A 57,671-nucleotide genomic window follows, 5' to 3' on the forward strand; every position below is an offset into this window, starting at 1 on the left:
TTTTAAATCCTCAGATATTTGGACAAATGTTCAACCTGCCTCAAGAATTGATGTATAAGGCTAATGTAGCAGTTGGGTGGATGTCACCCTTAAACCAGGCAACCTACCATATGCACAATTTCGGATATGATCTGCTTCCACGGCTATGGCAGACTTTTCTTATTTTTGGAATAGCAATCATTATATTATTCTGGACGGCTCTACGAGGAATGAAGAAATATAACTTTAATTTTACAGGGAGCGGCGTATGAAAGACATATCGATCAGCGTACAGCACGTATATAAAGATTTCAATGGCGAAGAAGTCTTACGGAATGTGCACCATGATTTTGAGTCGGGAAAAATCCATGGGATCGTTGGCAACAACGGTTCGGGGAAAACCGTACTGTTTAAATGTATCTGCGGTTTTCTGTTCCCGTCGAAAGGGAAAATATTGGTAGATTATGAACAGGTGGGACAAGATATGGACTTCCCGGAGGATATGGGAATCATCATCGAGACGCCGGGCTTTTTGCCTACGCTTACAGGAATGAAGAACTTGCAGCTTTTGGCATCTCTCAAACGTAAGATCGGGGATCGGGAAATCCGCGAAACAATCAAAAAGGTAGGGCTTGATCCCGACCTCAAAAAGCACGTTGCAAAATATTCCCTCGGAATGCGGCAGCGTCTTGGCATTGCGCAGGCGATCATGGAGGATCCTTCTCTGCTCGTTTTGGACGAACCGTTCAATGGTCTTGACAAGCAGGGTGTGAAGGATATGCGCGAACTGATTAAGGGATTAAGAAATAAGGGGAAAACAATCCTGCTGGCGAGCCACAACGCAGGAGATATCGAGGAACTGTGCGATACGGTGTGTGAGATGGATGCAGGTATATTGACGGTGGTGCGGTGATATGACGGAACCAATTATAAGCGTAAGAAATCTTGTCAAAATATATAAAACAAAAAAGGTGCGTTTTAAAGCCTTGAACGGTATTGATCTGGATATTTATCCCGGAGAGTTTGCGGCGGTGGCTGGTACGTCCGGCAGCGGCAAATCCACCTTATTAAACCTCATCGCGGGACTGGAAAAGCCAACGGCAGGAAAGATATTTGTGAAGGAAAAGCCGGTGCATAAAATGAAGGAAGATGATTTGGTAGAATTCAGGCTCAACCATATTGGCTTCATCTTCCAAAATTTCAACCTGATGGATACGCTCACTACTCTTGAAAACGCAGCGTTTCCGCTGATGCTGTGTGGACTGACACCGCGTGAACGGGAACAGAAAGCAAGGGAGGTGCTTTCGGAGCTGGGGCTTTCAAAGCACCTTGCGCACGACACAAACGAACTTTCAGGAGGGCAGCAGCAGCGCGTCTCCATCGCGCGGGCAATCATCTCTAAACCGGAGATTCTGTTTGCGGACGAACCAACGGGAAACCTGGACAGCGAAACAGCGGGACAGATTATGGAGGTACTGCGGGATATCGTGCGAGAAAACGGTACTACCCTGCTAATGGTCACGCACGACATGGAAAAGGCACGATATGCGGATCGAATTGTATATCTAACGGATGGCGATATAACAAAAATTGAAGGGGGCCAGAGAAAAAGTGAAAAATAGCAGGGCTAAAAAGCATTTTAAAATTACTTTGCCGGTTTGCGGCAAAGATAAAATAAAATAGCCAATATGACTTGTTCAATACAGGTCAAAATCCAAACTGGTTTATTTGAGGAGGTGATTCCATTGAAGATTTAAAAAAGTCCTTACAAAAAACGGCGCACACCGACTCTATTGCAAGACAATAGAGTAATCATGTAAGGACTTAATGCTCAATATATCATAACTAATAAATAGAGTCAATTCATACTGAGAAAGGAGTTCAAAAAATGAAACGGAAAGTTATGATTTTAGTATTGGTTGTTGCTTGTATCTTGGTAGCAGTTTTGCCGGCTGTGGCGTTTGCTGATGGTACGGTTTATACCGGAACAAGCCTTTACGAATATACCGCAAGCAGGACATGGAATAAGATCAACGATAAAACATTGGAGAACTATACTCGTTATGCTAGCCTGTATAGTCCAACCCAAGTCCCCGTTGGTTATATTTCAACAATCTCAGTTGGTGGTGGAAACAGCATTGATACCGGAGAAAATGGTCATCGGCATATATGGACAACAGGATTAACGGGAACAGCACGACTTAACATAAAAAATGCGCCTGATTATGCGGGACACCGGATGTATACATCCGGTGAATGGTATATTTATAATGGAGCAACAAACAGGGAACTCAATTACTAAGAAGGGTGTTATCCGGGCAGCAAATTGCTGCCCGGATAACATAAATGTGAATATGAATTATAGAGAATTTGTAATAAAAAAACTAAAAAATATTTCTTTGTGGCGGTACATTCTACTGTTATTGCTTCTCGTTTTTCTTGCAATCAATTCGTGCGTTTTTTTACGATTAAATGGGGTGATTCCCACATTTTATGAATTGTGCTTGAGTCAATTAAATGATATCTCTATAATATTATTTCCTATTACAATCACTTTTTTTCTACTGAGTTGTGATTTTTATAGTAACGGATCAGATTTTGATTGCAAGCTATTGGCTAAAATTGCATCCATAAAAAGCATTACATATTATTTTCTTTATGCAATGATACTATCTGCTGTATTTTTGGTTTTTTTTCTAGGTGTAAATTTGCTGGTAAGTCTTGTTGGTGGTGACAGCAATATATTTTCAAGTAGATGGAATATAGGTTTCGCGGAAAATATGGCTCCAGTTGAAGCACTTGGTTTATCCTTAATTTATGTTGAACTCCGGTTTGTTTTCCTTCTGATGATAATCGAATTTGTTAATCTATTAATAAATATACCTTGGGGATTTTTAGTTGCATTTTCATTTAGCTTTATAGATTGGAGTTACTATTATTTATGTAATTCCAGTATTTATTTTCAGATAACTCTTATCGAGCATACTCTCGTAACATATGATCAATCATTATTATCTGTTGGATCAAGACCATTACCGCTTTGGTCGATCATGTATTGGATGATTCTGATCTTCATTGTACTTATACTTATATACTTTGTTAGAAAGGTTAGAAAAAAGCAATGTGTGAATACTTAACAAATACATTAAAATCAAAAAAGTATTGGATAATAGTAGCGGGGATTATTATTGTTTCAATACTCACTTTGATTTTTAATATGCAATTATTCAATTTACCAATTAGTAATTTTGGTTATGTTGATTTTTTCTATTTTAGTTTCATGAAATCTACTTTTGTATTTGGCAATCTTTATCCGATTATTCCCTGCCTAGCGGCACAATGGATAATTTTTAAAAACGATTGCTGTAATAAAAAAGAAAATATTCTCAAGCGAGTATTTTCTGCGGGCATTGCCGGAGGCTTATGTTTTCCCCTTGCACAATTCATAATGCTTTTCACATTTTACTTGCTATCCCCTCGCACAAGTATTATTTTTGCTGGAATGGGCCCCCTCACAAATTTACTTCAATATTCGCCGCTCGTTTATTGCTTGGTTTTCATAACACATATTTTTATCGTAAGTATGGTTTATTCAATTTTAAGTTTCAGTTTTTCAATTCATAGTAAAAATAAAACTGCCGCTTTAATTATCCCTTTGATTATTGGTAATTTAGGGATGTATTATCCGTTTGGTGCGTATGGAGAGGCTGTGAGATTCCTTTTCCCAATATCACAATACAATATCTCGTCAATGGAAGTTGGTTTTGACGAATTATATTTAAATCTTATCTTCGTAGCATTATTGTCAACTCTGGTATTAGTATTCAAAATCAAAAAAGGCAGGAGGAAAGAAAAATGCGAAAGAGAAGCTGTATAATTCTGGTCGTTATACTGGCCATATTTTGTTTGGTGGGTTGCCAGTCAACGCCTGATAAACAATCGGTAATCAACAAATTGGAGGTGGAGACTTCTGAAGTTCCTCAAGAGACGCCTCTGGAATCTTTAGATAGTATTGAAACTGCTGAAGTAGAAAAAGCTAAATATGATGTTTGGAAAGAAGAAATTAGTACAAAAGATGGTGTTGGAAAAATTGAGGTTGATGCGGAAATTCAAATCCCGGATGTAACCCAGTATCCGATTGTTGAGGTCCAGCCCGTCGTGTTTGATGAGACCTTCTTTGATAAAGCTATAAATTGTTTTTTTGGCGATTCGATTATTTATTACGATAATACCGGAGAAATTACAAAGGAAGAATGTGAAAAAATAATTGTTGAGTCAAAGGCAATGCAAAGCCAATATAAAAAAGAAAATAAGATGGATGCGTATGCAAATATGCAGCAAATAATAGAAGAATTTGAAGCTTTATATAACTCAGTTCCATTAGCAGATGAAGTACCGCGCGAAGAGGTAGACCGTACGCAAATCGACTTGAATTCCATTAACGTCATGTGTGATATTGGGGGTGAAATTCCCGCTCGTATTAGTGTGAAAAATGATATATCCAATAAATCTTGCGTGTTCCGCTTCGATCAATCGGATAAAGCCGGATATGGAAATATTCAATACCAGGAAGAAACGCCAAGAGGTGTGACTATCACACAGAATCAAGCTATTGAGGAGGCTGATAATATATTGGATACCTTAGGCATTTCTGATATGGAAATAACAGATATCTGTGTTGCAAATAAATACAATGAAGCAAAGATGATGATGCCGGATTATATGGATAGTGACGAATTTCTTAATGAATCCCCGCAAGCGTATGTACTTTACTATACCCGAACATATAAAGGTATTCCAAGCACATATACGCAATCGTTTTATGGAACGACCGTCAGTGAAGATGGTGTATATAAACCTTTATGGTCTCCTGAAAAAATTGTGTTCATTGTGAATGATAGCGGTATTCAGGTGATGGAATATATAAATCCAGTACAGATTGGACAAGAAACAAACAGTAATATCGAAATAATGGATATTGAAAGTGTTAAGGACGCTTTTAAAAATAATATTAAGAATGTTATTCCTCCAAATTCTGACGTTACAGTTTCTATTAATAGTATTAAACTCGGAATGATGTATTCTGCCATAGCAAACGACGATAGCCAATATATTATGAAGCCTGTTTGGGATTTTATGGGGCAAGTAGTACACAATTCTACAGGTGATAATGTATCAGGTCCAGCGGCGAGTCAATTAACTTTGGATGCCACAAATGGGAGCATTGTGGATCGCGGTCTCGCTTATTGATAGTAAATTTTGATATAAACGCAGAACAATAAAAGTCGAACATTTTTTGTGGAGGTATGCAATGAAAAAAGGAATCTGTATCATACTTACAGTTATTATATTATGTATTGGAGGAACGGCACTTGCAGGAAGCGATACTTCGGTTCCATCATCTTCGGCTCCTCCAAAAACGGGAGATGCAGGAGATGTATTGGAAATTGATAATTCGAATTTATACTCTGGCATGGATAAACCATACAATAGTGGATATATGCCAACAGTATCAAATGAAACAGCCTCTATCATCCTACCGCTTGTCTCTGAACAGGCTCTAAAGGACAATAAACTAAACATGACAGTGGATTTAGGCGATCCGTCTACTTCACCATTTGTATTTCAGAACTATGATAAAACGATTCTACTGCAAGAATATAGTGTAAATAATAATATTGCGAAAATAAAAGCTTATCTTGTAGATCTCACCTTACCTCTTGCGGGGAACCGGATAAACGGGCGCTATCCGGTCACTATAAATTTACAGGGGCAAACAACTGGCGGCGTCCAATTCACCCAGTCATTTATTCTGTATGTAACGATAACGGATGGTATTGATCCCAATGCCACGCCCGAACCAGAACCAACACCCGAACCTGTTAAAGAGGAAGTACCCGCCCCACAACCCAAAGCAATAGTCTCGAGTTATTCTGTAAATCCCTCCCCTGTTCTCGCGGGGCAGGAATTTGCCCTTTCCGTCACATTACAAAATACCAACGATAGTCAGTCAATGCGTAATGTTAAAGTGACAATTAACGGTGAAACAGCAGACGTGATTCCTATGGGCGAAACCAATTCCTTTTATTACAAGAAGATTGGAACAAAGGATACTGTAACCATTGATACTAAAATGATGGTGCAACAGACAGCGGAGCCAAAGCCGCAAAAAATTACAATTCATGTTGAATATGAAGGAGATAAAGCAACCGCTTTTACGTCGGATGAATCTATTGCAATTCAAGTCAAACAACCCATGCGTATCGAGTACGATGAGCCGGAAATACCCAAAGAAGTAAATGCGGGTGATACGATGTCCATTTCCATGAATGTGATGAACATGGGGAAAGGAACTGTATACAACGTGCGCGCGGAACTGGAAGCCCCCGGCCTTGTGCCGGAGGGCAGCGCGTTTCTTGGTAATTTAGAGAGCGGGGCATCGAAGAAAAGCGATTTGTATGTTTTTGTCGGAACGCTCGACACGGGAGAAAGCAATGAGTCAGACGCGAAATATGGCCCGACAAGCGGGAAAATAACCCTTTCTTATGAAGATGAGTTTGGCGAGGTATCTTCGCAGGAATTTGAGTTCAGTACCAATATTAATCCGCCGATAATCAACGCGCCACAGGAGGAAGAGGAAGAAAAGCCGGAGACGCAAAGCCAGTGGTGGATTTCGGTGATTATTCTTGGTGCGGTCATCGGTGCAATCTTCGGTATCCGGTATGCCTTGAAACGCAAAAAGCAGAAAGCGAAAGAACATGAGAACGTCTGATTTATTCAAATTGTCCCTGCTTAATTTAAGCAGGCGTAAATCGCGAACATTCCTTACTGTGCTCGGCGTGATTGTGGGGACAGCGTGCATTGTTTTGATGCTGTCTATCGGATATTCCAACTATAAGCAGTTTTCAGATATGCTGACAGACAATGCAAGCCTGACACAGATACAAATTAACGATTATTCCTCGTCTACTTCCGGGCGAGGCGGGATTACGGACAGCACCGTGCAGTCTATTGCGGCAATGGAGCATGTGGAGGCGATTTCCCCCGCCGTTCAGCTTCCCGTTACGATACGCAGCGGGAGCTATGAGGCGAACACCACGGTCACGGGTATTGAGCCCGCCGTCCTGAGCCTTGAATTTGCAGAGGGTGGGATGTTCCCCGCAGGCGGCACGATGCCCGTTCTTGTAATCGGCGGGGATGCGGTGCAGCAATTTGTAGACCCCCAAAACCCGCCCAATTACGCGGATTGGGAGGAATACAGCAAATATATGCCGGAGATCGATTGGCTGAATACGGAGATGGAAATACAGTTCGGCTACAATATGGAGGATGCCGGCAATGCAGAGCTTCCGGCGGGCAGTATGTACCGGGCGACGGTATCCGGGCTGACGGAAAAGACACAATCACAGGACAGTAGCAGTATTTACATAGATTTGTCTATTGCAAAACGGATGCTGCTGGATAACCGGGAGCTTGCGGATCATATGGGCGTTCCTATCAATTCCTATCAGCAGGTCATTGTCCGCGTGGACGATATGGACAACGTACAGTCTGTGATGGACGAGGTAAAAAAACTCGGATACGAGACGTACAGCGAGACGGAATACATCACACAGATGCAGGAGGAACAAAGCAGGCAGCAAGGACAGTTGTTTGCCATTGGCTTCATTTCCCTGTTCGTATCGGCCATCGGAATTGCAAACACAATGTACGCCTCCATCCTCGAGCGGCGGCGGGATATTGGGATCATGAAGGTAGTGGGCATGAAGCTGCGGAGCATACGGCGGCTTTTTTTGGCTGAATCGGCTATCATCGGACTTTTGGGCGGTCTGATTGGTTTGGCAGTCAGCTATATCGTGGTGCTTGCAATCAATACGGGAACGGAGCAGACGAGCTTTCTCGGCATGTATTTCTCCGAGGGCATGAAGATAGAGATACCCGTCTGGGTGGCGCTTGGCGCAATCAGCATTGCGGTACTGGTGGGGATCATATCAGGCGTCTACCCCGCGCGTAAAGCCACGAAGATGAGCCCGCTCGAGGCGATGAGAAGCGGAAATTAGGCGTGAATGATGGAAAAGACAGTACCGCAGGAGAAAAAGAAGAAAAGCGATAAGTGGTTTTGGATTATTTTAGCAGTAGTAATTACCGGGCTTATTTGCCTGCGCGTCTTTGTTTTGGATTGGATATGGATCAGCGGTGAATCCATGCTGCCCACTCTGACCGACGGAGAGCTGGTACTTGCGGAAAAAGTATCTAAAAATACCGGAGGACTTTCCCGGGGCGATCTTGTGATCGTTATTTATCCGGATGGAATGCAATGTGTGAAGCGTATGATCGGTATGGAGGGCGATACGATTTCTATACAGGATAATATGGTTATTGTGAATGGTGATGTAATAGAGGAACCCTATTTGAACGAAAACAGTTTTCCGGATATGCAAACGGTGGTCGTACCTGAAAATAGTATATTCGTGATGGGAGATAACCGAAATCATTCATCTGACAGCAGGGAGCCGATGATTGGGCCGATACCTGATGACAACATTGTGGGACAAGCGATATCCGTAATATATCCGTTCGATAGAATAAGAGGTGTAAAATAGATACGATACTACATTGTTGTATCTTAAATGAAGGCCTTGGTTTCTTAAAAAAACACATCCAATAACTCGCACCTTTGCGGCCTTAAACTGCAAAGGTGTTTTTTGTATGCCCTTAATAAGGTGCAGATCTCCTCCAACCTCCGTTTTGAAGTTGATTTTACACTCTCACACAAAACGGAGGTTACCATGAAAAAGATAAATTTGAAAAAGTATTACCCATATCATCATGAACAGGATATGTGGATAGATGTTCCCGATGCTGTTGCATGCGCGTTGGATGAATTGTATCGTGCAGAAGCATCCCATTATTCTAGAATACGGTATTACAAAGCGTATTATTCACTTGATCGGGGAGACGGAATTGAGAACGCATCATTATTCTTATTTCCATCGGCGGAGGAACAGCTTATACAGAAACTGGACCGCAACCTTTTGTACGCTGCAATTTTAAGGCTGCCGGAAAAACAGGCGCATCGGTTGTATGCACATTACTTTTTAGGCTTGAGCATCAATCGAATTGCAAAGCAAGAAGGGGTAACGCATTCAGCAGTGTCCCTTTCATTGAAAAAAGCAGAGAAAAATCTGAAAACTTTTTTATCAAAAGGGCTAACATATTGATTGTTTTTTCTCTTGATAGTGAAGGGAGCTTTAATCTCTCCGCACTTTGAAAAATAGGCGTTCAGTAAGATGAACGGCTTATAACCAATAGCTTGAATACGTTAGCTGTATCACGAGCGAAGCAGGGGACACGCCAGGACTACCTGCGCCTAACGGCGTCAAAAGGATCGCATCCAAGGTACGAGCGATAACTGTTGCTACTGTAATCTCCACTTGGCAATGGGGGAAACGCAAGGACAGATACAGCCTATAATGATACTCCTTGAGATAGCCTGCCCGCAGGGGAGGCGGCTAAGATGCCGGTGATGGTCATGAGCCGTGACCAGTTCAAGTTATTGCCCATTCGCTATGGGAAGTAGTGTCGAATAATAGCGTTTTAAATATATGAAGTGAGCGGCGGATCTTGGAACAAAACGGTTTGCCAAAATAAGTCCGCCGCTCATTTTAGTTTTATTGAGGGGGTGATATCATGTCACCATCAAATAGGAATGAGAATAGTACTTTCTATAATTATCCAGATGTTGAAATATAAAACAGTTTCAGGAAATGGTCGGAGTTAGTAAAAAAACGGCATATCGTATTTTAAGAAGCGGCGAGATTGAATGTAGAAAAATCGGGAGAGAATATAGAATCCCTAAAATAAATATCATCCGTTATATTGGATAACAAGGATACGGATTTTTGCTTCATCAGCCAACGAGGGAATATAATAAAGGCAGATATTTCTACAGCAGGCTGCTTGTTGTCTGAAAGGAGGAAAAGTAATGACAGGCAGCGTTCAAGTAAAAAATGGTAAATGGTGGGTGGTTCTCAATAAAATCAATTCACAGGGGAGCCGAGAAAGTCAGCTTTGGTTTAATACATTACTTCCGCAACGGGGGAATAAAAAAAGGGCTACTGAAATTCTAAACGAATTGTCAGCATTGGAACCAAAGGCTTATACGGAGGATTTCATTCTGGAGATTAAGTATTGTTTGAAAGTCTTTGTGGATAAAATGGCCGATAGAAGTCAGTCAATTCCTTTATTGTTTCATTCGTTTATAAAGGAATACAAGGAAAGAAAGAATAGTGGAAATAATGCAAATACGGCAGAAGATGTATTATTCTGTGATTTGCTTGGAGAGTATCTGGTCTGCAAGAAAGAAAAGGTTGCACCCTATACAGCTTGGACTTACGAAAAGATGAGGGATCGGTATATTTATCCATTCTTCAAACCATTGAGAATAAGGACAACTGAATTTACTCAGAAACATCTAAAAGACTTCATGAATTATTTGAGGGAGCATGGCTTGGGCGAAAATACAATAAGAAAATATTACACGCTAATACGAGCCAGTCTTGCGTATGGAATGAAAAAAAGAATAATTTTGGAAAATCCTACAGATGAAGTGGAAAAGCCCAAACTACAAAAATTTATATCTGCTTTCTATTGCAAGGAAGAAATCAATGAATTGATTGAAGTTTCAAAAGGGACAAAATTGGAAACGGTTATTAGGATTGCTTGTTATTTTGGACTACGACGTTCGGAAATAATAGGTCTCAAATGGGATGCTGTAGATTTCAATTCCAATATGATAACTGTGAGGAACAAGGTATTGATGTTGTTTGATGGAAAGACTGGAAAAAACGTACCGGTTGCTTCAACTGAGTTGAAAAGCGAGTCCAGTAGGAGATCGTTGCCAATGGGAGAAGGAATCAAAAATTATTTGCTGCAAGTTAAGGAAAAGCAAGAAAAGGATGCGGATTATTTCGGAAATAGTTACAATCAGGAATGGAAAGGATATGTTTGCAGACATGCAGATGGTAGATTGGTACTGCCGGAATATATCAGATCGATGTTTCCGAGATTATTAAAGCGTAACGGGCTTAAAGTAATACGTTTTCATGATTTGCGGCATAGCTGCGCGACACTATTACTTCAGTCAGGGTTTAATATGCGTGAGGTGCATGGATGGGGCATAGTGATTTTAGTATCACAGCTAAAACCTATGCACATGTTGATTATAAAAATAAGGCATCAATGGCAAATAGTCTTGACGAACAGATTACCAGTAGAGAAGAAGCCGGACAAACAATTCATCGTGAGAAAGGAAATAAGAGTATGGAGCATATTGTACAATCAATGATAAAGGCAGGCTTACCGATTCCCCAAGTTACTGAAATCACTGGAATCTGTGAAAAAGATGTGGTCTATTTAGCCTATAAAGGGCAGGAAAATGTATTTTCGTGTTGAATCTGTGTTGAATTTTACCGATTCTCGAACAAATGATATCCAAAAAAATGCTTAACCATGCGGATTTTGAGGATAGTGACACTAAGACTCCGACTCCTGAGGCCAGAGGTTCGAATCCTCCCGGGCACACCACGTCGCGGCAAGTTCCGCGATTCCAAAGCCCTCGCAAAAGCGAGGGCTTTTTCATGCTCTACTGCCGCTCCTTTTCCCCACGCGACCCGCTTCGCTGGGCTCGCGCGGGGGCCCGTTTTTAGCTGCATCTATTTTGTATGAACGACACAAGATACTTCAAATCTGAACCCCCATAGAAGGGTTCGGATTTTGTTCATTCCGGCACATTAAAAAAGCAGTCTATGCAGAAAGCATAGACTGCTTTTTTGGTATGGCAGATTCGAATCAAAGCGGTTTATCAGAGCATCTTGCAGGAACGGTAACGATATCCGAGACTGAAGAGGGAGTATCATCTAACTACTTCATGCTGGCTCACCCCAGGCGGCGCCTGCAAAAAGTACAAGACCGGAAGGATCACGCAAGTGCATTATCGAATCCATTGTATCTTGGCTGCGTTTTTTTGCATGTTGGTTACGGGAGTATTGGCATATCTCTGAATCCCTGTATACTCACAAGTAAGAGAAACGGGAGGCAGGGAAAATGGAAAAGAACAGGAAACCATTTCTTGTAATGATGGCTGTGTACTTAATATGCTATGCAATTCGAATGGTTGAGCTCATGGTTTGGCGAACAGACCAGACATTGGGGGAGGCGTTCATACAGAAGTTAGCAGGAATTGTAATATTGATCCTGGCAATGCGTTATATGGGGTATAGAGCAAAAGATATTGGCCTTATCCGCCGTGGTTCGCTGAAAGGAACCATCATCGGCCTCGCAATCGGTTTCGGTGTATTCTTTGTAGCCTATCTCGTGGAATATCTCATGCTTTCATTGCAGGGCTATGCGCCAATGCTGCTTTTTTATGTGTCAGCTTATGCTTTGGACGGCAATATAATAGGAATTACAACCTTTGTAACGGTTTCGGTGTGTATCGTACTCAATATCGTGAATGTCGTGATGGAGGAAGGGCTGTTCAGAGGGCTATTTACCAAGCTTGCGGAAAAACAGGTGCCCTTTCTTGCAGCCAACGTTATTGCTTCATTGCTCTTTGGATTATGGCATATTGCGCTGCCTATCCGTAGCTATGTGGATGGAGCAATGTCCGGGGACGGCGCATTAGCATCTGGTGCGTTTTATGCCCTTACCTCGTTTTTAATGGGATTTCAGCTTGGGTTGCTTGCCAAAATGACAAATGGATTATGGGCGCCAATGGCGTTCCATTTTGTCAATAACACTGTTGTGAACCTGCTGCACCTTACAACTGCGCACGGCGCAGATCAACTCCAATTCATCAGGCTCACGATTACACAGGTGATTTCTTTTGCCGGCGTATTGATTGCCTATATCAGATGGACAAAAAGACATAAAACAGTGCGTAGGGCATAAAACGAAGCCCATTACTCCTGTGATATAATGGAGAAAACAAAGGCAATGCAGGAGGAAGCTTATGCGGCTCAAATTGGAGCAGGACACGACGCTTGACGACATTCATATATTGATTCAATATGCGGAAAAGAGTGAAGTGCTGAAACGCCTGGTTCGCGCGGTAAAATCATGCGAAGAAAAGATGGAAGCGTTTGACCGGGAACGAAAGCTCATGCTGAACGTCACCGACATTTATTATTTTGAAAGCGTAGACAAAAAGACGTTTGCCTGTTGCAGGGAAAAGGTGTACTATGTGGCAGACCGCCTGTACCAGCTGAAAAATAATTTGGCCGGATACGGGTTTGTGCAAATCAATAAGGCATGTTTGCTTAACATCAATGTGCTTTCAAGCATGAGGTCTATGCTGAACAGCAAAATGGAGGCGACCTTGGCAAATGGGGAACGCGTCAATGTGTCAAGAAGGTATATCCACGAAATCAAAGAAGCGCTGAAAGGAGGATATCCGAATGGTTCAGGAGTGGTTCAAAAACTTTTTTAGTACGGCGGCGGTCACGATTTTCCTTATTATGCTGGCAGGAATCATCACCGGGGACGACAGCGTGAAAATGATTTCCCTCATATCCGCTATTGTCGCTAATCTGATTATCCACTTAGGGCTGATCGGTATACGAAAAATTTCAAGTGTGTATTACTTCCTTGAGATGCTTTTAGAGTTTGCGTATGTTTTAGGCGTGGTTCTGCTGACAGGCTTTTTGAGCGGCTGGTTCCTTACTACGCCTGTATGGGTGACTCTGACAATTACGGTTATTGTATTCGTAGCTGCTTGCCTGATTGACGTTGTTCATATCAATAAGGACATTGAAGATATCAATAAACAGATCGCGCAAAGAAACGGGTAAAGTATGATTGGGCCTTGCATCTTTTTAAACCGTTTTTTCATGAGCGGATAAGTCGAGCAAAAATGAGTATGAATACAAGTGGGCCTATTTGGCTGCGCCGTTCATTGTTTTGCGGTTCCTCCGGACACCAATAAAAGCGATGGCGAATAATGCCAGGAGAATCAAACAACCCCAGTTTTTGACAGTGTGAATAATGGTTGTCAGGACCTGCGGATGAGCGACGTTTTCCGTAAATGTGAAGAAGGTTCCCGTCGACACCTGATAGTATTGAAAGGCGATTAAAATAAGCACAACGACAATAAACTGGTAGGTAATGCTGCCGACATTCTGCATGGAAAATTTACTGATCAGGCGCCTGTCGTAAGGAATACTCCTGATCTGATAATATTCTTTATTGAGCCAGGAGCTGGTTCCGGTATAGAAAAAGCTTATCAGGAAGACGCTGACAGGAAAATAAAAAGGCGTTATGAGCAATACAAGGCTCAGGCACATGCCGGAAAGCTGCACAGTAATGGGGGAGAGGTTTTTGAACAATTTTTGGACTTTGCCGGCAAACGCCATTGCAAAAATCATTCCCAGTACAAAGGGAACGTACAAATGCGTGGTAGCCTGCAAATTACCATATATAATACCAACGTAAAAAGAACCGAATATAAAGATAAAGTTGCCGCACATTCCATTTGCAAGCGATAGCACGTTCAGCCACAGGGGCAGTTTGATATGTTTCCTGCGAAGCCCGATGACTGTCACTGCAATGAGGAATACAATCGTAAATCCAAGGGCGGCAATATCAAGCGTTTTCGCGTCAAATGAAAGTCTCGCGGTACGCAGCAATATCAGCAATATAAAGAATACGATAAAAATTGCGGATTGACGTAAGGAAACGGTCGCATCCTTTAAATGGATCAATTTGAAATGGTAGTCCGTATCGCGCGTAGTGGAGTAGATGGCAAGCGCAAACAGGATCATGTAAAACAGCATCACAAAACTGATCTGCTTGGTACCGGGAAGCGCTGTTAAAACCAGCAGGACAACCAGAGAAAAAAGAATGGGAGCGTATTTTTTCCCGGACTGGCTTGAGGACGGTTCTTCACGCTTGTGGAACGTTATCGTCGTATAGATTGGTTTGATAAATCCGGTACTGAGCCCCAGGAAAATTCCGGATAAGATGTAAAGCGGGGCATACAAATTCCCCAGTACGCCAAAGAGCGCGCCCGTAAATCCAAGTATCAATGTAAATACCAATACGGAATAGCTTCCCATGCCGATTTTGATGCTCCGCAGCAAAAAGACGCCCGTCATTCGGAATGTATAAAATATAACAAGCGGAAATATCGTTGACAGGTTTTTTCCATCCACCAGCCGGAGAAACAATAAATAGGGAATTGCGATCAAAGTACTGTTCAAAACAAAGCCGGACGTTTGTGCGACAGATGAAAAAAATGTTTTTATCTTTTCGATCAGGATCACCCCTTACTCTTACTGTTTCAATACAAATGGAAGGAAACTGTAACCTCCGCATTCTGTTTGTTGTCTCGGTAAGTTATAAACACATTTCAAACGAAATAGTCAATTAAGGCCAAAGAAAAAACGAGATATTTTCCTGCGTGACGGCAGCATGGGATAAAAACAGAAAGGGATTTTCTTGATGGATTGGCTTGCCCGGCCGGACAAAATTGCGTAAAATAAGGGTGGTTAATACAAAAGGGAGAAATTTTAGAATGAACTATACTTTCAGGACACACGGAACCTGTTCTACGCAAATTACCTTTGACGTAGAACATGATACGATCAAAAATATTCGGTTCACAGGTGGATGCGATGGGAACCTCAAAGCCATTCCACGACTCGTTGACGGCTGGTCCGCTCAGGAAATTGCAGACAGGCTGAAAGGGATCAGCTGCGACGGAAAGCCTACGTCCTGCGCAGACCAGCTTGCACAGGCGGTGCTTGAGGCGACTGGAAAAAAGGGCTGACAGAATTTTCTGCTCAATCTTTTTTGGCGTGTAAAAAGAGATTGGATTTTTCGACAAGATTTCCAAGTTCGTTCAGGTTGGATTCGTATTGCAGCATCAGGTGATTGAGATACGGCGATTCGATTGGATATGCCTCATCCTGCGGATTCTCTTTGCCGGCAGGCGGAATCGCCTGTATTTTTTGCAGCCGGCATTTCATTTGCCGGGAAAAGTGATCGACCGCTTCGCGCTGTTGGGGAGGAAGCTTTCCGGCCTGAACAAAAAATATCATCTGTTCGGACTCTGCAATCATTTTCCACATTGGGGAAAGCATTGCAGTATAAAAGGCGGCCTCCGCTTTATCTTCAAGGCGGGGCAGGTGTTTTCGGACTTCGTCGTACAGGAGATGGAAAGAAATAAGCGCGTCGCTGACTACGCCATAGTCGATTACACGCCGCGTACTGATGCTCAGCATGGTTAAGTAAGAGCTTTGAATGTGGAATAACTCGCGGACATTATAACGAAATTGCCCTTTTTGGCTCGTTGGAAAAAAGAAACGGTTTATGACCAGTACCAGAACCACCGCAAGAACAAGATATAATATCCGCAGCTCGATTGCCGTAGAGCTTTCTATGGTGAGCGACGCAAGCGTGAGCGCAAAGCCGGTCGAAAAGATCGGCTGCACCCATGTGCCGGGCGTACAGCAATACATGAGCGAAATCATGACCGTCGCAAAAATAAGATGCCCTGTTACGCCGCCGGGTAGTATTGGAAGCACAAAAAAGGCGAGCAGGCAGCCAATCGACGTTTCGATAAGGCGTGTTTTCATACGGTAGGCGCTCTCCTCATACATAGGCTGCAGGAGTAAAAACGCATTGAGAGGCAGCCAATAGGAGTGCTCGCTGTTTGTAACGCGGCATACCACAAAGCTGATGGTAGATACGAGGGAAAGACGAAGCGCAAACCGGACCTCAAAGGTATCGAGCTTTAGGCGCGTGCGAAGGCCGCCCAGCGGGCGGGCGTGCTTTGGCAACTTCCATTCGGGACGCGCCGAATGCTGGCTTACCTCTGTCATCCCCGTAAGCGTCAGGGAAAGCAGGCGAAGGAAGTTGCGCAGGAATACCTGGAAATGCTTGTCAAGGGCTTCTGTTTGTTCGCATAGCGCATCCGATTCGGCAATGAGGTCAGAATTATCCTGGAGATTCATCTGCTTTTCGACCTTTGCTAAAAACACAGATAGTTTTTCAAGCATCTTAACATCATGGATAGAACAACCGCTGTGATCCCCCTGTCCAAAATCAGAAATAAAATATGCCGCCCGCTGAAAAAGCAATGCAAACATATAATGGATTTTTCCTTCCCCCCGCACGACATAGGAAAAATCGCGGCTTCCGTAAGCCATCCGGTGTAATGACGTTTGCAGGGAAAGCATATCCTTTTGCGCGGCGGGATCGCACTGCTCGCCCTTTGCCATCAGCAAAAATTCTTTGGAAAGCAGGGAAAGGCCTTTACGGGCGTGCGGGTAGCCCTGCGGCTTGCGGTGGAAAAGATAGTAAATCACAAGCGCGACGCACAATACTGCCGAAGCGTACAGCATTACGCCCATCAGGGGAAGAAAGCCTTCCCAGCCTACAGGGCGCAGCTGCAGGAAAATAAACTCCATCGCGTTGGTAAAATAACCTTTTTGGTTAAATTGCGTCGTTTGCAGATAGATCAGCATAAAAGGAACGGCAATGTTCAAAAGAATACATAATGCAAGGTTCAGCGTCGCAAAAAAGGCCAGAACACAAAGGCCCATCTGTACTACAAAAAGATTGAACAGGGAACGTACAGTGCATTTTTTTTGAAAACGGACTTTAAATGTGGCGGTTATGAAGGAAACGACGAGCGCATATGCTGTTCCAAATAACAGGACAATCGAATAAAACAGCAGCAGGAAAAACAGGATGACCGGTATGGCCGCAATAAATTTTTTTTTGAATTCCGAAAGAGAACCCTTGATATCAAAAGAAATAGAGACCACTCCTGCTCACAAAACTTATTTATGTGAGCAATTATATCACTTTTTTCAGGTAAAGTCTAAAACGCCATTGTACAGGAGCGCAGCTTCCCGGACTTGCGTCCATAAATATTTTTGGAACATACGCTTATTCCGGGGGCCTTTTGATACAGCCTTCCACCTGCATAAAACAATCGATCAGGTCCGGACTAAAGCATCCGCATTCGCCTCCGCGGATCATAGTGACAGCTTCTTCGTGTGAATACGCCGGTTTATACACGCGTTCATTTGTCAGCGCATCATAAACATCCGCAAGGCCCACCACCTGGGAGCATAAGGGGATATCATCTCCTGCAATGCCGTCCGGATATCCGCGCCCGTTCCAGCGTTCGTGATGATGACGGCATATTTCATAACAATAGTCAAAATATTCCTCATTTTGCACATAATCCAGTGTCTGCAAGATTTCACAGCCCATTACGGTATGCTGCTTCATAGTATCAAATTCTTCTTCCGTGAGCTTCCCGGGCTTTTTCAGAACGGAATCCGGTATGGCGATTTTGCCAATGTCGTGGAGCGTCGCCGCAGCGCTGATCATTTCAATCTGGTCTGCCGTCAGGCCGTATTCAGGATGACGCGCAGAGAGTTTCTTCAGTAAAACATCTGTAATCCCACGCATCCGTTTGATGTGCTGGCCTGATTCGCCGCTGCGAAATTCAACTACAGTACTCAGTGTATCGATTAAAAAATTGCTGGAGCGCTTTAGCCGGTCGGACTGTTCTTTAAGGATAGACGTTTGCTGGCTTACCAGTGATTCCAGATGATGCCTGTGCAGGAAAAGCTGGATCAGGTTTTCTACGCGCTGCGTCACAATTTTGGGATTGAACGGTTTGTTGATGATATCGGACGCTCCGAAATCGTAGCCTTTGAGCGTCGTTTCCTCAGAGCTTTCCACTGTGATCAGCACTACTGGAATTTGCTCGAGCAATCCGCTTTCCCTCATGGAAGCAAGGACGCCAAAGCCGTCTAAAACAGGCATAACAATATCGAGCAGAACGATGGCAATTTTGTCGGTTTCGCGAGCGAGTATTTCAAGCGCCTCAGTGCCGGTTGCCGCCTCCAGGATATGGTAGCGGCTGCCAAGCATGCCCGACAGAATGGCCCGGTTGAGTTCCTCGTCGTCAACGATCAGTACGGAATTTTTTTTCGGATTCATATGATTTGCTCCTGATAAGCGTTTTCAATAATAGCCTTGATCCGCATGAATTCTTTCCATACGGGGATAAATAATTTACCGGCCTCGCCGCTGCGTCCTTCGCGTATGGCAATTACCAGTCTGCCGCACAATTCCGCCAGATGCTCTAAGCCGAGGTTGAGGGCGTTGCCCTTGGCTGTATGGGCAGCCGTTTCTATACCGGCACTGTCTTTTTGCTCCACAGCTTCCTTTAGCTGCGGAAGAACAGCGTTTGAGGGGTAGGTTTTGATGAAGTGCTCGAGCAGCTGCGTATTGCCGCAAAAGCGTTCCAGTATTGTCTTTGAGTTTATGCCAAGCTTTTCAAGTACGGCATACAGCGGATCAGAGCAGGTATTTCCCGCTTCGTCATTCACATCAGGAATCAGCCTTTGCTGCGGCGCATGCTGTAATTCCTGCAAGGTGCGCAGCAGCACGGGAATGTTGACCGGCTTGGAAATATGGGCGTTCATTCCCGCTTCCAGCGACTTTTCCACGTCGTCGTCAAAGGCATTGGCAGACATTGCGATAATGGGTATGTCTTTTGCGTTTGGAATATGTAGCGAACGGATACGGCGCGTTGCCTCCAGTCCATCCATCACGGGCATTTGGATGTCCATGAGGATGGCAAGGTAATGTCCCTGCGGTGCGGCGGAAAATTTTTCCAACGCCTCCTGCCCGTTGAATGCCATATCTACAATCAGGTTGCGCGAGGTAAGAAGACGGCATGCGATCTCCATGTTCATCTGGTTATCCTCCACAAGCAGGATCCGTTCGTTATCAAAATGGTAATCCTCTTTTTGGATCTCTGACGCCATTGGTTTACCAAGTGTAGCAGACACCAGCAGGTCATATACGCTGGACGGGAACAGGGGCTTTGGCAGGAAGTAGTTGACGCCTGCATCCTCTGCCTGCTTTTTGATACTGTTCCAGTCGTAAGCGGAAATGGCGACGATCAGGATATTGTCTTTAAATTCGTTGCGGACTGATTTCACGAGCTCGATTCCGTCCATTTCCGGCATCTTCCAGTCGGTGATCAATACGTTATATGGATTATTTGCCTTTTGGTTGGCCCTAATATATTCTAAGGCAAAGGGGGCTGAATATGCGCTGTTTGCTTCTACGCCGAATTTTTCCAGCAGGCTGCATACGTATTCGCATACTGCGGGTTCGTCGTCCACCACAAGCGCCTTCATTTCACAAAAATGCCCCCTGATATCGGAGGGCATCATTTTATCCCCCGTTTCCTCCAGCCAAACGGAAACGGCGAAGGTGCTTCCCGCACCGGGAGAGCTCTGCACATCGATCCCGCCGTTCATCATACGCGCATAGCTGTTAGCGATCGCCAGGCCGAGCCCGGAACCACCGCTTGATTGACGCAGGCTGCTATCCTGCTCAAAGGGAATGAACATTTTATCAATAAACCTTTCATCCATCCCGATTCCGTCGTCCTGAACCGTAAAAATAAGCTCCGTATATTTTCCGCTCTGATTCCCCCGCGCCACGGAAAAATCGATCCGGCCCCCGGGATTTGTGAACTTGACCGCGTTGCTGAGCAGGTTGATTATGATTTGATTAAGCTTCAGTTCATCGCCAACATAAGCTTCGGCAATTCCGTTCTTGAGAAGAACATTAAATTTGACGCCTTTTTTCTCAGCCTGCGGATAAAACATGGTTGTGACGCTGTGCACAAATGAGGCAAAATCAAACTTTTTTTTGTTGAGCGCCATTTTACCACTCTCGATCTTGGACATATCGAGAATGTCATTGATCAGTGATAAGAGAAATTTAGCGGAGGTCTCGACCTTATCGAGGCAATCCTTTGTGGCTTCGATATCTCCGAGCGATTCTCTGGCGATTTCCGTCATACCCATGATTGCGTTCATGGGCGTACGAATATCATGTGACATCCGGGAAAGGAAATCGGATTTCGCGTTATTTGCGTGCTCTGCCATTTCAAGGGCATTTTTCAACAGCTCCGTACGTTCCTCCAGTTTTACCTGCATTTCGCGCATCTCGGTGATATCCGTAATGTCGATATAGATCACAAGATAGACAGGATCGCCGTCCTGCCAGTCCACACAGTCCGCGCTTAACTGTAACCATGCTTCGTTGCCCGCCTTACCCTTAACCTGAAGGACAAAACGCACAGGCTTTCCCTCACGTATGGCTGGAATATTTTCAATGATTGCTTCGCGGTTTTTGACCAGCTTCATATTTTCAAGGGAATAGGATTTGATTTCGTTTCCAAAAAATTCGATATAGCGGTCGTTCGCGTAAATCAGGTCAAAAGAATTTGGACGCATCCTGAATTTCGCAACGAAACCGGGAAGGCTGTCGTAAGTGATAGACTGTTCCATTTGCGTCCGGATCATATCGGTCACATCGGTGAACACAGAGTAAATGATCGGAATCCCGTCAACAAGCTCATCCGTAAAGGTGCCGACCACCTTGATCCAGATGTAGCCCCCGCCCTTTTGGGGCATATGGCTCAATACTTCATAGCCGGGGCGGTGATGCTCAAATGCGTCTATAAGCTTTTCGCCGATCTTGGCGTATTCATCCATATCGTTTTTGTAATATTCCATGACACTGTTATGGAATGTCGCCTCATACTCCCTTCTGGAATATCCTGTCATTTCATAAAAATAGTCGTTTGCCCAGATGACGGTGAAATCGTCGTTAAGCATATGTTTTCCAACGCTGACGTGCAGGGAGCTCATCAGCATATTGTATTCATTATTATATTCATGATCGGACGTTGTATACTCTTCCTTAAAGGTATTGATTATGTCCTTGTTCTGGCTCATTTATTAAAGGCCTCCTGATTTGCGGCGTATATGGTGCAAGTGCGATTTCATGCAAAACCTTGTTCATGTTGGTATATGTTATATTATAAAGAAGAAAAACTGATAATACAAGAATCGCATGGATTAAAAACAGAAAAACTGATAAAATAAGAACGATATTTGATTCCCGGCATGTCCAGGAGGGAGCGGGCGTTATGAAGCAGGATAAAAAATTATATTGGATGATTGCGGAATTTTTTATTTCACGGATCAATCTTGGCTTTTATGAGAAGGGCGATAAGCTGCCTTCCGTACGGCAGATATGCGTGCAGTTTTGCGTATCCGCCAATACAGCGCGCAGCGCGCTGAAAGAAATGGAAGCGCGGGGGATTGTTTCCATGGGGAAAGGGAGACCTGCGGTCGTGCAAAAATGCCCCCAAAAAAGCAACAGGGATTTACGCGACCTTTTTTTCTCACGTAAAGCAGCGCTGATTGATTTTGAAGCAAGCATGAAGCTGATTTTTGCCCCGATGCAGCTGCAGGGTTTTTTGGTATGCGAAAAAGAGGACATGGAAGCGTTGCGTGTAATGACGGTAAAAGCCGATCCGGATAAAAACAGGCAATATTTTGTCGACTATTTCCAATATCTGTTCCAAAAAACCGGAAATACTCTGATGCAGGATCTTTATACGGATGTGATCATGTTTATCCATTTCGCGTATACGGATAATATGCTTCAGGAGAACAAAATAGACGGCAGGTATTATCGCGGTATGAAAGCGGTACTCGAAAAAACGCTGCTTTACAGGGAACAAAATGACTGGAAACGGTTGTGGGATGAAATTAACGATATCTACCGGCGCTATGGGGAGCGTATCCGTGTGTATGCGGATTTGGCCTGTGAGGATGAAGGCCGGATAGAGCAGGTACCATTCCGCTGGAGATTGCATACGGGAAGGCCGGAGAGCTATTTTTCCATTGCCACAAATATCGTCTGGAAAATCAATTTCGGAGTATTTCCCCTAGGAGGTTATTTGCCGTCGACAGCCAAACTCGCGCAGGAGTATGACACCTCCGTTATGACGATGCGCAGGGCGCTAAGCCTGCTTTGCAGCATTGGAGCGGTTGAAACGGTAAATGGAAAAGGAACGCGCAGCCTGCCGGCCTTTGAAGGGGAGGATAAAATAGACTGGGAATCTCAGGCAATCAGGAGAAACCTGCTTTTATACCTGCAGAGTATGCAGATTTTCGCAGTCACCTGTGCCGCGGTGGTAAAGGATACGTTTCCCCGCGTTGGGGCAGAGACCTTCCGGACGGTCATACAAAAACTGCGGGAAGAAATTGCCATGGAGGATTTTTCCGCGCTGCCCGGCCTTCTCCTGGCGCTGGTCACCAAATACAACAGTCATGCAACATTGCGGGAAATCTATAAAAAACTTTTGACACTCCTGATCTGGGGCTATCCGCTGAGGTATTCTGGAAGGAATAAGGAAAAACGGTTCGTGCCATTCGCCGCGGCGCTTCTTGAAAGCCTCGAACAAAGGGATGGAAACCGTTTTGCGTGTGAGATGGAAAAACTGATGATTTTTGTTTTTGAAACATCGAAGAAGACAATGCTGAAAATGGGGATCACCCAGGCGGCCGGGATCATTTCACCCCGGCCCACCATTTACCAGGAATAAGACCTTTCAGGTATCTGTTTGTCAGACATTCACCGGGTTTTGGGCAGGGCAGGGAAGGTTGCTTTCATAAAGGGAAATCGCCTTTCTAAAAACTTTGAAAAATTAAGGAGTTCTTAAAGACTTATAAGACATTTTCAGGTATAATAAAAAACATAACTGGGAATGGGATAAAATACTTTGGGGGGACGTAGGGGCTATGGAGATTGGATTTGAAATCTGTAAATGGATTACCATTGTTTTAACGATTATTACCGCGCCGATCACTCTATGGACGGTAGTCACTACCCTCATGGGATTGCGCAAACCAAAAGAGCTCAAAAAGCTGGAAGAAAAGCAACACCGTTTTGCCATACTGATTTGTGCACGCAATGAAGAAAATGTGATCGGGAACCTGATCGGCAGCCTTGAAAAGCAGAAATATCCGCGTGATAAATACCAGGTGTTCGTTATCGCAGATAACTGTACTGATTCTACGGCGCAGGTCGCAAGGGATAACGGGGCGATTGTATACGAACGTTTTAACGCGGAGCAGCGGGGAAAAGGCTTTGCGCTTCATTTTGGGATCGATAAACTGCAGGAAAACCATTCGCAGGATATCGATGCAATATGCGTCTTTGACGCAGATAACCTTGCTGCGCCGGATTTCCTGGTTGAGATGAACCACGCGCTTTGCTCGGGGGCGGATGTAGCCCTAGGCTACCGCGACAGCAAAAATGTGCACGATTCATGGATCAGCGAGGTATATTCCATATATTGGCTGATGCTGATGCGTTTTTATTATACCTCGCGCCATACGATGAATCTTTCGAGTATGGTGGGCGGAACCGGCTTTGCTTTTAAGCTGGCGGCGCTTGGGGAAGAAGGCTGGAACACAAAATCACTTACCGAAGACGTTGAGTTTTCAATCCAGCAGATTTGCAAAGGAAACAAGATATTGCCGGCGCGCAAGGCTGTTTTTTATGATGAACAGCCCTCGACGCTCGATGTATCGCTCAAGCAGCGCTTTCGTTGGATGATCGGCGGGTTGCAGTGTATTCCCCTGTATTTTTCCACAATTATGAAAAGCGTGTTTGGCGGCAATAAAAAGGCGCTGGACCTCGCGTGGTATATCCTGTTTATTCCGGCGACAGGCCTTGCGATTCCGCTCAATGTAGTAGCGGTAGTCGGCATGATGCTCAATCCTGTACTTTCAGCGTGGGCGCTGCCTGTTATGGGGATAACAATGGCCTTTGGTTATTTGCTTGCCGTTATTGTAGCGTTTTTGACATTAAGGCTCGAGAACAAGGATGCGCGCAGCATGAAGCGTGGAATATGGCTGTATCCTATCTTCATGTTTACAATGATGTGCGTTGCGCTTGCGGCGCTGATCCATCCGCGGACGGAATGGGTGCCGATCGTGCACAACAGCAAATATACGATTGACGATGTTAATATTGCAGGGTAACATAAAAATACAGAAGACATTTTCAAAAGAGGATGTGCGCTAAAGGAGGAAATCAACATGGGTCAGGATTTTTATAAATTGGCATGCTCGCGCAGGAGCATTCGTAAATTTGAAGATACCCCGGTGCCGGACGAGGATATTAAGGCGTTTATAGAAGCAGCCCGTACCGCGCCCAGCGGTTGCAACAGCCAGTGCTGGCATTTTGTTGCGGTAACGAATCAAGAGCTGATTGGGAAGGTTGCGGACGCGACTGGAAAAGCAATCGAGGAGTTTTACCAGGATGGTAAGTCGGATGAAAAATTTATTACGAGCAGGGTAAAATCAACAACGTTTTTTCGCAAAGCGCCGCTTGTGATGTTCGTCTATATGGATCATCTTGATTATTTTGATCCGCGCGTTACGGAATTTTTTATGAGGAACGGATATACGCACCGCCAGATGATGGATACGATCGCTTATCCTGATGTGCTTACCATTGGCGCTGCGGTGGAAAATATGATGCTTCAGATGCAGGATATGGGCTATGGCTGCTGCTGGATGATCGATCCGGTCATCGCGCACAAGGAGATATCGGAGCTTTTGGGCGTGAAGGAAGAAAACAGGCAACTCATCAGCGTGATACCCATGGGAAGGCCAAAATATACGCCTATGGAAAAAACGTTAAAGCCACTTGACGAAATATTGGAAATCAAAAAATAGGAAATTGTAAAACAGCGTTCAAAAGTCAGGCGGGAACGCTGTTTTTTCGTTGACAAGATTAAAAGAATGTGATAACATAAAAAAAGTAGTTGATGTATTAATTGATTTTCACATATTTTGTAAGTCATTTATTACGTAGATGCCTTGCAAAATATGTGTTTTTCATTTATAGATCGGTTACAATTTTTATTTTTATTTGGAGGTACTGGTTCATGAATAACGGTACAGTAAAATGGTTCAATGCAGAAAAAGGGTTTGGTTTTATTTCGGATGATAACGGCGGGGATGATGTATTCGTACATTTTTCTGCGATTCAGACAGATGGATATAAAACACTTGCTGAAGGACAGAAAGTAACATATGACACAGAGCAGGATTCGCGTGACAGCAACAAAATCAGAGCGGTCAATGTTTGCATCGACTAAAGCAAAAGCATGAACAAAAAAGCTTTTCACTAAAGTGGAAAGCTTTTTATTTACAGAAGATTTACGCAAATAAAAAACGGTGTTCATAGAACGCCGTTTTTTATGATTGGGGGTATAGGATAACGCAGATCACTCCGCGTTTGGTAACCGGCTTTTAAGCGTTTTCGATAAAATCAATAATTTCTTCCTTCGATTTCACGCCTACAAATTTGCTCATTTTCGAACCTGCGTCAAACAGGTATACGGTCGGGATAGACATAACCCCATATTGCTGCGCGATACTCTGAGCCTCGTCCACATTGACTTTTACAATTTTAATCTTATCGCCAAGCGCGTCGGAAACCTCTTCCATAATCGGGCCGAGCATTTGGCATGGACCGCACCAGTCCGCATAAAAATCAACAAGAACCAAACCCTTATCCTGCAATACTTCCGCATCAAATTGTGCTTCATTGATATGTTTAATACTCATTTTATCCACTCCTCTAAAAATCATTAATTAAGGTACAATTTATATCTAAACAACAAGGGAGGGCATAAAACATTTTTATTAAAATAAATGATATTGTTTTTTATCTCTGAAATATACCTTTGCAGAGATAAAAAAAACCTGCGCGCAATGCTGCGAACAGGCGTTTGATTTGTTTTTTATACCGTTACTTTAAAAGGCCCTTGGATTCTTTAAATACCCAGTCGCGCTGGATTGTGAAACTTGCCATAAAGATCACGAGGTCCACGACGACCTTGAGAATGGTATTGACCTCGTCCCCTCCGCCAAGCAACGAGCCAATACCCCATACGAGCAGCCACGAAGCGACAAGCTGGATCGCCGCAAGGATCACAAACCGTACGGCAGTTCCTGCGGATTTAGCCTGGGACTGGAAGACCGCGCTCCTGTTAAGGATATAGGTTGCAATCGAACAAAGAATCCTTGAAAGCACTGTAGCGGTCAAAATTTTGAATTCGTCATCCAGGAAAGAAAATACCTTTTGGAATACGTAAAAGGTACCAATATCCACAAGATATGAAATAAATGCGGAAATGCTGAACTTAATGAACACCAGATATAATTTTGCGGTTTTGAGTATATTGAAACCAGGTTCTGTTTTGAGCGCGACGCCTGTTTCCACATCTTTTACGGCAATGCCCTTTGCGCGGGCTTCCAGAATAACGTTCTGTAAAAACAGCTTGTCGTTGCCCTTCATTGCAAGCATCGTTTCAAGATTTTCGCGTGACATTCCAATCAGGGAAGAGGTGATATCCTTTGTTTCGACGCCCGCCAGAAAGCAGTAAATTGTATGTGCGAGCGACTTTTTCTCAGGGGTTTTCCGCTCGCCGACGATAATGTCGGAGGGATGGGCAGAAGCATCCCCGGCAACCTTAAGTATGTCAGCCGAAGAAAAGCCATCGGCAGGATCAACTGTCACAAAGATGGAATACGTTGTATCAGAAGCTAATTCGCGCAAACTGCTTCGAACGCTTTTTCCGGAATATACCGATACGAAAGCGCCTGCGTCAAGCAGCTCATTTTGTAGTTTTTCGTCCGGCCCAAGCAGCAGGACCGCTGTCGTTTCATGATTCATAATGTTATTATTTTACCACCGAAACGCCTGAAACGCAATGTACGCCATATGGAATTTGCAGGATCGAAAGAAAAAGTTGAGTTTTGATTTTTAACAGGCGCCGCTATATAATTTTTACAGCGGTTTTGCGGAAAGCCGGCTATGTAAAACTTACGATAAATTGCTTGCATTTGCAATTTATACCAAAAGCCTGTTTCCAATCTTTTGACAAATTGCTATAATTGACTGGGAAAGGAATGACGCATATGAAGGCGATCCGGAACGTTATTATTATTTTGCTTTTGTTTATTATTTTTGTTTTTGTATTTGCAGGACAGGGGACGTTTGACAAATATCTTCCGCTTAGCGAGATCAAGGGTGCAATGATCACAGGCGTCACGGGAAGCGTATACGACCTGCAGGATGGGGATTATATAATAAGGGAAAAAGATAAAGGAAGATTTCAGGACATGATGCTGAAAAATGGCTGGCAGATGCAGGAGCTGGGGGACGGACGGTACCAGTTTGAACGGGACGGGCAAAGCGTTACCTATCAGGAAAAGGGTTTTCTGGGATTTTTTACGTTGTACCAGCTTACCCCATAAGCACAGGCTGAATAGTAAAGCAGGAATTTTCAAAAAGAAAAGCCCCGTTCATTTCGGAAGAACGGGGCTTTTGTATCTGGAGGGGAATGCCAAAAATCAGCCTTCTATTGAAATCGTATAACTGTTTTTATACGTTTCGCCCGCTTCGAGACGGAGCATATCGCGCTTTGTCTCGAGGTCGTCAACCTCGCTGTCATAGGCCGGAACGCTCGTCCAGGGTTCGATGCAAAGGTAGGGCGCCTCGGTCTTGGGCGCATGCCACAAGCCGAGATAATTCATATCCGGATATTCTACGCGGATATATTTTTTCCCTGTCCTGGATTTTAACGTCACAGCTTTGCACATATCCTGCAGGACGATTGCATCGTTATCAAACAGGTTATGACGCAGAGGCAGCGTGGTACCGCCTTCCAGCGGGAAGTCTTCGGTGTCCCTTGTGGTATAGCAGGTGGGGCTCATGACGATCGCCTTAGCGGGTTTTTCGCAGTCGAATTCAAGGTAGTAGTCCGTAAAGGGAACGTCTTCATTCATGGGCACGTTGAAGCCCGGATGCCCGCCGACCGCGAATATCATGCTTTGCGTGTCGTCATTTTTTACAGTGATGGTTGTTTTGAGGCTCGCGCCCTTGATCGTATAGGTGATCAGAAGATCGAAGCGGAACGGATACTGCGCCAGCGTCGTCTCATTTGCCTTCAAACGGAAGGTAATGGAGTCGAGCGTCTGTTCCTTTACTGCAAATTCGGATTTGCGTGCAAACCCATGCAGGTTCATTTCATAGGTCTTGCCCTGATAGGTATATTTTCCGTCCGTCAGGCGTCCGCAGATCGGGAACAGGTTATACGCCCTCCCGCTCCAGTACTGCGCGTCTCCCTGCCACAGGTATTCCGTATTGTCTTTTTTGCCGACAATGGATTGCAGCTCCGCGCCGACGTCCGAGATTTGAACGCGGATTGAATCGTTTTCGATCGTGTAAATCATGGTTTTTATCTCCTTTTTTATTTTTTACCCTCAATAGTTTTTTGTCAATCAACAGGATCAGTCGACATGTTTGATTTTTTCCACATTGATCGAATAATCCTCCAGTTCATTGGTCAGGTTCCTGTTATAGAATGGATCGTAAGGATACTTTTTATCCCATTTTGCGAGCCATTTTTCCTGCTCGCCCTCAAAACGCTTGATTTTTTCAGGAGTCTCTTCATAACCGCGTGTTTTGGATTCGTAATGGTAAAGCTCCGCAAACGGTGTCCACACAATGTAATAGCCCTGATCGCGCACCTTAAGTGAAAGGTCAACATCATTGAAAGCGACTACGAATTGTTCGTCAAAGCCGCCGACCTCACGGAATACCGCTGCGCGCATCATCATACAGGCGGCGGTTACTGCGGATACGTTGTGCGTGAGGATCATCCGGGCAAAGGAACCTACTTCGTAACGGCTGAGGTGTTTATGTGAGTGCCCGGCAACCCTGCCGATTTTGAGGACAACGCCGCCGTGCTGTATTGTGTCGTCCGGGTAATACAGCTTCGCTCCAACCTGTCCGATCTCCGGGCGCAGGGCGTGCATCGCCATTTGTTCCATCCAGTCCCCGGAAATCACGGACATATCATTGTTCATAAAGAGCAAAAGCTCTCCTTTTGCCTGCGCTGCGGCGTAATTATTGAGCGCTGCATAATTGAATGGATGCTTCCACTCCACGATCCGTATTTTCGGATTTTTTTTGAGCGTCTCATAATAACTGAAAATCTCTTTGCCGGTACTGTTGTTCTCCACAATAATAATCTCAAAGTTATCGTAGGTCGATTTTCTGAGAATGGAATCAATACACTTTTTGAGCGTCTTTTTTTCATCCTTGTTGGGAATAATGATGGAGATCAACGGGTGTGGCTGAGGAATATCGTAGCTTGTGATGTAGTAATTATCAAGCGTATGATTCGCCACATGCGCGCCCAGCAGCCCACGCCGTAAAAAAGCCGCCTCGAGGGCTGAGCGCCCGGCTTCTATAGTATAGCTCTTTGCATCCGAGGAATAAGCGGTGGAACCCAGGGACAAACGCCAGTGGTAAAGGATATCTGAAATATGTCCAACCTTTTTTGCCTTTTCAGTCAGGCGCAAAAAAAGGTCGTAATCCTGTGCTCCGTTAAATTCTTTGCGGAAGTAACCAACCTCGTCCAAAAGTGATTTTTTGATGACCACAAAATGCGTGATATAATTAAAGGCAAGAAGCATATCCGGTGAAAAATCGGGCTTAAAGAAGGGATCGAAACGGCGCTCGCCGTCTTCTGTAAGCTTATCCTCGTCGGAATAGATGAATTCGTAATCCCTGTCCTTGTTGAGCAGCTCCACATTCGCATAAAGGGCCTGCGGCATCAGAAGATCGTCATGGTCGAGCAGCGCAATATATTCGCCTGTCGCCATTTTGATGGCTTCGTTGGAATTGCCGGAAATCCCTTCGTTTTTTTCAAGCCGCTTGTATACGATGCGCTCGTCGCGGTAAGAGGAGATAATTTCCTCAAGCCCGTCCTGCGTGCTGCCGTCCGCAAGGCAAAGCTCCCAGTTTGTATATGTTTGTGCGATCACAGATTCTATCATATCCCGCAAGTAACGCTCGGGCGTATTATAGAGGGGCACAAGGACGCTGATTTTGGGTGAGAACGCAAAAACGTGCGTACGCTGGGCTTGGAGTTTTTCCGGGGTTGGATCGTTGTTTTTCATCCAGTAAAGATACTGCGCATCCTTTTGCATATAAATTTTACAGGCGACGCAGCCGCCGCACTCCACGGAAAAACCGTGCCGCTTCTTTTTATGGTTTACAAGCACCCCGCAACCCTCACGGTCTGAGATAAACGTAAAATAGTGCGGAACCTGTATGGCTTTCAGGATTGGTAAAAAGGTAAAAACCGTGTAGCCGTTATGCTTAACGTCCGTCGCTGTCATTTCGCGCAGAATTTCTCCCTTTGCATTTTTGATCGTCATCGTAAGGGTGCCGTTTCCATCCGGGTTTTGTGTCAGGATATCGACGCGTCCGATGTTGTGGGAAAGCGGCCTGGTCATAAAGCTGACGCTTTTTTCAGGATGGTACCCTGCCGGGTTTTGCGCGTCCTTGATAAAGGACTCGTTGGTAATGAGCCCAACATGCTGGTAAATATCGGTGATTGCGTCTCCAAATTGCATTTTTTGCTTTACCTTGCGCAGAAATTCCGACAGACCGTAATCCCTGATGATCGCCGTCATCCTTTTGAGCTTTTGTCCTTTTAGCTTTTTGGTCACCTTGCGTAAGTTAGCCAGTTTAGACATCCGTTTCCTCCATCGTTTTAACGCCTCGGCGTTTTTGATTGCAAACAATATTATAACATAAAAAAACAGGAATATGACAGCAATGTCATGATTCCTGTTTGCAATCCAAAGCTGTTACATAAACTGCGAATAGACGAGCTTATATAACAGGATAAAACCGCCGATAAATGCAAAGGTTGCAAGGAGGGCGATCCAAAAAGATTTGGGAACAGGCTTTTTTTCTTCCTGTTCCACCTGTTTCAAATCCTCGAGTTGCGCCTTGCAGTGCGGGCAGAACTCCGCGGAATCTTCGAATTTTGTTTTACAGAGAGGACAGATCTTCATTTTTCCACCTCGTTTTTTTCAGCTGCGGTTTTTGCGCGCCGCCGCACCTCGCGCCGGTAAAACTTCAGCAGTATGCCAAAAAGCACTGTAAGCCCGGCGATTGCAACGATACACAGCCAGATATCGCTGGAAAGAAGGATGCTGCTCAGCACAAAGCAGCCGTAAGAAAAAATACTGATCTTGCTCAGGCCATTGCGGAAAAGCTCGATCAGCAATAGTACGACTCCCGCCAGAAAGGCGATTGTACCGATCGTCTGATTAATTGTCAAGTGCGTTAAATCCATAGCTTCATCCTTTGACGATATTATACCACGCGATGAGGTATAAGGACATAAAAAATTTAGTTAATTCTTGTTAACAAAGGATGACGTTTATGTTAGTATTATAATATAAAGGATATATATTTATGAGTGATATTATTGATCGGACGCTCATTTTTGCGAAGCGGGAAGATAAACCGGTTATTATTGTATATGATGGAAAAAAGGGAATTTCGCAGCGGCGGGTATATATACGTAATATCGCGGAAGAAAAGATAACCGTATATTGTACTCAAAAAAAAGCAATTCGTGTTTTTGACAGAAAAGGAATCCTATCAGCGGTAATTGCAGACGAGTGAGGAACTGTCATGAAGGAAAATAATAACGGCGAAGCCGAGCGTGAAATGCTACGCGAGCTGGATGAAAAAATGCGCCTCTTTGCAAAAGAACGTGAAAAATTGAACCAGATGAGCAGCAGCAGGATTGCTCTTGGTAAGCCCCTTACGGACGGCGAGCTGTTAAAGCAAAATGAAATGTGCGGCGGTATCGGCATCGATATTATGAAATTACAGGAACTGCTCAATGAAGATGAGGGAGAACAATTTGAAGAATAGCACCTATAATACGGAATATATTTCGTCTATCATCAATGCAATGAGCGATATGGTTCGTGTCATTGCCAAGGATGGCACGGTTCTTATGACAAACGAGGCCTTTGTGAAGCGGTTTGGGGAATCGGTTGGACGGGAATGTTATGAGCCGTTTCACCAGAAAATACGATGTGAAAATTGCTTGTCGCGCGATGTAATGCGTACCGGAGATCCGCGGCGCCTGACGCGCAAGGTCAAAGGGCGCGTTTATTCGGTGACGGTTTCGCCGCTGGCCGCCTCAGGGGATGAAGTCAATGCGGCGGTTGAGGTGTTTCGCGATATTACGCTTGACTACAACATCAAACAAAACCTGTTGATGCAAAATGCGAAAATGCAAAAGGATTTGCAGCTCGCGCGTAAATTGCAGGAGGCCCTTGTGAAGGGAGCGCTCCCCAAGGTGGATGAGTACGAGCTTACAGCAGGATTTTTCCCATGCGAAGCGGTAGGAGGCGACATCTACGACTGCACGGTGTATGATGACAAGCTTGTTATTTACGTGGCGGACGTTTCCGGACATGGCGTTATGCCGGCGATGCTGGCAGTATTCTTCTCAAGGGTGGTTCGCGCAGCGTGCCTGATGGGCAACTTCCTTCCGTCGGAGATACTTTCCTACGCGGAAAAGGAATATGTGGATCTCAATCTTTCGGATTCGATTTATATCACGGCATTTATCACGGTTATAGACCTTAAAACGAATCAGGCTGCGTATTCCAATGCCGGCTTTTCCGTGATGCCGGTCGTTTACCACGAAGGAAAATTTGAAGAGCTTTATATGCCGTCGCATCCATTATGCGACTGGTTTGGGGACGAATCCTACCAGGACGGCTTTTTTACGTTTCAGGAAGGCATGCGGATGCTGATTTACACGGATGGCGTAGATAATATCCACAGCGATCCAAAAGTAAAAGACCGGCTTTTTGAACTGCTTGGAAGAGAGGATTTCCGCAGCGAAGATTTTATTGATGAAGTGAGGGAAGAATTGCACAGTAACCCTGAGGACGACCTTACGATGCTGCTGTGTATGAAAAACGGATAAGGAGTATACGGTTGACCGGAATATTTGAAGCGATCGGGAATGCGTTGATAGCGTTTTCCTGGCGTGACGTAGTAGACATCATTATAGTAACAGTCATACTGTATTGGCTGATTAAGCTGCTTGCGAGGACGCGGGCGGTGAGGGTGCTCATCGGAGTGGGAATCATCCTTATTTTATCAAGGGTTTTTGTCGCGCTCAATCTGCAAACGGCTTCGTGGCTGATGAATACCATGCTCAGCGCGGGGGCTGTCATTATCGTGATTTTATTCCAGCCGGAAATCAGGCGCGCGCTTGAAGCGCTCGGACGCGGCAAAATTTTCACCTTCGCCACCAAATCCCAGATGGAAGTGAAAAATGCCGAGCATATCATCGAAGAAATTTCACGCGCAATGCTTAGTATGTCCAAACAAAAAGTGGGCGCGATTCTTGTGTTTGAGAGAAAAACAGGGCTTGGGGACGTGATGGATTCAGGCACAATGCTTGACGCTGATATTTCCAGTGAACTGATCGAGAATATATTTTATCCCAATACGCCCCTGCACGACGGGGCGATGATCCTGCGTAACGACCGCATTGTCGCCGCAGGCTGCTTTCTGCCGTTATCTGATAATAAACAGGTAGCGCAGGAGCTTGGAACGCGGCACAGGGCATCCCTGGGGGTTTCCGAGGTATCAGATGCGTATGTGCTGGTGGTATCGGAGGAAAAGGGAATTATTTCCTTTGCGTATGACGGCGTGCTGCGGCGCTACATCGATGCGAAAGCGTTAAAGGAGATATTGTCCGAGCTCTATCTTCCGGAAACGGAGGAAAAGGGAAGTAAAAAACTCACCGGATCAAAATTCAAACGTAAGGTGGGTGACGATAATTGAGTAAAGTTGTGGATATCATCAAACGGATATTTGTCAATAATTGGAAAATGAAGCTGATTGCGCTTATTTTTGCACTTGTTTTGTGGAGCTTCATGATCGCCGAGACCAATCCGCCCAAATCAAAAGTGTTCAAAGATATTCCCGTCACCTTTACAGCGGCGGACGAGCTCAAGCAAAAGGGCCTTACATCCACGGTACCTCTTTCCGAGCTCTTAAAATCGGTAACGGTGGAGGCGGAAACAAACGCGGATGCTTTGCAGTATTTGAATGAGAATATGATCAGGGCTACCGTAGACCTTTCCTCGATCAATGACGTAGGTGAATACACGCTGCCTGTGAAGGCAACGAGCACATTCAGTCAAAGTACGATTGTCAGCAAGGATCCGGAAACGGTCACCATTACAATAGAAGAAATTGCATCGCGTGAGGTGCCGGTGGAAGTGAAACTCACGGGAGACCAGAAGGACTGGCTCTATTATGGGCAGCCTGTGCTTGATGAGGCGAATGTCAGCGTCAGCGGTTCCAAATCAAATGTAGAAAAGGTATCCAAGGCAATTTGCTATATCAATATAGACTCCATGGAAACTTCTACCAAAGAGAGCTATAAGGTAACGCTTGTCGACAGCAACGGAAACGAGCTCTCAGGCGACCTGTTTACAGGGGTTCCGTCGGTTATTGTGGAAATGCCCGTCTATCCCAAAAAGGATGTGCCGATTGATACGGAGGCTGTGAAAAGCAGCATCACGGGGCTTGCGTCGGGCTTTGAAATCAGTAAATTGACTGTGGATCCGGAAACGGTCAGCATCGCGGGGACGCTGGAAAATATCGATCCGGTTACTTCGGTATCGCTTGAGCCAATCGATTTGGAGGGCGCCCAGGGCGATATGATCATCGAGGCAAAGGTCAAGCTGCCTGAGGGCGTGATTGCGGCAACGCCGTCCACTGTAAAGCTGCAACTGAGTATTTCCCAGCCGGAGATCATGCGGACCTATTCCGCCAAGGAAATCAGGGCAAGGAACCTGGAGGACGGGCTTACGGCGAGCATCAGTCCGACGGCAATCGACATCAATGTCTACGGCACGCAGGAAGTGTATGACACAAATGATATCACCTCCTCAAAAATCAAGCCGTTTGTAGACCTGACTGGCCTTTCAAAGGGTGTTCACGAAAATGTGCCGGTTAAGTTTGAAAATGAACCGGACCTCGGCGTGCGGTTGGAGCCATCGCAGGCTACGGTGACTGTAACGATCACCTGAAAACGGGCTGAACAATAAAAGACATGGCTGCAAAGACACCACAAAGGTGTCTTTGTTCTTGGAGGAAACTATGAAAAAATTCAATATATTTGCAGGAAATTACGGGAGCGGGAAGACGGAATTATCACTCAATACTTCCATTGCGCTCGCCAAAAAGGCAAAGACAGCGCTTGTGGATATCGATGTCGTAAACCCGTATTTCCGGAGCGCGGAAAGCGCGGAGCTCCTTGAAAAAAACGGCGTCTACCTGATTGCGCCGCCGTATGCGAATACCAATGTGGATGTCCCGGTGCTTTCTGCCGAGGTTAACGCGGCATTTGAATACGAAGCGGCGGTGTTCGACGCGGGCGGAGATCCGGTCGGAGCGGCGGCGCTCGGCGGGCTGCTCCAGAAGTTCCAGGCCGTGAGGGAGGATACCATGCTCTATTACGTGGTAAACGCGCGCAGGCCCCTGCAGCGCAGCGCAGACGAGATCATCGAAATGATGGAGCAAATCAGCGCGCGAATCCGGCTTTCCATAGATGGAATTATCAACAATACGAACCTTGGACGGGAAAGCAGCGCTGTAGATTTACTGGATGGGCAGGTTGTCTGCGAGCAGGTTTCGAAGCGTACGGGCGTACCGATCTCCTATGTTTCCGGGAAACCGGAAATACTGGTGGAGTTTAAAGAAGCAGGGTATCATATCCCGCAGATACCACTTACGATCTATACTTTTCCAGACTGGCTTGTTGACGATGAACATGAAAAGTGCTAATCTATAAATAAGCGCCATTCGGCGCTTTTTAGAACAAAATCTAAAATATTTACATATAAAGGTGAGAAAAAAATGGCTAATTTAACGATCTATGAAGATACCTGCAAGGGCTGCGGCCTGTGTATCGGGGCTTGCCCCAAAGACCTTCTCGCGATTGATAAATCGCATCTTAACGCCAAGGGCTATCATCCCATTGGGATCGAGAAGCCGGAGGAGTGTATCGGCTGTGCATCCTGCGCGCGTATGTGCCCGGATTGCGCTCTTGAGGTAGATAAATAAGCATAAGGTGAGATCAAATAAATTTAGATAAAGGTGAATGGAATTTATGGATAAGGTATTAATGAAGGGGAACGAGGCCATTGCGGAAGCGGCTATCAAAGCAGGCTGTACGCATTTTTTCGGATATCCGATCACGCCTCAGAATCAGGTTCCTGAATATATGTCCAAACGGATGCCACAAATCGGCGGGACGTTTATTCAGGCGGAAAGCGAAGTTTCTGCAATCAACATGGTGTACGGAGCGGCAGGCGCGGGTGCGCGCGTCATGACGTCCTCGTCCTCGCCGGGAATCAGCTTAAAACAGGAGGGGATCAGCTATATCGCTTGTGCGCAGCTGCCCTGCCTGATTGTAAACATCATCCGCAGCGGGCCTGGCCTTGGCGGTATCCTTCCGTCGCAGGGAGACTATTTCCAGGCGACAAAGGGCGGCGGCCACGGCGACTATCATCTTGTGGTACTTGCTCCGTCAAGCGTACAGGAAGCGGCGGACCTTGTTGCGGAAGGCTTTGACATTGCAGACCAGTACCGCATCCCGGTTATGATTCTGGGAGACGGAATGATCGGGCAGATGATGGAGCCGGTTGCGTTCAAGGAAACAAAGGGACGCGACCTGCCGGAGAAAACATGGGCGGCAAACGGCTGGAAGGATAAATCCCGCCAGCGTAATATCATCAATTCCCTTTATATCGAAGCGGAATCGATGAAAGAGGTAAATGACCAGCTCCAGGCGAAATATGCTGAGATTACCAAAAATGAGACGCGTGTGCAGGAGTTTATGACAGAGGATGCGGATTATGTGATCGCGGCCTTCGGAACGACGGCGCGTATCGCGAAAAACGCTGCCCTCAAAGCGCGTGAAATGGGCATTAAGGTCGGCGTAATTCGTCCGATTACCCTGTGGCCCTTCCCTTCGGATGCGTTTGCACAAGCTGCGGAGCATGTTAAGGGGATACTTTGTGTGGAAATGAATACAGGACAGATGATCGAGGACGTAAGGCTTGCGGTAAACGGCAAGGTTCCGGTCGAGTTCTATGGAACGGTTGGCGGGTTCATCCCGACTCCTGATGCGGTTGTAGATGCCGTTAAAAAGCTGAAGGAGGGCAAATAATCATGGCAAAAGTATTTCAAAAGACAAAAATGCTCACAGACGTGCCCTTCCATTACTGCCCTGGTTGCACGCATGGCATTATCCACAGGCTGGTTGCCGAGTGTATTGAGGAGATGGGCATGGAAGATAAGGCGGTCGGCATCGCGCCGGTCGGATGTGCGGTATTTGCATATAATTATTTTAACTGCGACATGATGGAAGCGGCGCACGGAAGGGCTCCGGCGGTTGCTACAGGAATCAAGCGCACTTGCCCGGAGGATCTCGTGTTTACTTATCAGGGCGACGGCGACCTTGCTTCGATCGGCACAGCGGAAATCGTCCATGCCGCTGCAAGGGGAGAGAAAATTACAGCGATATTCGTAAACAATGCGATTTATGGTATGACAGGCGGACAGATGGCGCCCACAACGCTCGTTGGGCAGGTGACCACGACGTCTCCTTATGGCAGGAATGCGGAAACGCAGGGGATGCCGGTTAGAATGGCAGAAATGCTTGCGACGCTGGACGGTGCGTATTACATTGAGCGTACCTCTGTGCACAATGTCCCAAGCATTATAAAGACGAAAAAGGCGATTAAAAAAGCATTCCAGTACCAAATGGAGGGCAAGGGCTTTTCTATGGTGGAAATCCTTTCCACATGCCCGACAAACTGGGGGCTGAACCCGGTGGAAGCCCTGAAATGGCTGGAAGATAACATGGTGCCGCAGTATCCGCTGGGCGTAACAAAGGAGGGCAAATAATCATGACGGAAGAGATTATTTTAGCCGGTTTCGGCGGACAGGGCGTGCTTCTCGCAGGGCAGATCATTGCGTATGCGGGAATGAACGAGGGAAAAAACGTTTCGTGGCTGCCGTCCTATGGCCCGGAAATGCGTGGCGGAACCGCCAACTGTAACGTTGTGGTATCTGATGGCGAGGTCGGCTCCCCGGTTGTCGTGGATGCGGACTGCGTACTCGTAATGAACAGACCTTCCCTGGAAAAATACGAAAAGGACCTGAAACCGGGCGGACTGCTGCTCATCAACTCGGATTTGATCGAGATAGAGCCTACGCGCACGGACGTGAGGGTAATCAAGGTTCCTGCAAATTCACTTGCAGAGCAGGTTGGCAGCATTAAGGCCGCGAATATGGTTATGCTTGGCGCGTACAACGAATGTGCGCATGTGGTCGAAAATAAGACGATCATCGAATGCCTTGCAAAGATTATGGGAGAAAAGAAGGCGCATTTGATTCCTATGAATGAAAAAGCGCTGGAAGCGGGCGCACAAGCTGCGAGATAACCAGTTAAGACAATGAAAAGCTGTTGCCATTGGCAACAGCTTTTTTGTTGTCTTTTTAAATCGGCGGCGCGACGAAGAATGGGGCGTGAAACCATAGAATATCCATGTCATTCCATACAAAAAAGGCCCTGCCTGCAAGAAGCGGGGCCTTTAAAAAACTGCTTTAGCCTTCCGGTGCTACCGATGGACTGGGATCGGGAGTATGGGTAGGCGCCGTACTTGGAGTTGGCGTTGGAATAGGGTTAAAGGTCGGCGTGGGGATCGCGCTTGGCACTTCCGAAGGAGTTGGCGTTGGCACCGCAATATGCGCGCCGTCACAGTCAGTGGTCGGATCGCCGCCGCTTACATAATATCCACCCTCGCCCATTACGGGCTCCGACACAGTCAGCCCTGCCGATCCTCCGCCAAGCCATTGCGCGTAAGGCGAATTCTCAGGGAATATACGTCCGCCACCGATGGTGTAGGCATATTCCTCAGGGCACAGGCCTTCCACAAAGCGTTTGCCGGAAAGGCCGCACATTTTTACGCTGACTGACGAACACTGGTTGCAAACCTCGGTCGGTTCGTCACCTTTTGCCATCCAGTCGGTAAAGGTTACGCAGCCGCTGCCGGGTTTGAGCCCTGAATACTGGCAGACTGTAACGCTGGTATTGATATTGAAATCCTCCGGCGTTCCATCAATAATTTCTTTATCCGTCAGCCCTTCGTGGATTTTCTGCATATATTCCTTCCAGAGCGGCGCGGCAATTCCTCCGCCGTATGCTTTGCTGCCAATGGTTTTTGCCAGATCGTGCCCCACCCATACCATTGAAGTATAATATGGCGTGTAGCCTGCAAAGGTTACGCCCTTGTTGTCGCCGACCGTACCGGTTTTGCCTGCAGTTGTCATACCGTCAAGGCGTGCCTGGCTACCAGTACCTTCCTGCACTGCATCTTCGAGGATATCCGTCAGCATATAAGCGGTAGAGGGTTTGAAAGCCTCGTGCACGTCGCGGTCTGTTTCCGTATCGATGACCACGTTGTTGTCCGCGTCGAGCACCTTCGTGAAGGATACGGGCTGCCGGTATTCACCCTCGTTGGCAATCGCAGCATATGCGCCTGTCATCTGGATAGGCGTAACAGTAGAACCGCCGAGCGCAAGTCCAACGCCTGTCGGCGTGATATTCTCGTCAGGGATACCAAGCTTATGCAGGTATTCAACGGATGTATCGATGGTCACATAATCCATTAATGTGCGCGCGGCAGCGACGTTTAAGGATTTTACAATCGCAGTGCGCATCGTGACAGGCCCTTGCGTACCCGTAATAGTAGGAGAGCTGTCTTCTCCATCTACGATCCAGCCGCTGATCGGAACAGGTATATTCGCAACCGGCGAAGCGGCGCCGTAGCCGGTATCAAACGCGGGGCCATAGACGGCAAGCGGCTTGATCGACGAACCGACCTGCAAACCTGTATTTGCGCGGTTGAGACTGCGTTTGACCTCAGGATCGTCACGCGAACCCACGATTGCCACAAGATAGCCGGTGGAATTATCGATGACTACAGCGGAGGATTGCGGTTGTTCGGTCACATTTCCTGCACTGTCGGTAAGCTCGGTTTCCACACCGCTCGGTAACTTGGTGGGATAACCGTCATATTCGGAAAGGGTATTCTGTACGGTTTCCTGTATCTTCGGATCGACAGTCGCATAAATTTTGTAGCCGCCCACGCGCAGCTCGTTATCCACTTTCTGACGGTTGGCTTTCGTATCCTCAAGGCCTTCCTTTTCAAGCATAAAGGTTTGCACGTCATACATCATGTATTCGATAAAATGAGGATATGGATACAGCTCGTTCGTAGGCGAGGTTTCCTGTACGTTCATTTCAGCCTTCCAGATGTCGAGGTAACCCTCTTTTAAAACCTTATTATCCGAAGTCGATTCATCTGCAAGGTATTCGGAAGCGGGAACCATTACTTCATTGTATTGTTCCTCTGTGATCATGCCATCCCAGTACATACGCTCTGCAACGATGTTCATGCGGTTGATGAGGTCTGGCAGGTATTCCGGATGCGTATAGGTCGCCGTGCGCGGGTTATACCGCGTAGGATTTTGTGTGATTGCCGCAATGCAGATCATTTCACGCAGGTTAAGCTCGGAAAGCTCTTTATTAAAGTAATCGTGCGCCGCCGTCTTCACGCCGTATATCGTTCCGCCCAGCGGGATCGCGTTAAGATAGGCTTGCAGAATTTCATCCTTGGTATACTTTTTTTCAAGCTCGGTTGCAAGATATGCCTCCTGCAATTTACGCTTATAGGATCTTTCGTTCGTGAGCAGCGTATTTTTGACTAGCTGCTGCGTGATGGTACTGCCGCCTTCCGTTTTACTGGAAGACAGGTTTGATACGAAAGCGCCCAAAAGACGGCGGAAATCAACGCCGTTGTGTTCATAAAAACGGATGTCCTCCACGGCGATTACCGCATTTTTGAGGTCATCCGGTATTTCGTCGAGGGAAGCGACATCCCTGTTTTCAAGGCCTGTGTAGGTTGTGATATAGCTTCCGTCAATCGCGCTGTATATTTTCGTGTTCTGGTTCTGGTCGCTTATTTTGGATACGTCAAGCTCGGGCGTGGTTCCAAGATATGCGTTTGCAACGCCCATCACCGAGCCGATACCAATCGCCACTACGAGGATAATCGCAACAAAAGAGAGCTTGATTGTTGTCAGCATGACGCCAAGAACAAAATTGGGCTTTTTCTCTCTTGGTTTGAATATTGACTGGTGTTTTACGGCGGGGATGAACTGTGTTTCATCCTTCTGCGCCTGTGTCAGCTTTTGAACAGGCTTTTTAAGCGGGGCTTTTTTAGGAGCGGTCGGCGAAAACTGCTTGGTCATGTCGTCAGAAAAAACAACCGTCTCCTCGCTCACCTTTTCTTCAGGCTTTTTTGCTTTTGGCTCCGCCTTCAGGGGAGCCTGCTTTGGAAGAGGTTTTTGCGGCGCCAACGGCTGTTTTGCCTGAGAAGGCGAAGCCTTTGGCTTTGATTGTATGGGCCGTGCCTTTGGTTTTACCTGGGCCGGTTTTTGGTTTACAATCTTTTTCTGTTTTGTTTTTTCGGGCTTTGCGGAATCGGTTTGCAGCCCGCGAAAGGTTTCTTTGATCTTTTGTCCTGCCTGCACAAAAAAACGCTTGGCCTTTGCGCCCAGCTCATTTATTTTATTTCCAACAGTTCCGGTCTTTTTATCCGGATCTGTTATATTATCCCGTTTGTCCTTTTGGGGAGCCATATTACCAGTACCTCCATTGCATGGCGAGCCATGCGTATATATATGACAATCTTACCATAAATCAGCCTGCAAATAAATGTTTTTCACAAATTATTCATATATGCGGAGGATAAGAAACAAACGGAATTTTCTTATTTCATAGCGTCCCAAAAAGTCATGATAGAATTGGCGGGAAGGATTTTTGAAAAGAAGAGGTGCAGAATATTTGTAATACCATAGATGGAAATATCTTTTCCTTTTTGGGCGTCCTTCAGGGCATGGGCTACAACCTTGCCGGGGGAGGAAGGGAACAGAAAATTTTTCACCGCGCCGGAATCGGCATTTTCACGCGCTACGCTGAAAAACTCCGTTTTGGTCCAACCGGGGCATACTGCGGTAACGCTTACGCCCTTTCTTCCCAGCTCACGGTTTAACGCGCGGGAATAGCTCAGGACAAACGCCTTTGTCGCCGCATAAACGTTCATATCGGGCAGTGGCTGGAACGCCGCGGTAGAAGCAATCTCAATAATATGCCCACCGGAAAGCATATAGGGAATGCAGGCCGAGGTGACGCTGAAAAGCGCACGTATGTTCAGGTCGATCATTCTGAGCGCGTCGCTTTCCCGCACAGATTCGAAATCGCCGAATTTGGCCAGGCCGGCGCAATTTGCAAGCAGCCGAATCTGTGGTTTTTCGGCATTTAAGACCGATTTCAGGTCTTCAATATGCGAGCTGTCCGTTAAATCATATGCAAAAATCCGCATGGGCAGACGGGTATTGTTTTGCAATTCTTCCAGCCGCTCCCTCCTGCGCGCAATAGCCCAGATTTCATCAATCTTTTGCTGACGGTCTATTTGCAGTGCAAATTCCCGTCCCATACCGGAAGACGCGCCGGTCACGATTGCGATTTCCATAGATTCCACCTCCAAAATCGGTCGCTTTCTATTCAAAAGATAAACGCGACGATTATTCCAAAACTTCGAACAGTAAATTCAAGATGCTTCTATCATAGTTCAAAGTTTACAAGAAAGCCATCTTATGATACTATCTTACAGTAGAAATTAATTATTTTTTGAGGTGAGTAAGATGTCTGGACATTCGAAATGGTCAACGATTAAAAATAAAAAAGGGAAAGCGGACGCGGCCCGGGGCAAGGTTTTTACAAAAATTGGCAGGGAGCTTGCGGTAGCTGTGAAGCTTGGCGGCTCTGATCCGGCTTCCAATTCGCGCCTGAGGGACTGTATTGCCAAAGCGAAAGCAAACAATATGCCAAACGATAACATCACCCGTTCCATCAAAAAAGCGGCGGGCGAGCTTGGAAACATCAACTATGAGGAACTGACCTATGAAGGCTACGGCATCGGCGGCGTCGCTGTTATCGTAGAAACCATGACGGATAACAAAAACCGTACGGTTGGCGAGGTGCGTCATGCGTTCGATAAATTTGGGGGCAGCATGGGTACCACGGGCAGCGTGTCCTTCCTGTTTGATAAAAAAGGAATCATAGTCATCGATTCGGAAGCGGGCGATGAGGATACGGTAATGGAAGCGGCGCTTGAAGCGGGTGCGGAAGATTTTACGGCAGAAGACGGCGCATATGAGATTACGACAGCTCCTGAGGACTTCTCGGCAGTGCGTGAAGCACTGGAAGGACAGGGTTACGAATTTTTATCCGCAGAGCTCGATATGGTGCCGCAGACGACAACGAACCTTGACGCGGAGCAGCAGGTGAAATTCGAAAAAATGCTCGATATGCTCGAAGATAACGACGATGTGCAGAACGTCTATCATAATGCGGAACTTCCGGACGAAGAATGAACAAGCCGCTTATATAGCGGGATTTGTGCTGTAATATATATAATAGTACAGATGAAAAACATGTTTTTTGGACAGTCCCGGGGCGTTTGAAAAGGGATTGAAGCAAAAAGCCGGAATCGTATCAACTGATAAATCAAAAGACCTTGCCGCTCCTTCCAAAAAAGGAAAGCAAGGTCTTTTCATATCATGGAAAAGTTGGCAGATTTGCCATGATTATGACGGCGGGCTGCATCTGGAGCAGGGAGAATAACCGTCTGCTTTTGCTTCGCTGAGAGAAATTGCAATTTTGCTTTTTTTCAAATAACTGCAGCCGCCTGTATGATATTTTTCTCCTGTTTTGGTAATATAAACTGTTGCGCCACCGCCGCTTTTTTGGTCGGGGGAAGCGTCGCTGTTATCGCTGCTGGTACTATTCTTAGAAGAAGAGGTCGATTTTTCAGAAGACAGCTGCTCTGCTTCGGCAGTTTTTTGACTCAGTTGATTTTCGAGGTCGGTTATTTTTGATGATAAATCCTGAATGGTTTGATTGGCTGTCGTCAAATCACCGGAAAGCTTTTGGTTTTCGGCTTCCAGTTCCTCCAATTTCTGCGAAAGCGCATCCAGTTCAGCGGATGTTTTTTCTAACTGGTTTTCCAGTTCGATTTGCCCTGCGGCAAGCTCGTCGCGTTCGCCGACCACTTTTGTATATTCTTCCTGTGGTACGCCGCAACCAATGAGCCCGATACAGAAAAGTGCAACCAATAGGGTTGCTAATAGTTTTTTCATAGCTGATACATCTCCTCACCCTTTATTGTATGGTTCGATTATATCCAAAAAAGCAGGCGGTTTCTGCATTTCGTTAAAAGCATGACAAATCAGTTAAAATAAGTGATAATACATTACGATTCTGCCGTAAGGCAACTAACCGGATCAACCAATATATTTTGCAGAATGTTCGTGAGAAGTTCTTTTGGCACAGGCTGTATGCGGTTGCGAAATGCAGGCAATTATGGTATATTTAACTGGAAACTTCTATTGGATTGATCCGGCAAAAGCTGGCCGGCAGGACAGGTTAACTTTTTATTATTTCAGGAAACATTTTTTATATTATTCATCGAAAGGAGAAGTCATGTATATTAATTTAAAGGATGGGATGTTTACAGACAGGGAAAGCCTGTTTGTAGACGATGGCTCGCTCAAAGCGTATTTATACCGCTTCGAGAGCGGTATTTGCGCGGTAAAGCTCCAAAACAGCGAGGGCTTTATCACGGTTCTGCCGTTCAATGGGCAGATGGTGTGGGATGCGAAGTTCCACGGACGTTCCCTTAAAATGGAAACGAGCTTTGCAATGCCAAAGAAAAGGGAACTGTTCCGCGATACTTACGGCTGCTATATCATGCACTGTGGAATCCTTGCAATGGGCTGCCCCTCGCCGGAGGATGACCACGGGCATCATGGAGAAATTCCCTATGTCACTTATGACAGCGCCGGTATTGTAACCGGTAGCGACGAAAAAGGCAGGTATATTGCAGTTACGGGCGAATACGAATACAATCGTGCATTCGGCAGCCACTATATTGCCCGGCCAATGGCAAAGCTTTATGAAGGCAGCACACTCATTGACGTGAGCATGGAGGTGCAGAACAAATCGCGCGAAGCGATGGACCTGATGTATATGTGCCATATCAATAACAAAACAGAAGCGGGAGCGGAAGTGTTCCAGACATTGCCGTGGACGCCCGAGCATATGGTGGTGCGCGTCAGCATTCCGCAGTACAATACGCCTGATCCTGCATTTATGGAGCTTTTGGGACGTGTGCAGGAGGACGTAAAGGTGACAAAAATCATAAAAGAGGGCGATGTGTATGATCCGGAGATCGTCCTTTTCCTGCGCGATCCCAAAACAGATGAAAACGGTAAAGTTCATTTCCTGTACGTCCATAAGGACGGCAGCGCGGACTATACCTCATATGATCCCAGGGTTTTAAACAGGGGCGTGAGATGGATGGTTTACCATAAGGACTGGCAGTCCATGGGAATGGTTCTCCCGTCAACGGCGGAACCGGAAGGCTATCTGGCTGAAAAAGCAAAAGGCAACGTCCGCAGTTTGCCGCCGCAGGGGATTTTTAAGTCTGAGATCACCACCGGTTATATGGCGCCTGGGCAGGCGGAGAAAATGAAAGAAACAATCGAGCAGATCATGGAGGGATGACAGAAACATGGAACAGCGTTTAAGCAAAATATTTAAGCACGAAAAACCAATCATCGGCATGGTGCATTTGCGCCCGTTACCGGGCTCGCCAATGTATGATAAAAAGAAAATGGGTATGGAACAGATCATCGATATTGCGGTGAAGGAAGCACAGCTGCTTGAGAAGGGCGGCGTGGATGGCCTGCAAATCGAAAACATCTGGGATTATCCTTACATCAAGGGATGCGAGATCGGCCCGGAGACCGTTGCTGCAATGACAGCCGCGGCAACTTATGTGCGGCAGGCGGTTAAAATTCCAATCGGCGTGAACTGCCATCTCAACGGCGGCGAGCAGGCGCTTGCGATTGCGGTCGCTACAGGTGCAAAGTGGATGCGCGTATTTGAGTGGGTAAACGCCTATGTTTCCCACGCGGGTATTCTGGAAGGGATTGGCGGAAAGCTGGCAAGGTACCGCGCTGCGCTTGACGCGCGTGAGGACGTACTGTTTTTATGCGATGTGAACGTAAAGCACGGCAGCCATTTTATCATCTCAGACCGCAGCTTTGCAGAGCAGGCAAACGATGCGGTGACGGAAGGGGCGGAAGCGCTGATCGTGACCGGTTTTGAAACGGGGATTGCGCCCACGCCGGAAAAGGTCAAAGAGTTTTCGGACAGCGTGGACGTCCCGGTGCTCCTTGGCAGCGGCACGACCAGTGAAAATGTAAAGGAGCTTCTGGAGCATTCCGACGGCGCGATTGTGGGAAGCTATTTCAAGGAAAACAACGACTGGAAACAGCCGGTTAGCCTGGAACGTACGAAGCAGTTTATGGATGCTGTATGGAGTATTCGAAATGGGAAATAACGGGAAACGTATTTTATGCGTGGGCAGCATTAATATGGATCTAACGATGTTTATGGAACGGATGCCTGCGCCTGCGGAAACGGTGATAACCGATAACTTCGCAACCTATCCCGGGGGCAAAGGAGGGAATCAGGCGGTTGCCGCGGCACGTATGGGCGGAAACGTTGGGTTCCTTGGAAAGCTTGGCACAGACAGCTTTAGCAACCAGCTTCTGGAAGAACTCCGCAGGGACGGGATCGACACCTCGCATATCCTGATCGAGCCCGACGAAACGGCGGGAATCGCTATGATACGCATTGACAGGGAAGGAATTAACTCGATCTCCTTTTCACCGGGGGCGAACGCGCTCCTTACGCCGCGGGACATTGAAGAAAACGAGGCGTTATTTGAAGAGTATGATTTTTTGCTTGCGGTTTTGGAGATTCCGTGTGAAACAGTGTACGCGGCGATCCGTATGGCAAAAAAGCATGGTATGACCGTGGTGTTCGATCCGTCGCCTATTCCAAAGGAACCGTTTCCTCAGGATATTATCCGCATGATTGATTTTACAAAACCGAATGAAATCGAGGCGGCACAGCTTGCCGGCATTAAGATTACGGATATCGCTACGGCGGAGGCGTGCCTTGAAAGCCTTCTCACAGCAGGATTTCCCTGCCCAATCGTTTCCCTTGGCAAGGAGGGCTGCATTGCGCCTGTTGGCGGGAAAAATACGCGGTTCACGCCGCCAAAGGTACAGGCGGTTGACAGTACGGCTGCGGGCGATGTGTTTTTAGGCTCGTTTACAGCGGCGCTGTCCAGGGATTATCCCCTTTATGAGGCGATTCGCTTTGCTTCGGTTGCGTCTGCGCTCAGCACCACGGTGAAGGGGGCGCAAACCTCCATACCAAGGCTCGCCGAGGTGGAAAAAGTATGGAAAGAGCTTTCAGAATAACAACGATCAAAAAAGCCGGCAGCGCCGGCTTTTTTTATTGCTTTTTATTTTGCAGGTTGTAAGCCGTTTTGGCCAGAAGGGAATCCGGAAGCAGCTTGGAAAAGAACCGTGCGAACTTCATCGTTGCCCCGGGAACGATGACCGTTTTTTTGGCAAACATTTTCTTAACCGCATAATCTGCTACAGAAGGAGAAGAAAGCCCGCCAAAACCGAACTGCACACCCGCGGTTTTGTTAAACTCCGTATCCACCGGGCCGGGGCAGAGCGCGCTGACAGATACGTTTTTTCCTGCACGGCGAAGCTCCTCGCTTACAGCCTGCGTCAGGCGCAGCACATAAGCCTTGGACGCATAATAGGACGAGAAGAGCGGCCCGGGCAAAAAGGCCGCCGACGAGGCGACGTTGAGGATATACCCGCGGTTCTCCGCAATAAAATCCTTCAGGAACAGCTTCATCAGGATATGGGCCGAAATGATGTTGACGTCCAGCATATCAATTTCTTCCGGGAGCCCGGTTTTATCAAACGCGCCAAATACGCCGTACCCGGCGTTGTTAATAAGCACGCTGATATCTTCGTTTTTCGTTTGCCTGTACAGGCGCAGGCATTCTTCCTTTTGGGAAAGGTCTGCCGGAATGACAATAACGTCTGTGGCAAGCTCGCTTTTCAGCTCCAAAAGACGCTCCTCCCGCCGGGCGGTAATAACCAGGTCATACCCCCGTTTGCTCAGGTTTTTAGCGATATCCCTTCCGATCCCGGAGCTTGCGCCCGTAATGAGTGCCTTCATTTGCCATGCCCAACCTTTTTTAAATGATATTTTATTATACCATGTTTTGGGAGTGGGAAAAAAGTCTTTCATTTGTGCAATCAGGCATTGGAGTTTATAATGGAAGGGAATCAAACAGGTAAAGGACAATAAAACGTTATGGCAAAACAAATAACCGCAGCAATACTTTGTATTTTAATGGGAATTGGAATCGCGGGCTGTGCGCCTCAAAGCGAACCCGTACAAACGGCGCAGGCGCAGGACTCTGCCGCGATAAGCACTCCAACGGCAACGCCTACGCCCGCGCCTGCCGCCACCCCTACGCCGGAGCCTGCTCCAACTCCGACGCCGGAACCGACACCAGAACCGACACCAGAACCTACGCCGGAAAAACCGCTTTCCGGAATCGTGATTGGAATCGATCCGGGGCACCAGGCAAAGGGTAATTCGGAAAAAGAGGCCTCCGCGCCGGGGGACGGCGAGATGAAGGCAAAGGTATCTTCGGGTGCGGACGGAAGAAATACAGGAACGCCGGAATACAAGATCACGCTGGCAGTGGGGCTCAGGCTGCGGGATATTCTCGAGGAAAACGGCGCGCAGGTTGTTATGACGCGTGAATCGTCCGACGTGGATATTTCGAACAAAGAACGTGCGACTATGATGAATGACGCGGGCGCAGATCTCGTGGTACGCCTGCATTGTGACGGAGTGGACGACGAATCCGTACACGGCGCGCTGATGCTGGTGCCTGTGGGAAGCCATGCACAGGGTTTTGAGGAAGAAAGTCTTGCGGCGGGAAAAGCCATCCTGAATGCGTTCGTGGAAGAAACGGGCGCAAAAAACAGGGGGATTATGGAGCGCGACGACCAGACCGGATTCAACTGGAGTACGGTTCCGGTGTGCAACATGGAAATGGGCTGCCTTTCCAATGCAAAAGAGGAAGAGCTGCTTATTTCAACGGATTACCAGAATGAATGTGCGCAGGGAATTTCAAACGGTATTTTGAATTATTTCGGATGAAGACGGGAGAGCAATATGGATATCAGCCTCGATTCTTATAAAACATTTTACTATGTTGCAAAGCTTTCCAGTATCACGGCCGCAGCGGAAAAGCTGTATATTTCGCAGCCGGCTGTGAGCCAGTCGGTGAAGCAGTTGGAGAAGCTTCTCGGTTGCAGCCTTTTTTTCCGGACAAAAAAAGGCGTGACGCTGACGAAGGAGGGCGAAGCGCTTTATTTCCATGTCGCCAGGGGGTACGAGCAGATTTTGCTCGGCGAGAGGCGGCTTGAGGAAATGCTTGATTTTGAGACGGGCGAGGTGCGGATCGGCGCGAACGATATGACGCTGCAATATTACCTGCTGCCTTTTCTGGAGGCGTTCCACAACAAATATCCCAAGGTGCGTATGGGAATCATGAACCTCACAACTCCCGCGACGATCGGAAGCCTGCGGGAAGGCAAGATAGATCTTGGCGTGGTCGGCTCGCCGGTCGAAAACTACAAAGGGCTTTCCGTGCGGGACGTAGCGCAGATACAGGATGTTTTCCTTGCGGGCGAACGTTTCAGGCATTTGCAGGGAAAGCGTCTGTCGCTCGGGCAAATTATGCAGTATCCGATCGTCTGTCATGCAAAGGGAACGAGTACGCGCCAGTATCTGGACGAATTTTTTGCAGGGAAAGGAATCGAACTCCGGCCAGACTTTGAGGTCGCTACGTCGGACCTCATTGCACCGTTCGCAGAACGCAATATGGGGATTGGTATTGTGGTCGACTTTTTTGCGAAGGAAAGTATCCGCAGGAAAAAGGCGTTCGTGCTGGAAACGGAGGAGCAGCTGCCGCCGCGTAAAATATGTGTGGTGACCGGGAATAAGGCACAGGTATCCCATGCGGCTAAGGAGTTTATCCGAACATTGAAATAAGTTGTGCTTATAGTATATATAAATAATATAGATTTTACTTATGTGACTTCTGAGGGTATCATAACAGTGAAAGCATCGTTGTGAAGGAAAGGAAGTCTTTTTTGTGAAAAAAAGTTGGATTTATATTATTTCTGCAATTATATTGTTCAGTACGATGGAGATCGCGCTTAAGCAGATCGCGGGGGATTTTAATCCCATGCAGCTGACGCTGACGCGTTTTCTCATCGGGGGGATATTCCTGATTCCGTTCGCGGTGAACAGGATGAAGAAAAGAGGCGTACGGCTCAAGAGAACGGATCTGCGCGTATTTGCTTTGCTTGGCCTCATTGGCGTTGCCGTCAGCATGACGTTCTACCAGCTCGCGATCCTTGAAACCAACGCGTCTGTGGTAGCAGTGCTGTTCAGCAGTAATCCGGCGTTCATCATGTTGCTTTCGGCGCTGCTGCTTCGCGAGGTCATCCACAGACGGAATGTGATCGCGATCGTGGCTGAAATTGTGGGAATCATTATACTGATAGGTCCGCTGGGCGCGCAGGTTAGTGCGGGCGGTATCATCCTGACACTTCTGTCTGTCCTGACATTTTCGCTTTATGGCGTTATGGGCAAAAAGAAATGTATGCAGTACGGCGGCGTCACAGTAACCTGCCTGAGTTTTTTATTTGGTGCGGCAGAGCTGTTCGTGGTGGTTCTTTTAAGCCATATCGGTGGCGTAGCGGACTATATGACGGCGCACGGCATGGAAACGTATGCGAATATTCCGCTGTTGACCGGTTACAGTATGGAAAACATCTGGATCGTACTGTATATCTGCATCGGCATTACCGGCGCGGGCTTTGCGTCCTATTTTACGGCAATGGAACGGACGTCGGCAAACACGGCATCCCTTGTGTTTTTCTTCAAACCGGTGCTGGCAACGATACTTGCCGCGGCGATCCTGCATGAAGCAGTACCCTCCAATATGATCGCTGGAATTGTACTGATATTGGTTGGTTCGGTGGCAATGCTGGTTCCGGGGCTGCGCCCGCGGGGAAAAAACTTGCGTACAGCCTGCGCCATACGGGAAAAGTTAGCGGAAAAGTAAAGAAAAGAAAGCTGGAAAGCGGCGCCGAAATACGGGCGCCGCTCTTGTTTTCAGGAAGGGGGGATGTTATACTGAAAAAAACGAAAGAAACGGGGTTTTACCATGGGAAAAGTAGTTGCAACCGCCAACTCTGCCAAAGCGGCAAAAGCGGGAATGAACAATTTAAGTACGCTTGCGAAAAATAAAATTCTGGAAGCGATGGCAAACGGGCTGCTTTCCAATACGGAAGAGATCATGAAGCAGAATGCGCTCGATGTGGATGCAGCGCGGGAGAAAGGGCGTACCCCTGCCCTCATCGACCGTCTTGCGCTGGATAAAAAAAGGATCGCAGATATGGCACAGGGCCTGCGCGACGTTGCTGCGTTGCCGGATCCGGTGGGCGAGGTGATTCATGCGGTGCGCCGTCCGAACGGGCTGCGCGTGGCCAAAAGGCGTGTGCCGATGGGCGTGATCGGTATCATCTATGAGGCGCGTCCGAATGTAACGGCGGATGCGGTTGCGCTGTGCATCAAAACATCAAACGCAGTTGTCCTGAAGGGCGGCAGCGAAGCAATCCATTCCAATACCGCGATTGCAGATATCCTTATTCGCGCAGGGGAGGCTGCTGGAATGCCGCACGGAGCAGTGGGGCTCGTTACCGATACATCACGCGAGGCCGTAACGGAAATGATGAAGCTGAACGGCGTGATAGACGTGTTGATTCCGCGCGGAGGCAGCGGGCTGATACAGTCTGTCGTACAAAACGCTACCATTCCCGTCATTGAGACAGGTGTGGGAAATTGTCACATCTATGTTGATAAGACGGCTGATCTTGATATGGCGACGGCAATCACGGTTAATGCGAAAACGACGCGTCCGGCAGTGTGCAACGCAGCGGAGAGCCTTTTGGTGCACGAAGATATTGCAGGAGATTTCCTGCCGAAGGCCTTTGCGGCGCTCCGGGAGAAGGGCGTAGAAATCAGGGGCTGCAAAACCTGCCAGAAATATGGCGCAAAGCCTGCCGCGGAAGAGGATTACGATACTGAATTTTTAGACCTGATTATCTCGGTTAAGGTTGTGGACGATGTGGATGAGGCAATCGCACATATCAATACGCATGGAACCGGGCATTCGGAGGCAATTATAACAAACGATTACCGCAATGCGGAAAAATTCAAGGACGAGGTAGACAGCGCTGCGGTATATGTAAATGCAAGCACCCGGTTTACGGATGGTTTTGAATTTGGCTTTGGGGCGGAGATTGGTATTTCCACACAAAAGCTGCATGCGCGCGGGCCGATGGGGCTTATGGAGCTTACAACGACCAAATACGTGATCGATGGAGATGGACAGATTCGTTAACTGATGGGAACAGGTGGCATGAAAAAAACTTCGGCGGCCCTGTGGAATGATTTTTGCGGCTTTCTAAAACAAAACAGGTATGCGGTGATAGCTGCGTTTGTGTTTGCATATGTTTGCTATGGTTTTATGCTCACGCACTATACCCTCGGGATTGACGAGGAAACGTGGCTTATGAACGCAGATCCTGAGCTGATCAAAAATGTCTGGATCCAGCAGGGACGGTTCGGGCTTTACCTGTTTGACAGCGTTGTTACCCCAATGGGAAATTATATTCCATTTTTTTCAGATTTCATGGGCGTAACGCTGTGGACGGCAGCGGGGGTTTTACTCGCATACTGCATCACGATTTTTTTCAAGGAACCAAGCCGGTTTTCTGTCTTTGTTTTTTGCGCAATGTTTTCTTCCATACCGCTTGCGGCCGGGGAAATACTGTCCTTTTCGATGTTCAGCATGCAGCAGGGGCTCGCGATGCTCCTTGCGGCGTTTGGCGTGCTGTGTATTTACAGATATTTTCAATACAAAAAGCCGGCGGCGCTGCTGCTGAGCGTGGTATTTATTTTCTTTGCGACGTCGTTTTACCAGGCCTTTGCGGGAGTTTTCCTGACGGCGCTTGTGGCGTACGCCCTTGTGCGCGTTATACGGGACCAAACATACGGGTATGCGAAAATCGCAAAGGAGGTTTTGTGGGGCCTTTGCGCTGTTGCGGCCGGAGTGGGCGCATATGCGTTGATTAACGCATACCTGACCACATATGTCGCTCCCGGGGGCCAGGCGTATTTAAGCGAAGGCCTGATTGGCTGGGGGAAGGCGGACAATGCGCTTTCAGCACTTTTCCTGCCGGTTCGTAACGCGGGGGCGGTGCTGCTTGGCGTAAAGACCTATGGAGGCGCTGTGATTATGGTACTCACGGTGCTTTTTCTGATTTTTACAGTGGTTTGCGCAGCACGCAAAGCAGGTGCAAAAAACAGGATTATGTTTTTTTTAACGTGTATCCTGCTGCTTATTTCCCCATTTTTTATGGCGGTGCTGCTCGCGCAGCCAACCGTTATTGGGCGTACGCTGCTTGCGTTGCCGTTCGCGATGGGTGTGGAAGCTTTTCTGATCATTAATATGCTGCCAAAAACAGGCGCCCTTTGCGCGTGTGTCAATCTCGTTTTTTGCGCGCTGCTGCTTATGAACGCGGCGTATATGAACCTGATGTTTTTCCATGGCTATGTAGCGTATGAACAGGACAAGGCGACAGGCGTACAAATCGTCGAACGCCTGAATGAAGCCGGACATGATGAGAATACCCCGGTGATCTTTATTGGTAAGCTCGAGCAGCCCTATGAGCTTATTCCACAGGGAGCGGTAACCGGATCGTTTTTCAGCTGGGATGGCGGTAACAATGCGCGGATACGTGATTTTTTGTATGCGGAGGGCTACACGGTATGCGCTTATACCCCGGAGCAGTTTGCGAAGGGAGTGGAACGCTCGCGGGATATGCCTTGCTGGCCGCAGGAGGGGTGTATCCAAAGGAGCGGGGAATGTATTGTCGTCAAACTCAGCGAGCCGGACGACGCATGGTATGGGCTTAATATCATGGTATAAAAAAGGCTCAATGTGTTTAATAATATAAAAAGGCAAACGAGGTGATAGCTATGGATAATGAGAACCTGATACCAAAATTTGAATTGGAACCAGAGGAACTGACCGAACGTAAAATCAGGCAGCATAAGATCGCAGGCTGTATTGTGGCTGCGTGCATGATCATCCTTGGGATCATGATGGTAGTCATTCCACAAGGAGGAAGCTTTGCCGTCAATTACGGATTATCAATCGGCGTGTTGATTATGGGACTTTATGAGATGATCGCCTTTTTCAGGACGGCGCCCCCTTACCGCAACGATATGGCTCTTGCAAGCGGAATTATTATGATACTGATGGGGGCTGTAATCCTGGTGCTTTCCGTTGGAAACATGGCAAGCCAGGATATGATGCTGGGGCTCTTTACGGTGGCGCTTGGTTTTATCACGATCTACAGGGGTATTATGCAGCTTTTTTCGTGCAGCAGGTTTAAACGGCTGGATGAAAAGGACACCGCATGGCTGCAGCTTAGCGGCATCCTGAATATTGTGCTGGGCGTGCTCGTGGTGATTCTGCCCTTTACCGGCCTGCTGCTTACAAGCGTCGTGCTGGGGATTTACCTTGCGGTTGCAGGCGTCGCACTGCTCACGGAGGCAGTCTCGGGAAAGGTTGCGCGCAAGAGATAGACAATCATAAAAGACAGGGGGGATTTGAAAACATGAAAACAGCTTATATGAAAGCGCCGTACAAATTTGAAATAAGGGATGTTGCCCTGAAGGAGCCGCAGGAGGGCGAGGTTTTGATCAAAATCAAAGCGTGCGGGTTTTGCGGGTACGACAATATTCTGGCGAGCTATGCCGCCGAAGAATGGCAGCCGTTCGGACACGAATTTTCCGGAGTGGTAGAAAAGGTTGGCAAGGGTGTAACCCGCTTACAGGCAGGCGACCATGTTGCGTTGGAAACGTCCATATTCGATCCGACGGCGGACTGCTCGCTGGACGGGCGCGTGGATTTCAGTATGAATGGGCCAAGCTTCATGACGGGCGGCAGGGAAAGCATGGGCTTTTCCGAATACGTAATCGCACCGGAAATACTTTGCGTGCCGTTTACGGGTATTTCATTTGAGGAAGGCGCGTTTTTGGAGCCGCTCGGTGTGGCGATTGATTTTATACTGACGGCGGATATCAAAATGAACGACGACGTTCTTGTCCTTGGCCTTGGGCCGATTGGGCTGATGGCGCTGCAAATGGCAAAACGGTGCGGCGCGCGCAAGGTCTACGCGGCACAGCGGTCTGGTGCGGATAAGCGGTGTGAGCTTGCAAAACAGTTTGGTGCGGATGAGATTATTTTTACCGACAAGGTAGACCTCACGCAGTATGCGTTTGAAAAAGGCGGCGTCGATAAAGTGCTTGTATCTTCACCGCCTGCGACGATTGACGCGGCTACAAGGGTATGTAATGTGGGAGGAATCGTTTCCTTCCTTGGGATCAGCTATGGCGAGGGTGCGGCAATGACGCTCGACTCTAACGTGATCCACGGAAAGAAGCTGCAGGTCAGGGCTTCTAATGCGATTCCCGCACTCTACTTCCCCAAAGGAATCGACCTTATCAAGGCGGGGATCGTGGATGTAAAATCCCTGATTACCCACCGCTTTACGCTGGATGGGCTGGACGGTGCGCTCAACGCCTACCACAAGGACCGGGCAAACGGCGTTAAGGCAATGATGATAGAAAAATAAAGAAAATCAATAAAGCCCCGCAGAGAACCCTGCGGGGCTTTTTGTGTATGGAATCAGTTTGCTTTTGTCCGGTTTTTATAGCGGTTTATCGTATGCCTCACATAACCCGTATTCAGTGAAATCGCTTAAAAGCTTTGTAAATCTCGATGCCAAACAGTGGTACGAGCGACAAAAGAATCATAATCAGCCAATGTAACGGTGAAAGGGGAATCAGATAAAAAACCGTAGCAAGCGGCGGAATCAGCGCGAACAGCGTAACGATTGCAAAGGAAAGGCTTGCGCTGATAAACAGAGGCTTATTTGACAAAAAACCGATTTTGAAAATCGATTTTGTGCTGCGCACGTTGAAAATATGGACGACGGAGGAATAGCCGAGGATTACAAAGGCCATCGTCTGCCCTGCTTCATACGAAGGAACCATACCGCCGATCGGAACAAACCGGCCGATGTAAAAGCCGATCAGTGCCGTGATCGTGAAAATAACAGACATCACTGCAATCTTGAGGCCAAGCCCATTTGCGAAAATACTGGCTTTTTTGCTGACCGGAGGACGGAGCATGATGTCATCGTCCGCTTTTTCACGGCTCAGGGAGAAGCCGGGAATACCGTCGGCGACGATATTGATCAGCAAAAGCTGGATCGCTACGACGGGAGCGCCCCAGCCGAGCGCTACGGCAACGATCATAATCAGGATTTCTGAAATGTTACAGCTTAACAGGAAATAGATCGTCTTCTTGATATTGTCATAAACGCGCCGCCCTTCAGAAACAGCGTCAACGATGGTAGCAAAGTTGTCGTCTGTGATGACCATGTCCGCGGCATTTTTCGCAACGTCCGTTCCGGTGATGCCCATTGCAACGCCCACGTCCGCAGCTTTGAGCGCAGGCGCGTCGTTTACGCCGTCTCCTGTC

Annotated in this window: 56 protein-coding genes and 1 pseudogene (1 of these 57 running past the window's edge); 42 read left to right on the plus strand and 15 right to left on the minus strand. The window is 46.8% G+C overall.

The features are described 5' to 3' along the window. The 15 genes and pseudogenes from CHK_RS16830 to CHK_RS08120 all read left to right on the plus strand — a co-directional run. Positions 1-251: pseudogene (locus CHK_RS16830) on the plus strand (hypothetical protein); the annotation flags it as partial. Then, positions 248-892 carry an ATP-binding cassette domain-containing protein gene (locus tag CHK_RS08050; protein WP_046443539.1) on the plus strand — a complete coding sequence of 215 codons (645 nt, stop codon included), beginning with the start codon at positions 248-250 and terminating at the stop codon, positions 890-892. The pseudogene CHK_RS16830 and the gene CHK_RS08050, both read left to right, overlap by 4 nt. Position 893: 1 nt before the next feature. Further along, positions 894-1,601: an ABC transporter ATP-binding protein gene (locus CHK_RS08055; protein ID WP_046443540.1), complete on the plus strand. Its 708-nt coding sequence runs from the start codon at positions 894-896 to the stop codon at positions 1,599-1,601. Positions 1,602-1,867: 266 nt separating this feature from the next. After that, the gene (locus CHK_RS08060; RefSeq protein WP_046443541.1) at positions 1,868-2,281 is read left to right on the plus strand and encodes a hypothetical protein; all 414 of its coding nucleotides are present in this window, start codon (positions 1,868-1,870) and stop codon (positions 2,279-2,281) included. Between the two features lie 819 nt (positions 2,282-3,100). Further along, the gene (locus CHK_RS08070; protein WP_046443543.1) at positions 3,101-3,856 is read left to right on the plus strand and encodes a hypothetical protein; all 756 of its coding nucleotides are present in this window, start codon (positions 3,101-3,103) and stop codon (positions 3,854-3,856) included. Continuing rightward, positions 3,835-5,229: a DUF6034 family protein gene (locus tag CHK_RS08075; RefSeq protein WP_046443544.1), complete on the plus strand. Its 1,395-nt coding sequence runs from the start codon at positions 3,835-3,837 to the stop codon at positions 5,227-5,229. Before CHK_RS08070 ends, CHK_RS08075 begins: the two co-directional genes overlap by 22 nt. Before the next feature lie 61 nt (positions 5,230-5,290). After that, the gene (locus CHK_RS16355) at positions 5,291-6,751 is read left to right on the plus strand and encodes a COG1361 S-layer family protein (protein WP_131924755.1); all 1,461 of its coding nucleotides are present in this window, start codon (positions 5,291-5,293) and stop codon (positions 6,749-6,751) included. Continuing rightward, complete coding sequence (locus CHK_RS15695; protein WP_052740453.1) at positions 6,738-8,039, plus strand: ABC transporter permease; 1,302 nt, start codon at positions 6,738-6,740, stop codon at positions 8,037-8,039. The genes CHK_RS16355 and CHK_RS15695 overlap by 14 nt, the downstream gene beginning before the upstream one ends. 9 nt (positions 8,040-8,048) lie before the next feature. Next, complete coding sequence (gene lepB, locus CHK_RS08095; RefSeq protein ID WP_160295615.1) at positions 8,049-8,582, plus strand: signal peptidase I; 534 nt, start codon at positions 8,049-8,051, stop codon at positions 8,580-8,582. Positions 8,583-8,768: 186 nt separating this feature from the next. Next, on the plus strand, positions 8,769-9,200 hold the full coding sequence (locus CHK_RS08100) for a sigma-70 family RNA polymerase sigma factor (protein WP_046443548.1): 432 nt from the start codon (positions 8,769-8,771) through the stop codon (positions 9,198-9,200). A 546-nt stretch (positions 9,201-9,746) separates the two neighbouring features. Continuing rightward, positions 9,747-9,866: a helix-turn-helix domain-containing protein gene (locus tag CHK_RS17175; protein ID WP_407923512.1), complete on the plus strand. Its 120-nt coding sequence runs from the start codon at positions 9,747-9,749 to the stop codon at positions 9,864-9,866. Between the two features lie 98 nt (positions 9,867-9,964). Further along, on the plus strand, positions 9,965-11,326 hold the full coding sequence (locus tag CHK_RS08105) for a tyrosine-type recombinase/integrase (protein ID WP_046443549.1): 1,362 nt from the start codon (positions 9,965-9,967) through the stop codon (positions 11,324-11,326). 758 nt (positions 11,327-12,084) lie between these two features. Then, positions 12,085-12,930 (plus strand): CPBP family intramembrane glutamic endopeptidase, encoded by an 846-nt coding sequence (locus tag CHK_RS08110; RefSeq protein ID WP_046443550.1) that lies wholly within the window; start codon positions 12,085-12,087, stop codon positions 12,928-12,930. 61 nt (positions 12,931-12,991) lie between these two features. Beyond that, the gene (locus tag CHK_RS08115) at positions 12,992-13,468 is read left to right on the plus strand and encodes a LytTR family DNA-binding domain-containing protein (RefSeq protein WP_046443551.1); all 477 of its coding nucleotides are present in this window, start codon (positions 12,992-12,994) and stop codon (positions 13,466-13,468) included. Continuing rightward, positions 13,437-13,829 (plus strand): DUF3021 family protein, encoded by a 393-nt coding sequence (locus tag CHK_RS08120; protein ID WP_046443552.1) that lies wholly within the window; start codon positions 13,437-13,439, stop codon positions 13,827-13,829. The genes CHK_RS08115 and CHK_RS08120 overlap by 32 nt, the downstream gene beginning before the upstream one ends. Positions 13,830-13,913: 84 nt before the next feature. Here CHK_RS08120 and CHK_RS08125 read toward each other — a convergent pair whose 3' ends face one another. Further along, a complete protein-coding gene (locus CHK_RS08125; RefSeq protein WP_160295616.1) occupies positions 13,914-15,236 on the minus strand; it encodes a hypothetical protein in 1,323 nt (440 codons plus the stop codon). Between the two features lie 314 nt (positions 15,237-15,550). On the opposite strand from CHK_RS08125, the gene CHK_RS08130 reads away from it, so the two are divergent. Beyond that, positions 15,551-15,805 carry a TIGR03905 family TSCPD domain-containing protein gene (locus tag CHK_RS08130; RefSeq protein WP_046443553.1) on the plus strand — a complete coding sequence of 85 codons (255 nt, stop codon included), beginning with the start codon at positions 15,551-15,553 and terminating at the stop codon, positions 15,803-15,805. A gap of 13 nt (positions 15,806-15,818) precedes the next feature. Here the strand turns inward: CHK_RS08130 and CHK_RS08135 are convergent, their stop codons facing one another. The 3 genes from CHK_RS08135 to CHK_RS08145 form a co-directional block, all read right to left on the minus strand. Further along, positions 15,819-17,807: an FUSC family protein gene (locus CHK_RS08135; protein ID WP_052740455.1), complete on the minus strand. Its 1,989-nt coding sequence runs from the start codon at positions 17,805-17,807 to the stop codon at positions 15,819-15,821. A gap of 124 nt (positions 17,808-17,931) precedes the next feature. Further along, on the minus strand, positions 17,932-18,999 hold the full coding sequence (locus CHK_RS08140; protein ID WP_046443554.1) for an HD-GYP domain-containing protein: 1,068 nt from the start codon (positions 18,997-18,999) through the stop codon (positions 17,932-17,934). Next, entirely contained in the window at positions 18,996-21,824 is a 2,829-nt protein-coding gene (locus CHK_RS08145) for a response regulator (protein ID WP_082103463.1), read from the minus strand. The genes CHK_RS08140 and CHK_RS08145 overlap by 4 nt, the downstream gene beginning before the upstream one ends. Positions 21,825-22,018: 194 nt before the next feature. On the opposite strand from CHK_RS08145, the gene CHK_RS08150 reads away from it, so the two are divergent. The 4 genes from CHK_RS08150 to CHK_RS08165 all read left to right on the plus strand — a co-directional run bounded on the left by CHK_RS08150 (position 22,019) and on the right by CHK_RS08165 (position 26,053). Then, on the plus strand, positions 22,019-23,485 hold the full coding sequence (locus tag CHK_RS08150) for a GntR family transcriptional regulator (RefSeq protein WP_046443555.1): 1,467 nt from the start codon (positions 22,019-22,021) through the stop codon (positions 23,483-23,485). Positions 23,486-23,681: 196 nt separating this feature from the next. After that, positions 23,682-24,929 carry a glycosyltransferase family 2 protein gene (locus CHK_RS08155; RefSeq protein ID WP_052740456.1) on the plus strand — a complete coding sequence of 416 codons (1,248 nt, stop codon included), beginning with the start codon at positions 23,682-23,684 and terminating at the stop codon, positions 24,927-24,929. Between the two features lie 57 nt (positions 24,930-24,986). Then, entirely contained in the window at positions 24,987-25,628 is a 642-nt protein-coding gene (locus CHK_RS08160; RefSeq protein WP_046443556.1) for a nitroreductase family protein, read from the plus strand. A gap of 212 nt (positions 25,629-25,840) precedes the next feature. Then, positions 25,841-26,053, plus strand: a complete 213-nt coding sequence (locus CHK_RS08165; protein WP_046443557.1) for a cold-shock protein — start codon at positions 25,841-25,843, stop codon at positions 26,051-26,053. A gap of 154 nt (positions 26,054-26,207) precedes the next feature. Here CHK_RS08165 and trxA read toward each other — a convergent pair whose 3' ends face one another. Continuing rightward, positions 26,208-26,525 (minus strand): thioredoxin, encoded by a 318-nt coding sequence (gene trxA / locus CHK_RS08170; RefSeq protein ID WP_046443558.1) that lies wholly within the window; start codon positions 26,523-26,525, stop codon positions 26,208-26,210. 184 nt (positions 26,526-26,709) lie between these two features. Then, on the minus strand, positions 26,710-27,636 hold the full coding sequence (locus tag CHK_RS08175; RefSeq protein ID WP_046443559.1) for a GtrA family protein: 927 nt from the start codon (positions 27,634-27,636) through the stop codon (positions 26,710-26,712). A 221-nt stretch (positions 27,637-27,857) separates the two neighbouring features. Here CHK_RS08175 and CHK_RS08180 point away from each other — a divergent pair, with 221 nt between their 5' ends. Further along, positions 27,858-28,220: a hypothetical protein gene (locus CHK_RS08180; RefSeq protein ID WP_160295617.1), complete on the plus strand. Its 363-nt coding sequence runs from the start codon at positions 27,858-27,860 to the stop codon at positions 28,218-28,220. A gap of 96 nt (positions 28,221-28,316) precedes the next feature. Here CHK_RS08180 and CHK_RS08185 read toward each other — a convergent pair whose 3' ends face one another. From CHK_RS08185 to CHK_RS08200, 4 genes are all read right to left on the minus strand, one after another. Further along, complete coding sequence (locus CHK_RS08185) at positions 28,317-29,198, minus strand: aldose 1-epimerase family protein (RefSeq protein WP_046443561.1); 882 nt, start codon at positions 29,196-29,198, stop codon at positions 28,317-28,319. A 57-nt stretch (positions 29,199-29,255) separates the two neighbouring features. After that, positions 29,256-31,514, minus strand: a complete 2,259-nt coding sequence (locus CHK_RS08190; protein WP_052740457.1) for a glycosyltransferase family 2 protein — start codon at positions 31,512-31,514, stop codon at positions 29,256-29,258. Positions 31,515-31,628: 114 nt separating this feature from the next. Continuing rightward, the gene (locus CHK_RS08195) at positions 31,629-31,838 is read right to left on the minus strand and encodes a hypothetical protein (protein ID WP_046443562.1); all 210 of its coding nucleotides are present in this window, start codon (positions 31,836-31,838) and stop codon (positions 31,629-31,631) included. Further along, complete coding sequence (locus CHK_RS08200; protein ID WP_046443563.1) at positions 31,835-32,122, minus strand: hypothetical protein; 288 nt, start codon at positions 32,120-32,122, stop codon at positions 31,835-31,837. Before CHK_RS08200 ends, CHK_RS08195 begins: the two co-directional genes overlap by 4 nt. 122 nt (positions 32,123-32,244) lie before the next feature. Between CHK_RS08200 and CHK_RS08205 the strand changes: the two genes are divergently transcribed. The 10 genes from CHK_RS08205 (at position 32,245) to CHK_RS08250 (ending at position 39,332) form a co-directional block, all read left to right on the plus strand. Continuing rightward, on the plus strand, positions 32,245-32,457 hold the full coding sequence (locus CHK_RS08205) for a hypothetical protein (protein WP_046443564.1): 213 nt from the start codon (positions 32,245-32,247) through the stop codon (positions 32,455-32,457). Between the two features lie 9 nt (positions 32,458-32,466). Then, complete coding sequence (locus CHK_RS08210) at positions 32,467-32,712, plus strand: hypothetical protein (RefSeq protein ID WP_046443565.1); 246 nt, start codon at positions 32,467-32,469, stop codon at positions 32,710-32,712. Continuing rightward, positions 32,702-33,784 (plus strand): SpoIIE family protein phosphatase, encoded by a 1,083-nt coding sequence (locus CHK_RS08215; RefSeq protein WP_046443566.1) that lies wholly within the window; start codon positions 32,702-32,704, stop codon positions 33,782-33,784. The genes CHK_RS08210 and CHK_RS08215 overlap by 11 nt, the downstream gene beginning before the upstream one ends. 11 nt (positions 33,785-33,795) lie before the next feature. Continuing rightward, positions 33,796-34,653: a diadenylate cyclase CdaA gene (gene cdaA, locus CHK_RS08220; protein WP_052740458.1), complete on the plus strand. Its 858-nt coding sequence runs from the start codon at positions 33,796-33,798 to the stop codon at positions 34,651-34,653. Then, positions 34,650-35,909, plus strand: coding sequence for a CdaR family protein (locus CHK_RS08225; RefSeq protein ID WP_046443567.1), 1,260 nt, complete (start codon positions 34,650-34,652; stop codon positions 35,907-35,909). The genes cdaA and CHK_RS08225 overlap by 4 nt, the downstream gene beginning before the upstream one ends. A 70-nt stretch (positions 35,910-35,979) precedes the next feature. Further along, positions 35,980-36,666: a hypothetical protein gene (locus CHK_RS08230; RefSeq protein WP_046443568.1), complete on the plus strand. Its 687-nt coding sequence runs from the start codon at positions 35,980-35,982 to the stop codon at positions 36,664-36,666. 72 nt (positions 36,667-36,738) lie between these two features. Beyond that, positions 36,739-36,945 (plus strand): 4Fe-4S dicluster domain-containing protein, encoded by a 207-nt coding sequence (locus CHK_RS08235; RefSeq protein WP_046443569.1) that lies wholly within the window; start codon positions 36,739-36,741, stop codon positions 36,943-36,945. 46 nt (positions 36,946-36,991) lie between these two features. After that, on the plus strand, positions 36,992-38,053 hold the full coding sequence (locus CHK_RS08240; RefSeq protein WP_046443570.1) for a 3-methyl-2-oxobutanoate dehydrogenase subunit VorB: 1,062 nt from the start codon (positions 36,992-36,994) through the stop codon (positions 38,051-38,053). A 2-nt stretch (positions 38,054-38,055) separates the two neighbouring features. Continuing rightward, positions 38,056-38,793 (plus strand): thiamine pyrophosphate-dependent enzyme, encoded by a 738-nt coding sequence (locus CHK_RS08245; protein ID WP_046443571.1) that lies wholly within the window; start codon positions 38,056-38,058, stop codon positions 38,791-38,793. 2 nt (positions 38,794-38,795) lie between these two features. Then, positions 38,796-39,332: a 2-oxoacid:acceptor oxidoreductase family protein gene (locus CHK_RS08250; RefSeq protein WP_046443572.1), complete on the plus strand. Its 537-nt coding sequence runs from the start codon at positions 38,796-38,798 to the stop codon at positions 39,330-39,332. Positions 39,333-39,495: 163 nt separating this feature from the next. Here CHK_RS08250 and CHK_RS08255 read toward each other — a convergent pair whose 3' ends face one another. Together CHK_RS08255 and CHK_RS08260 are read right to left on the minus strand one after the other, a co-directional pair. Next, positions 39,496-42,594: a transglycosylase domain-containing protein gene (locus tag CHK_RS08255; RefSeq protein WP_046443573.1), complete on the minus strand. Its 3,099-nt coding sequence runs from the start codon at positions 42,592-42,594 to the stop codon at positions 39,496-39,498. Positions 42,595-42,725: 131 nt separating this feature from the next. Then, positions 42,726-43,487 (minus strand): SDR family NAD(P)-dependent oxidoreductase, encoded by a 762-nt coding sequence (locus tag CHK_RS08260; RefSeq protein WP_046443574.1) that lies wholly within the window; start codon positions 43,485-43,487, stop codon positions 42,726-42,728. 172 nt (positions 43,488-43,659) lie between these two features. On the opposite strand from CHK_RS08260, the gene CHK_RS08265 reads away from it, so the two are divergent. Then, positions 43,660-44,391 carry a YebC/PmpR family DNA-binding transcriptional regulator gene (locus CHK_RS08265; RefSeq protein ID WP_046443575.1) on the plus strand — a complete coding sequence of 244 codons (732 nt, stop codon included), beginning with the start codon at positions 43,660-43,662 and terminating at the stop codon, positions 44,389-44,391. Between the two features lie 213 nt (positions 44,392-44,604). On the opposite strand, the gene CHK_RS16940 is transcribed toward CHK_RS08265, so the two are convergent. Next, positions 44,605-45,156: a hypothetical protein gene (locus tag CHK_RS16940; RefSeq protein WP_046443576.1), complete on the minus strand. Its 552-nt coding sequence runs from the start codon at positions 45,154-45,156 to the stop codon at positions 44,605-44,607. A gap of 343 nt (positions 45,157-45,499) precedes the next feature. On the opposite strand from CHK_RS16940, the gene CHK_RS08275 reads away from it, so the two are divergent. The 3 genes from CHK_RS08275 to CHK_RS08285 are packed head-to-tail and all read left to right on the plus strand — an operon-like array spanning position 45,500 to position 48,354. After that, positions 45,500-46,582 (plus strand): DUF4432 family protein, encoded by a 1,083-nt coding sequence (locus tag CHK_RS08275; protein ID WP_160295618.1) that lies wholly within the window; start codon positions 45,500-45,502, stop codon positions 46,580-46,582. Between the two features lie 7 nt (positions 46,583-46,589). Beyond that, entirely contained in the window at positions 46,590-47,423 is an 834-nt protein-coding gene (locus CHK_RS08280) for a BtpA/SgcQ family protein (protein WP_046443577.1), read from the plus strand. Next, positions 47,392-48,354: a ribokinase gene (locus tag CHK_RS08285; protein ID WP_200896523.1), complete on the plus strand. Its 963-nt coding sequence runs from the start codon at positions 47,392-47,394 to the stop codon at positions 48,352-48,354. The genes CHK_RS08280 and CHK_RS08285 overlap by 32 nt, the downstream gene beginning before the upstream one ends. Before the next feature lie 34 nt (positions 48,355-48,388). Here the strand turns inward: CHK_RS08285 and CHK_RS08290 are convergent, their stop codons facing one another. Beyond that, entirely contained in the window at positions 48,389-49,138 is a 750-nt protein-coding gene (locus CHK_RS08290; protein ID WP_046443579.1) for an SDR family NAD(P)-dependent oxidoreductase, read from the minus strand. Between the two features lie 138 nt (positions 49,139-49,276). On the opposite strand from CHK_RS08290, the gene CHK_RS08295 reads away from it, so the two are divergent. From CHK_RS08295 to CHK_RS08325, 7 genes are all read left to right on the plus strand, one after another. Next, positions 49,277-50,137 (plus strand): N-acetylmuramoyl-L-alanine amidase family protein, encoded by an 861-nt coding sequence (locus tag CHK_RS08295; protein WP_052740460.1) that lies wholly within the window; start codon positions 49,277-49,279, stop codon positions 50,135-50,137. Positions 50,138-50,152: 15 nt separating this feature from the next. After that, positions 50,153-51,034: a LysR family transcriptional regulator gene (locus CHK_RS08300; RefSeq protein WP_046443580.1), complete on the plus strand. Its 882-nt coding sequence runs from the start codon at positions 50,153-50,155 to the stop codon at positions 51,032-51,034. A 103-nt stretch (positions 51,035-51,137) separates the two neighbouring features. Further along, positions 51,138-52,115, plus strand: a complete 978-nt coding sequence (locus tag CHK_RS08305) for a DMT family transporter (RefSeq protein WP_046443581.1) — start codon at positions 51,138-51,140, stop codon at positions 52,113-52,115. 102 nt (positions 52,116-52,217) lie between these two features. Next, positions 52,218-53,456, plus strand: a complete 1,239-nt coding sequence (locus CHK_RS08310) for a glutamate-5-semialdehyde dehydrogenase (protein WP_046443582.1) — start codon at positions 52,218-52,220, stop codon at positions 53,454-53,456. An 18-nt stretch (positions 53,457-53,474) separates the two neighbouring features. After that, on the plus strand, positions 53,475-55,046 hold the full coding sequence (locus CHK_RS08315; RefSeq protein ID WP_160295619.1) for a glucosyltransferase domain-containing protein: 1,572 nt from the start codon (positions 53,475-53,477) through the stop codon (positions 55,044-55,046). A 50-nt stretch (positions 55,047-55,096) separates the two neighbouring features. Then, positions 55,097-55,708, plus strand: coding sequence for an HdeD family acid-resistance protein (locus tag CHK_RS08320; protein WP_046443584.1), 612 nt, complete (start codon positions 55,097-55,099; stop codon positions 55,706-55,708). 32 nt (positions 55,709-55,740) lie between these two features. Then, positions 55,741-56,760 carry a zinc-dependent alcohol dehydrogenase gene (locus CHK_RS08325; RefSeq protein WP_046443585.1) on the plus strand — a complete coding sequence of 340 codons (1,020 nt, stop codon included), beginning with the start codon at positions 55,741-55,743 and terminating at the stop codon, positions 56,758-56,760. Between the two features lie 112 nt (positions 56,761-56,872). Here the strand turns inward: CHK_RS08325 and CHK_RS08330 are convergent, their stop codons facing one another. Continuing rightward, positions 56,873-57,671, minus strand: the 3' portion of a protein-coding gene (locus CHK_RS08330; RefSeq protein ID WP_046443586.1) for a cation-translocating P-type ATPase. Its footprint extends 1,826 nt past the window's final position; the window shows 799 of its 2,625 coding nt (coding positions 1,827-2,625); its start codon lies off the right edge, out of view; its stop codon occupies positions 56,873-56,875.

The sequence above is a fragment of the Christensenella hongkongensis genome, from assembly GCF_000981035.1.
Classification (GTDB): Bacteria; Bacillota; Clostridia; order Christensenellales; family Christensenellaceae; genus Christensenella; species Christensenella hongkongensis.

Excerpts from the sequence above, each read along its gene's own strand:
- CHK_RS08265 (WP_046443575.1), top strand. The coding sequence starts at position 43,660 with ATGTCTGGACATTCGAAATGGTCAACGATTAAAAATAAAAAAGGGAAA.
- CHK_RS08255 (WP_046443573.1), bottom strand. The coding sequence starts at position 42,594 with ATGGCTCCCCAAAAGGACAAACGGGATAATATAACAGATCCGGATAAA.
- CHK_RS08145 (WP_082103463.1), bottom strand. The coding sequence starts at position 21,824 with ATGAGCCAGAACAAGGACATAATCAATACCTTTAAGGAAGAGTATACA.
- CHK_RS08140 (WP_046443554.1), bottom strand. The coding sequence starts at position 18,999 with ATGAATCCGAAAAAAAATTCCGTACTGATCGTTGACGACGAGGAACTC.
- CHK_RS08280 (WP_046443577.1), top strand. The coding sequence starts at position 46,590 with ATGGAACAGCGTTTAAGCAAAATATTTAAGCACGAAAAACCAATCATC.
- CHK_RS08290 (WP_046443579.1), bottom strand. The coding sequence starts at position 49,138 with ATGAAGGCACTCATTACGGGCGCAAGCTCCGGGATCGGAAGGGATATC.
- CHK_RS08070 (WP_046443543.1), top strand. The coding sequence starts at position 3,101 with ATGTGTGAATACTTAACAAATACATTAAAATCAAAAAAGTATTGGATA.
- CHK_RS08120 (WP_046443552.1), top strand. The coding sequence starts at position 13,437 with ATGGTTCAGGAGTGGTTCAAAAACTTTTTTAGTACGGCGGCGGTCACG.
- CHK_RS08050 (WP_046443539.1), top strand. The coding sequence starts at position 248 with ATGAAAGACATATCGATCAGCGTACAGCACGTATATAAAGATTTCAAT.
- CHK_RS08200 (WP_046443563.1), bottom strand. The coding sequence starts at position 32,122 with ATGGATTTAACGCACTTGACAATTAATCAGACGATCGGTACAATCGCC.
- CHK_RS08160 (WP_046443556.1), top strand. The coding sequence starts at position 24,987 with ATGGGTCAGGATTTTTATAAATTGGCATGCTCGCGCAGGAGCATTCGT.
- CHK_RS08105 (WP_046443549.1), top strand. The coding sequence starts at position 9,965 with ATGACAGGCAGCGTTCAAGTAAAAAATGGTAAATGGTGGGTGGTTCTC.
- CHK_RS08165 (WP_046443557.1), top strand. The coding sequence starts at position 25,841 with ATGAATAACGGTACAGTAAAATGGTTCAATGCAGAAAAAGGGTTTGGT.
- CHK_RS08100 (WP_046443548.1), top strand. The coding sequence starts at position 8,769 with ATGAAAAAGATAAATTTGAAAAAGTATTACCCATATCATCATGAACAG.
- CHK_RS15695 (WP_052740453.1), top strand. The coding sequence starts at position 6,738 with ATGAGAACGTCTGATTTATTCAAATTGTCCCTGCTTAATTTAAGCAGG.
- CHK_RS08250 (WP_046443572.1), top strand. The coding sequence starts at position 38,796 with ATGACGGAAGAGATTATTTTAGCCGGTTTCGGCGGACAGGGCGTGCTT.
- CHK_RS08325 (WP_046443585.1), top strand. The coding sequence starts at position 55,741 with ATGAAAACAGCTTATATGAAAGCGCCGTACAAATTTGAAATAAGGGAT.
- CHK_RS08055 (WP_046443540.1), top strand. The coding sequence starts at position 894 with ATGACGGAACCAATTATAAGCGTAAGAAATCTTGTCAAAATATATAAA.
- CHK_RS08260 (WP_046443574.1), bottom strand. The coding sequence starts at position 43,487 with ATGGAAATCGCAATCGTGACCGGCGCGTCTTCCGGTATGGGACGGGAA.
- CHK_RS08115 (WP_046443551.1), top strand. The coding sequence starts at position 12,992 with ATGCGGCTCAAATTGGAGCAGGACACGACGCTTGACGACATTCATATA.
- trxA (WP_046443558.1), bottom strand. The coding sequence starts at position 26,525 with ATGAGTATTAAACATATCAATGAAGCACAATTTGATGCGGAAGTATTG.
- lepB (WP_160295615.1), top strand. The coding sequence starts at position 8,049 with ATGGAAAAGACAGTACCGCAGGAGAAAAAGAAGAAAAGCGATAAGTGG.
- CHK_RS08205 (WP_046443564.1), top strand. The coding sequence starts at position 32,245 with ATGAGTGATATTATTGATCGGACGCTCATTTTTGCGAAGCGGGAAGAT.
- CHK_RS08185 (WP_046443561.1), bottom strand. The coding sequence starts at position 29,198 with ATGATTTACACGATCGAAAACGATTCAATCCGCGTTCAAATCTCGGAC.
- CHK_RS08130 (WP_046443553.1), top strand. The coding sequence starts at position 15,551 with ATGAACTATACTTTCAGGACACACGGAACCTGTTCTACGCAAATTACC.
- CHK_RS08310 (WP_046443582.1), top strand. The coding sequence starts at position 52,218 with ATGGGAAAAGTAGTTGCAACCGCCAACTCTGCCAAAGCGGCAAAAGCG.
- CHK_RS16355 (WP_131924755.1), top strand. The coding sequence starts at position 5,291 with ATGAAAAAAGGAATCTGTATCATACTTACAGTTATTATATTATGTATT.
- CHK_RS17175 (WP_407923512.1), top strand. The coding sequence starts at position 9,747 with ATGGTCGGAGTTAGTAAAAAAACGGCATATCGTATTTTAAGAAGCGGC.
- CHK_RS08300 (WP_046443580.1), top strand. The coding sequence starts at position 50,153 with ATGGATATCAGCCTCGATTCTTATAAAACATTTTACTATGTTGCAAAG.
- CHK_RS08245 (WP_046443571.1), top strand. The coding sequence starts at position 38,056 with ATGGCAAAAGTATTTCAAAAGACAAAAATGCTCACAGACGTGCCCTTC.
- CHK_RS08295 (WP_052740460.1), top strand. The coding sequence starts at position 49,277 with ATGGCAAAACAAATAACCGCAGCAATACTTTGTATTTTAATGGGAATT.
- CHK_RS08275 (WP_160295618.1), top strand. The coding sequence starts at position 45,500 with ATGTATATTAATTTAAAGGATGGGATGTTTACAGACAGGGAAAGCCTG.
- CHK_RS08175 (WP_046443559.1), bottom strand. The coding sequence starts at position 27,636 with ATGAATCATGAAACGACAGCGGTCCTGCTGCTTGGGCCGGACGAAAAA.
- CHK_RS08195 (WP_046443562.1), bottom strand. The coding sequence starts at position 31,838 with ATGAAGATCTGTCCTCTCTGTAAAACAAAATTCGAAGATTCCGCGGAG.
- CHK_RS08235 (WP_046443569.1), top strand. The coding sequence starts at position 36,739 with ATGGCTAATTTAACGATCTATGAAGATACCTGCAAGGGCTGCGGCCTG.
- CHK_RS08060 (WP_046443541.1), top strand. The coding sequence starts at position 1,868 with ATGAAACGGAAAGTTATGATTTTAGTATTGGTTGTTGCTTGTATCTTG.
- CHK_RS08190 (WP_052740457.1), bottom strand. The coding sequence starts at position 31,514 with ATGTCTAAACTGGCTAACTTACGCAAGGTGACCAAAAAGCTAAAAGGA.
- CHK_RS08285 (WP_200896523.1), top strand. The coding sequence starts at position 47,392 with ATGCTGTATGGAGTATTCGAAATGGGAAATAACGGGAAACGTATTTTA.
- CHK_RS08240 (WP_046443570.1), top strand. The coding sequence starts at position 36,992 with ATGGATAAGGTATTAATGAAGGGGAACGAGGCCATTGCGGAAGCGGCT.
- CHK_RS08210 (WP_046443565.1), top strand. The coding sequence starts at position 32,467 with ATGAAGGAAAATAATAACGGCGAAGCCGAGCGTGAAATGCTACGCGAG.
- CHK_RS08230 (WP_046443568.1), top strand. The coding sequence starts at position 35,980 with ATGAAAAAATTCAATATATTTGCAGGAAATTACGGGAGCGGGAAGACG.
- CHK_RS08315 (WP_160295619.1), top strand. The coding sequence starts at position 53,475 with ATGAAAAAAACTTCGGCGGCCCTGTGGAATGATTTTTGCGGCTTTCTA.
- CHK_RS08155 (WP_052740456.1), top strand. The coding sequence starts at position 23,682 with ATGGAGATTGGATTTGAAATCTGTAAATGGATTACCATTGTTTTAACG.
- CHK_RS08075 (WP_046443544.1), top strand. The coding sequence starts at position 3,835 with ATGCGAAAGAGAAGCTGTATAATTCTGGTCGTTATACTGGCCATATTT.
- CHK_RS08320 (WP_046443584.1), top strand. The coding sequence starts at position 55,097 with ATGGATAATGAGAACCTGATACCAAAATTTGAATTGGAACCAGAGGAA.
- CHK_RS08150 (WP_046443555.1), top strand. The coding sequence starts at position 22,019 with ATGAAGCAGGATAAAAAATTATATTGGATGATTGCGGAATTTTTTATT.
- CHK_RS16940 (WP_046443576.1), bottom strand. The coding sequence starts at position 45,156 with ATGAAAAAACTATTAGCAACCCTATTGGTTGCACTTTTCTGTATCGGG.
- CHK_RS08110 (WP_046443550.1), top strand. The coding sequence starts at position 12,085 with ATGGAAAAGAACAGGAAACCATTTCTTGTAATGATGGCTGTGTACTTA.